Genomic DNA, 56,854 nt, shown 5'->3' with positions numbered 1-56,854 from the left:
CAATTTGGCTGAATTAGCACCGCATTAACCGCCTGAAAACCACAACACCTTTCGCACGACAAGTTAAATGGGTATGCGCCTTAAATGACGTAAGTTTGATGTCGCGAGACCTTCTACAGGATCTCCAGCGCTTGTTTTTGGCGCGGCGCGGGAAATGAACGATTGAGCAAAGCCAGATCGTCCTCGTCGAGAACAAGCTCTAGAGCGGCATTGTTCGCCTGCACATGAAGCGGGTTCGATGCTTTCGGAATGGCTATGATTGATGGGTCACGGAGGACCCATGCCAGCGCAATCTGCATTGCCGTCACACCGTGCTTGTCCGCGACCGAGTCCAGCCCCTTGTCCCGCAGACGTCCCTGCTCAAGTGGCGAATAAGCCATAAGCGGGATCGCCCTCTCCCGTGCCCAGGGGACAAGATCCCATTCAATACCGCGTCGAGAGAGATTGTAGAGCACCTGATCGGTCTGGCAGGCACCGGGACCGGCGACTTTTTCCCATGCCGCCATCTCGGCCACATCGAAATTGCTCACGCCGTACCCGCCTATTTTCCCGGCCGCCTGCAAGGCTTCAAACGCCTGGATTGTCTCGGCAAGCGGGTGAGAGCCCGGCCAGTGCAGCAAATAGAGATCGATATGATCTGTTCCAAGCCGCCGGAGACTGGCTTCACAGGCGGCGATCGTCCCTTTCCGGCTCGCATTGTAGGGCAGCACCTTGGAGACGATGAAAACCTCATCGCGACGCCCCTGGACGGCATCGCCGACGACCTCTTCCGCTCCGCCACTGGCATACATTTCAGCCGTATCGATCAGGGTCATTCCGAGGTCGATGCCGGTCTGCAACGCCCTGACCTCTGCATCGTGGGCACCGGCGGTTTCACCCATGTACCATGTGCCAAGGCCAAGAGCCGGTACGGACCGGCCGTCCGGAAGTGTCAGGGTGCCCATCGTCCGTTCCTTCTTTCCGACTGAATACTCAGACTTCAGCGACCCGCCGGGCGACCGCCGCGCCGAATGCATCCGTGCTGAGTGCGCCGCCTATATCCTGTGTCCGCGTGGCCGCGTCCGCGACGCAGGCCATGACAGCAGCTTCAATTGCCCTTGCGCTTTCGCGCAAGGCGTTGCTATCGCTGCGATCCGCAAGCCATTCAAGCAACATACCCGTAGACAGCATAACGGAGCTCGGATTCGCGACGTTTTTGCCGGCGATATCTGGTGCCGATCCATGGGCCGCTTGGGCGACCGCGTGCCGGAGCCCGGCATTGAGAGAGCCCGCAAAACCAAGACCGCCAGCAAGTTCCGCCGCTTCATTCGAGAGAATATCGCCGAACATGTTCGAGGTGACGATAACGTCGAAGGCTCCGGGGCTTCGAACAAGATGAGATGCCATGGCATCGACAAGCACTTCCTCTACCTCAAGCTCCGGAAATGCGCCCGCGCCCGCCGTCACGGCCTCAAGGAACAGCCCGTCGCTGAGTTTCAGGACATTCGACTTGGTGACGATCGTCAGTTTCTTCCGGCGGGTCATGGCCAGCTCGGCAGCCGCACGGCCGATCCGCTCCGCCCCCTGCCGGGTGATCTTGCGCACGGCGAGCGCCATGTCCTTGTCCGGCATGAATTCGCCGCCACCCGCGAACATCGTGCGAACCGCATAGAAACCTTCTGTGTTCTCGCGCACGATCACCAGATCCATATCCTTCACCAGCGCTGCATCATGTCGAACAGATCGGCTTGGGCGGATATTGGCGAACAGGTCCAGACGGCGCCTGAACTCGGCAGACGGATTAAGGCCTCCTTCAGAGGGTGACGGATAGGTCGCCGTAGAGACCGGCCCGAGGATGACTCCGTCCGCTGCGGACGCGCTCTCGAACACCGGCTCTGGCAAGGTGGAGCCGTCGCGTGCAAGCGAAACTTCGCCGATCGCATGCTCTTCCAGTTCCAGTCCAAGCCCAAACCGCTCATCCGCGGCCCTCAGAACTGTCAGTGTGGCGTCGACAATTTCGGGACCGATCCCGTCTCCGGGCAGAACAACGAGCTTCATGTCTTATTTCCTCCAGTATTTTCGTCTGGCAATTGGATTGCCTGATCGTCGAGCCTCAAGGTGTCTGTTTGAGCATCCCGAGGTAGCATTTATTGAACGCGTCAGCGGCCTCGTACTGAACCCAGTGCCCGATGCCATCCATAACGACAATTTGAGCGCCGGGGTCCGCGTTTGTTATGGCTGCATTCCGCTGGGTCAGCATCCCCTTCGCCGTGATGTCCTCGCCCCCCCAGATAGCATTCCGTCGCGCGGAGATAAGGGGCAGGTTTCGCAGCACCGTGTCGGAGAGCGAAAGCGGTCGTGACCGGAACCGCGCCCGTGCGGTATTTACGAGCTGAATATCTATTGCCAGATCGTCAACGTTCCCAGGATCGGCAAACATAAGAACGGCAAGATTGTTTCGGGCGGTCGTCCGGCGTGTGGCTTCGTCCATCTCCGGCAAGATCCGGATCAGACCCTCGGTCGGCCGCTCGCGCGGACCGAATCCGGCTGCTCCCACCAAGGTGAAGCTGCGTACCCGTTGCCCATGGTGAACAGCAGCTACGCTTCCGGGAACAGCACCGTAAGAGAAACAGCCTAAATGAAATCCGGCGTCTGATGGGATGACCCGGTCGAGCCCGTCAGTCAGGATTTCGCCAATATGCTCCGCCGTTCTCGGATCATCTGGAATATCGCTATCCCCAAGCCCAGGAAGGTCCGGCGCAATCACGGTAAATTCACGCGCCAGCGCCATGATGTTCCGACACCAGTGATTCCACGATCCGAACCCGCCATGCACCAGAACGACACAAGGCCCCTCGCCCCATTTGCGCCAGACCATTCGACCATCACCGCATGGGGTTTCGATCACCTGTGCCTCCTCTTGGAGAGTCTTCAGGATATTTTCCGTCAAAGGCTCGATGCTTGCCTTTGCAGCAAATTTCTCAGACATGATAATCGCGGAATTTCAATCGCAGGATAGGAAGGGCGATGATCTTTAGCATATATGCGGGCAGATTGGCCCTCCGTTTTTAGGACCATTCCACAGTGCCTGAGGCAACAACTTATCGGTGTTGATTCGGGTACAAAGCAATTGACAACAACCCAAAATACATCACGAATACCGTCGTCAAGAAATATGTAAGCGAACTTCATGCCCGAAAGCTTGGAAACTCGGAAAGACCTGCTCGGAAGCCGACAGGTGCAGAGCAAGACGTCTCAATTCTGGAGTCGCGTGCCCGAAAATCTGAAGGGCTGTATCTGGCTTGTCCTCGCTTCGCTTATTTTTACAATTATGATGGCAGCTATCAAGGACGTGGGACAACGGATTCCAGTCTGGGAAATCCTGTTCATTCGTCAGATCTGTGTGATCGTCATCTTGTCCCCCCGGATGCTGCATTCCTTTCCGCACGCGTTCAAAACCGACCGCTTGCAACTCCATGGAGCACGCATCTTTTGTTCAGTTTGCGCCATGGCAGCCGGCTTCACGGCGGTCATTCATATGCCTCTGGCCGATGTGACCGCGATTTCATTCGCGCGCACGCTGTTCATCACGCTGCTTGCGGTTGTCCTGCTTAAGGAAGTTGTTGATCTCAAGCGTTGGGGCCCCACGATATTTGGATTCATTGGCGTCTTGATCGTGTTGCAACCCAGCTTCGACGGGATCGATTACTACGCTTTCCTCGCGCTCGCCTCTGCGGTTTTCCTCGCGGTTGTCATGATTGTCACCCGGGTCCTAACCAAGACAGAGAGTCCGGTGACCATCATGACGTACCAGTCATTCGGGTTGGCCGTCGCCTTCGCGATTCCAGCCTATATCTATTGGGAAACACCGACTGCGTCTGAACTCATCGCGATGGTGTTGATCGGCGTACTCATGTCCATGGCCCAGTATTCGAATATCCATGCCTATAAACACGGCGAGGCATCTGCCGTACAGCCGATGGAATATACCCGCCTTTTATTCGCGGGTCTGATCGGGATCCTGTTCTTCCAGGAAACACCGGGCCTTCTTACCATCGTCGGATCACTGGTGATTTTGGCCGGAGCCGTCTATTCCGTGAAGGAAATGCGGCGCGAACAACGCGTCCCGGACGAGTAAGCCAGAACCCGGATATATCGGCTTAACCTGATCGTCAGTAATACGACATGAAGCCGCGCTCATAGAGGCGCGCGATCAGTTGCCGAAGTCGATCCCAATCAACGGGTTTTGTCTCGAAATCGTTGAGCCCGGCCGCAAGATACTTCGCCCGGTGCTCTGGCATCGCATCGGCAGACAAACCGACAATTGCCGTCTCGCGATTTGGCCCGCTTCCTGCGCGGATTTCACGTGTGGCGTCAGGGCCGTCCAACTCCGGCATTTGCATATCCATCAGGATCAAATCGAACTTGGTGACGGCAGCCTTGTCCACAGCCACTCGGCCATCCGGAGCAATATCCGTTTCATGCCCCCATTTTTCGAGCATCATCGCGATCAGGTCGGCATTGAGACCATTGTCCTCGGCAATCAATATCCGCAGGCTCGGCGTTACACTCGGATCTACTTGATCAACCGGCTCGGCATTGAGGTTTGGCCCGCCAGCCAAATGAGCCGGCTGCTCACTTGCGGAGCCAGCGCCAAGCGCAACCGAAAACGTAAATGTACTGCCTTTGCCCGACGCAGAGCTCACCGAAATGCTCCCTCCCATGGAGGCCAGCAATCTCTGACAGATGGAGAGTCCAAGACCACTTCCGCCAAACTTCCGCGTGGTCGATGTGTCTGCCTGATCAAATCTGTTGAACAGACGAGGCATTGCCTCTTCGGGAATGCCTATACCGGTATCCGAGACACTGCCGGACACCGTGACCGTGCCTCCGTCCAAGACTCCGTCCAGCGTCAGAACCACCTCGCCTTCGGCGGTAAATCTAATAGCGTTGCTTACGAGATTTGCGAGAATTTGCTTGAAGCGCAAAGGATCTCCGCGCACCGCCCGAACGGCTGTCTCCTGCATTCGGTAGATAAGCCGTATCCCCTTGTCCGAGGCGCTCCCACGGAACAGGCCGACAATCTCCTCTGCAGCACGGCTCAGGTCGAATTCAATGCTTTCGAGACTGAGTTGGCCCGCCTCGATCTTCGACAAATCCAGAATATCGTTCAGAAGACTAAGCAGCGTGTCCGTACATTGTCCCAGCACATCGAGATAGTCCCGCTGCCGATCGCTGAGGTCTTCGTCCCGGAGCATCTGGACCATTCCCAGCAATCCGGTCATCGGGGTCCGGATTTCATGGCTCATCATCGCTAGGAACTGAGATTTTGCGTCGTTCGCAGCTTCCGCTGCGCGACGGGCCGCATCAAGATCTTGAGCCAGTTTTTCGAGCGCATCGTGCTGGCTCGACAAACGCGCATGCGCTTCCTCAAGAGCGGATTCTCGGCGCTTGAGATCGGAAATATCCGTAAGGGTGATAACAATACCGCCTTCTTTTGTCCGGCGTTCCGAGACCAGATGCACTCGACCGTCCGGCCACACCTCTTGCACAGGCTCTTCGGTCGGATTGCGGTGCATTTCGAGACGGTCGCGAACCCATTCTTCTCGGCCTCCATACCCGGTCGGGATATAATCAAAATCGGCAACAAGCTCGACGAAGGCCTCAAACGGCAATCCCGGTTCGATACGCCCGGCAATTGCCGGGCGCAGATTGCGGTACGTCTGGTTGCAGATCATCAGACGGTCTTCATTGTCAAAATATGCGAAGGCTTCATTGATCGACTCGATGGCATCAACCAAGCGCCGTTCGCTTTCGAAGATCTGGCTCTCGGCTTCCTTGATTTCCGTGACGTCAACCATCACACCGGTGAAATCAATCCGGTCATCCCAAACGTTCACCACTTCCGACATGTTACGAATCCAGCGAATACCGCGCTGCGGTAACTCGTAACGCGCCTCGAAGCGAAGCTGATCTCCTGTCCGGAAAGAAGCAGCCAAGGCAGCATTTACCGCAGCCGCATCCGCATCGACCGGCCGCAGCGATGCGGAAACACCACTTGGGCTCACATCCTCGAACCCAAAAATCTCGGCAGCCTTCGGACTGAGATAGGAATAGCGGGGGCTTTGTTCGGTTTCGAGCGACCATTGACAAAGAACACCGGGAATCGTTCTTGCGATTTCGCTCAGCCGCGCTTCGCTCTGGATAATGCGCTCCTGATCGAGTTTTCTCCGCGTTACATCTACGATCGAGCCCACAATGCGCAAAATCTCGCCGTCATCGTCTGCAATTGGTCGGCCTCGCCAGTGCACCCATTTCATCTGACCATCGAGAGAACTCATCCGGATCTCGATATCCATAACCGCTCGATGCGTCAGACAGGCCCAGTATTGTCCTCTGAAATGCTCCAGGTCCTCTTGGATCACGGCATCAAACAGCGACTCAATGTTGCCAGGCTCCGCCGCCTTGCCATCAGTCAGGATCCCGGAGGCGAAATCTGACCAGTAGAACGAGTCTGCAGACCGGTCATATTCCCAGACACCGATTCCCCCGGCCGTCACCGCGAGTTCATAGCGCTCCTTGACCCGTTCAAGCTCCTGGCTGGCGATGCGCTGCTCCGTGACGTCCCGGCGCATTGTTATATGCGCGTCAGCGTCGGTCCGGAACTCACGGGCCGCATACCAGCGTCCGCTCTTGTGAAGTCTGTCCCCTAGCTCGCCCGGGACATCTCTGCGCGCTTTCAGACGTTGCGCGATGTAAGCTTCCGGATCTTCCCGGGCCAGTGGACTATCGACGACACGGTTTTGCAGGCTGATACGCAACACGTCCTCGAAGGATTTTCCCTCAAGGTCCTCGATTTCTTTCAAATACGGGAACAGATCGAAATATTTCGGATTAGCGTAAACATATCGATCGTCGGGATCATATATACTGACCGCCTCATCCAAAGCATCGATCGTCTGGCGCAACAACTCATTGGTTCTATGAGTTTTTTCGATGTCATCTTCGGTCGTAACGTCCTGAAAAATGCCGCTGATCGCAACGACAGCCCCGGCTTCATCAAGTTCCGGAAGGCCGGCAGACCGCACGTTGCGCACAGCACCATCCGGGCGCCGGATCCGCAAAGTGAACTCGAAGGGTTCCGCCGCTGCGATACAACGTTCAATTGCGGCATTAACTTTTGGTCGGTCTTCGGGAAGGTACGCCGCCAGGGCCGCTTTCAGATCCGGCCCCCCGCTTTCTGGCTCCAGACCATGCAACAGATAAACGAACTCGGACCAGAAGACGGCATTGGTCGCAAGATCGAGTCGCCAGTATCCAAGCTTTGCCAACCGTTCTGCGATCTGCAGCAAACGGGCACGATTTTCGGCGTCTGGCGCAGCAGCAGTCTCAACTGTTTTTTGCTGAACAGACTTTGATAGGGTCATCTTCAAAGAAGGTCCCACGGCCGCAGATGACCGATGCCAACGCTTACCTTACCGGCAAGGTTGCGATTGCGAAATCCAAACCCGCAGGACTGGATGCGTTGTTTTATTTTACCGCACCGACGCGCTGCTCGATATCCTTGATGCGTTGCAGACCGGGTCTGATTTCTGAATTAATGAACTCCAGCCGCTTCACCGGCCCCCCGCCATGGTTGGGAAACCGCGTTTCGTAGAGGTCCATCTTCACTGCGAGACCACAGAGCACGGCACCGATGCTCACATGGTGTGCGGTGACCAATTCCTGGAAGGACTGAAACGAATCAGCGCTGATATTGTCCCAGAAATCGTGGGAGCGGTGGTTGAAATACTCGAATCGACCAACCAGGGATGTCGAAATCTCATTCAGGTCAGACTCAATATCCTTAAGGATTTTAAGCTGATTTCGGTCGTTCTGGATCTGGTAGTTGCTATGCAGCTCTTCCATCCAGGAGATGAAAGGCGGGAGTTGTTGCATAATCTTGTCGAGGCAGTTCCGGAAATATGAAAGTGACAGGAAAATATCCCCGTAACGTTCAAGAAACTTCGGCACTTCCGTCAATTCTGTATTCAGCTCTTCGGCAAGAAGCTTGAGCTTTGCCATCGCTTCGTTCCGGTTTGGAGAGGCCATCATCTTGAAGATCTGACCGACGTCACTGATCTCTTCTGACTGATCGCTTCCATAAACACGCTGGATCAGCGGGCGTGTAAAGGCACGCATATATTCGGTCAGCTCGGCACGCTTGGCCTCGGAGAGTTGCAGAGCCGAGAAATCCTCGAATCCGATATCCAGGTTGCGCAACTCAAGACGCAACGAGTAGACGTCAAAAGACTCGAGAGACGATAGCCGGTCCAGAATGATGAGGTCGTGGGACAATGCCCCGCCAACGTCCTGGAAGTATCCGTGCAATTCTTTTGGCTCGACCTGGCCGCTCCCTGATCCGCCGTCACGAAAAAGCTCGATTGCGCTTTCAAGGCGCGCGTTCTTGATCATGAAGGCTTTCTTCAGGCCAGGCGTCTGCAAGGGGATGATTGAAAGCGGCAAGGTATGCAGCGAATCGAGGGCATCCTCGTCGATCTTGACCTTGTCCGACTTCTTATCCTGCAATTTCACACTCATGAAAAAGCGCTCTTTCTTATCGGGTACACGCGCACCTTATCAGCCATTGAGCTTAATATTTCATAAACATAAGCACATCAGTATCGGCCGGAACGCCATGAGACCTGGTTCATAGATAGCATATCAATTCCAGATCGACTTTCAGATCTAAAAGCCAAATCCCAATATGGCGTCACAATCGCCTCTTGGAAATAGGGCTTAACGATCGTTGGAGCTAAGGTTTTCAAAAAACTTACCGCACGCCCGACACATAAAGATATGCAATACATGAACAAACGCGAACATATTGAGACCAAAAAAAGTACACGGTTTATTTTTTGATTTTTTTCTCAAAATTCGCCCCGGTGATTCACGAGCGATTCACGTTTTGAAGCCTAGAGTTCCTTCAGACGCCAACTGGAGCGCCGCAAAACCGCGACGCCCGGCAAATTCAAATGACAGACGCAACCTGGCCTGGAGTGATAGATGCTCGAAAGTTTAGAATTAAACAATCGGGATCCCCGCGGACGCGAGCTCTATGTTCGCCATCAACAGGTCTATTCACTGCTCGAACTGAATGTTCAGCTCTATCAATTGAAAAGCACCTCCGATGGTAAGCGCGAACTTGATTCCGCGATCAGGGACACATCTCTTCTGATATCCGAACTCGTCACGCGCTTTGAGGAAGCGGCGGTTCAGACCCGCGAAGCGCAAGTGTATTCGGACAATCAGATTTCTGCATTACAACGGGCGATCAGTATGTTGGAAAGTCTCCGCACGGAGAAAGCTCCCGTTGCGAGCCTGATGGATGCGGCGCGGACGGTTGTGACCGCCGGCTCGCAGCCTCGTTTTCCCAAGCCCCGTCTCGTGGTTTCGAACAACTAGAAACACGCTCAATAAAAATGTCCGGCGCTCAGCTTGAGCGAAACATGAACTTTGTAACGTCGCTGCCGTTGACCATCGACCAGAAACGCGATATTCCGCTGCGCACTTCGATAGCCGGTTTAGCTCAGTTGGTAGAGCACCTGATTTGTAATCAGGGGGTCGGGGGTTCGAGTCCCTCAACCGGCACCATTTCCCGCATGCGCAAGGCAGGAACGCTCAATTCCGCGCCCCGATCTGTTTCTCTCTTTTTCCTTCGGACTCACTGGGCCTCATCGCCAAACGCCGTTCATCACACAGCGCGCGATAGTGGTTCATCACAGTGCATCGCAGAATTGATACGAGAGACTCGTCGGGAGACAGACCAGCCAGACAATCTTCTATCAGGAGCCTCAGTTTTTCGCCCGGCGCCATATCATCCAATGCCGACCAGAATCCCGGTTCAAGCGCGATAGAGCGGCGTAACTCATCTCCACTAGGCCCACGTAAGCGGAAATGTCGCCGAACGAGGCAGGATCGGTTTTTCTTAGCCACGTTGAACCTTCATCGCTTGGAACAGGGTTGAGGGACAAAATAGAGGTTTTCGCTTATGAGTAACCCGGAGGGTGAAATACACCCTATAGGTTAACGCCGTTCATTTCCATTGGGATTTTACTATAATTGGAAGGACACAAGCTTTTACTGAAATCAAAATGATGCTTCAGAGAGAGCGATGCTTGGGAAAGGTAAGATCAACGGAAGTTCCCTCCCCGACGCGGCTTTCCAGATCTATCGTTCCGCCATGCAGTTCAATAAACCTTTTCACGAGGGAAAGACCGAGCCCCGACCCCTCGTGACTCAATAATGCAGTCTCACGAACCTGGACGAACGGCTCGAACACCCGGATAAGATGTTCCTTCGGGATGCCGCTCCCTGTATCGGTGACTTTAATGTGCACGCATCCATTATCGTCACGTTCCGATAAGATCCTGATCGTGCCGCCATAATCTGTGAATTTTATGGCATTCGAGACGAGATTCATCACCATCTGGCGCACTATACGTGTGTCCGCGCGGATATAGGCCGCATCATCGGCGACTGTAAGATGAATGCCTATCCCCCGCACTTCCCCATGCCGCCTGAATCCGCGCCGGACAAATTCAAAAGTATCGGCGAGGTCAATCTCGTCTTCGGACAACTCGAATGTGGAGGATTCTATCTTCGATAAATCGAGCACGTCATCGACCAGAGAAAGCAGATGCCGACCGGAGGACACCACGTCACTCGCATATTCAGCATATTGCGGCTTACCGATTGGGCCGAGCATCTGATCCCGGATCATTTCGGAAAAGCCTATGATTGAGTTAAGTGGAGTTCGCAGCTCGTGGCTCATTCCGGCAAGAAAATTGCTCTTTGCCTGATTAGCCGTTTCAGCGTGCTCCCAGGCGCGACGCAACCGCTTTTCCGTGCTGACCTGCTCGTTGATAGACCGGTCGGCTCCCCTATAGCCAAGAAAGCGTCCTCCTACGGAGAACCGTGGTTTTCCAGATGATGATATCCACGTCTTGGTCCCGTCTTCAGACACTGAAGCAAAGACGAAACTCTCGAACTGCTGCTTCCGTGCCATCACCTCCGCATGCTCATCGAGGCTCTCGCCAGTAGAGGTTTGGACATTACAATCGCTCAGCCTGCGCCCGAGGAATTCGTTCGCCGGACGCCCGGAGATTTCCTCGAAACGAGGCGACAAATAAGTAATCCTTTGCTCCCGGTCTGTCTCCCAAAGGTAATCGAAGGCTATTTCGGCATAATCGCGGAGCCGTGACTCGCTTCTGGCCAGTAAGCCGACTTGCTTCAACAACAGATAAATAGCGCCTGCAAACAACAAGTTCACGATTATGATGAGCAATATTGGATTGATATAACCGACTGCCGCTTCGTGGGACTGGATTTCGATCTGGTAGGTACGGTCAAGGATATCCAGACCATAATAGAGAGAGATGTAATCCTCTCCACGTGGTCCCTTCGACTGCGACATCACGTATTTGCCGTCATAATGGAGCGCAACAGAGATTGACCCTCTTGGGTCCAGGCCCGCGATGCTGTCGAGAAGATCCGAGAAACGAAACACGACATTTATGAAACCGGCAATTTCACCGTTTCGTTTAACCGGGAAATAACTCGCAAAGCCAATACCGCCCTGAAGCAAAGTGATCGGCGGTGTGGCATGAGCCCGGCCGTCGGAACGCGCGGCTGCAATAGCCATGCCCGGGATACTAAGACTGCTGAGGTCCTTGTCTTTGACCTGCTCATTTCCCGCCAGAGGGACAATCCAGCGCGCTATACCGTAACTATCGACCCAGTTAACAGCCTGCACGCCGCTGAAACTCTCGTGGAAGGGCCGAGCCAGCTCAGCATACGCGGCTTCGCTCGGCGGTGTGCTCTCCTTCTCCAGGGCAACGGCGATGCCGTTCACAGAAAGAAAACGGGATTCCAGATAGCTTTTCAGGTTCTGCCCAATGTGCGCGCGAGCAAATTCATGATGAGCTACCCGCTCTTCATCTTCACGCGTCTGGATTGTGAACTGGGCGTAAAGCGTAACAGAAAGAACGACGATAAAAGCAATGCTAGCGACAGCAAGAGGCGACGTGGTGAGGCGCGCTCGCAGACCGGACGAAATCCCGTTATTCGACTTGTTCGAACCGACCAATCTGCTTTCCACTCTCAGTTCTAATGAGAAAACACCAGAAAGTGGATTACAGAAACATCATCAGGTCACCGGAAACCCACCGACTTCTAGGTTTTCAGAAACTTCTTTTTTAATGGTTAAAATATCATTTTCATCTGACACGCCGGCCTAGAAATTCTTCGATCCGCGCATGCCGATGGGCCCTGCTCGCGAACCGGGTCGGGTCGCCAGCGATGCCTAAAGACTCTTCAACCGGCCATACTTCCCCTAACAGGCGGGCTACGAGCAGTTCGGCGGCAAGCGGCGCCGTAACAAAGCCGCGCGAGCCCAGCCCCCCAAGGATCAGCAGATCGCCGTCCGGAAAGGTTACATAGCCCCGGCCTGCCGGATTACGAAACGAGTCAGCCAAACCAGCGACGTCCGGAATGGCGCCAAACAGGGGAACGCGGTCGGGCGTCGCCGACCGCAGTCGCGCGCGCCCGGACCATGAGGCATCAGGCTGATCGACGAGATGCGCCAGGCAGCCCGGCAGGCTTCCGTGGTTGTGGCGATGGTCCTCGTCAAGAACGGCCCACCCCCACTCTTCGCCAATCTTGTTGGTTCTATCGTTGGTCGCGCCGAGCATGTGGCATCCACCCCGCACTGGAGAAAGATATCCGCTCCAGGACAGGGCGCATTTCAGGGCGTGGCCAGCATCCGATGCCGGGACCCCGGAAACCTGCCCGCGCACAGGTGTAAGCGGGATCCAGTGCGTGCCGGAAAAGTGACGGTTGCCGTCGCCCGCGGCAAGAATGACAGCATCCGCCTCCCCGGCAACATTTCCATTTGAATCCAACAGCAAATATCCGCGGGCGGATCGTGAAACTCTGTCGATGTTGGTACCGATAACTCTGGTCGAGCCGATCCAGTCACAGAGCAGGCGCTCCGTTTGCAAAAGCCCCGCCGTCTCATAAAACAGGCCCGGACAATCCAGCTCCACGCCCGCCCGCTGGCTGGCTTGTGCCCGATCAAGAAGACTGCCGCTGGCCGCAGGCTGCCACGCAAAGCCCCGGGCCTTATCGGCCCGCACCAGCGTCTCCTCATCTTCCAGCATGACAAGCGCGCCGCACGGATCCCACCCCGGCCCCTCGCCATATTGCGCGGTCGCATACCTGTAGGCCGCGGCAAAAAACCGGGCGACGGCACTGTCTCCGGCATCCATCCGAGGCGTCACAAGTGCATAAGCATTACCGGAGGCGCCTGCGCCGGGTCCGGCGCCGTCGTAAAGCACCGGGTCCATGCCGCGCCGCCGCAAGGCCCTGACCAAGGACGCGCCCGCGATGCCGCCGCCGACAATAGCAACTCGATCCAGCCGTGACCGCTCACGGACCGGCACTGCCCGCCTAGACAACGGTGCCCGGCTGTCCGGCAGATCAGGCACCTTTTGCGCGACGATCATCTTCCACTTGCTTCCGAATCCAGGTGTCTTGCGAACTTTGAAGCCGCGCTGGGCAAGGCCTCTTTTGACATCTCCCACAGCAGTGAAAGTCGCCAGACTTCCCTCCGGCACCGTCAGGCGGGAGACCTCAGTCAAGACCTCGTCGCGCCACATTTCCGGGTTTTTGGACGGCGCGAAACCGTCAAGGAACCAGGCATCGATCCGCCCATGCAGACCGGACAGCATCGCGCCCACCTCGCCGATAGCCAGCGTGAGAACGACGCCCCATTCCTCAAAATGAATCCTGTGCATTCCGGGAACGGGCTCGGGATAGCGTTGCCTCAATGCAGCCGCTATGAAATCCAATTCCGGCCATTGCGCAAGCGCCCGGAAACATTCACCGGCACTCAGCGGGTACCCTTCAACGCTGACATAGTGCAGCAAGCCGTCCGGTGGTCTGGTTTCCAGCCACAACTGGACCGCAGCACAGAAATTCAATCCGGTTCCAAAGCCGGTTTCCGCGATGGTGAAATCACTTTGTCCGGCCCAAGCCGCCGGCAAGCCATTACCCTCTAGAAAGACGTGCCGGCTTTCCGCAAGCCCGCCTTCCGTCGAGAAATAGACATCTCCGAACCGGTTGGAAAAAGGCGCATTGTCTTCTTTCCAGACTAGATCGGCCGACATTAGGGCCTCCACTATCGGCCGGTCAGACATTTGCCGGACCAATGGCTTCAGGCTTCGGGCCCGTCAACCTCGTAAGTTTTGAAATCCGCCGGGGAGACCACTTCGATAAGTTCAAGATCCGCCGAATGTTCGATCTCCCGATGTTTGATCAGCGGCGGCTGCATGACGCAATCGCCAGCCTTCATTGTATGCACGCCCTGCCCCTCATACTCGAAGCGGGCCCAGCCCTTCAGCACATAAAACATCTGGAACTTGCAATCGTGCACGTGCCACGCGCCAGTCGCATTGTGACCGTCTCGGGCACGGATCACATGGGAGACGACATCGCCCTTCGATGCGTCCTCGATTCCCAGATCGCGATACTCGAAATAGTTCCTCAGACCACGCGCAACGAATGGATGCTCATCACCGACGTGATGCAAGAAGTCATGATTTTCCGACATGTTTTTCCTCCCACTGTTTACCGTTTCAGTCTAGCGTTCGGCAGGCGCCAGCCTCAAGCAACACTAAAAACAATGTGAGGCTTCCAACGGAGCCGGAACTGAAGACTTTCTGGAGAGACACATGTCGGACTCGGATGCGGGCGTTTTGCCGGATGACGAACAGAAACGCATCGCCCTGAAACTCATCCTCGAGGCCTGGGACGAAGCCGTCGATAACGGCTGCGCTCCGGAAATGGTCGCCTCATCCGCGATCTTTGCAGCCCTGACGGATATGATCGAGAATTACGGTGAGCAAGCCGTCGCGGACATGGTCGCCGAGTGGCCGGACCGCATTCGCGAGGGAGAATTCACGCTCAGCGCCAAGTAACAACCGGAGCTCAATAACAACAGGGACCCAAAACAGGGACTGGGTAACAAACGGGCCGTTACGAGCCCGAGTTACAAAACGCGTTCGGGAGAAACGCCTTGAAGGATGGGGAATTCAGCGGCCGCTCCGCGATTGTGACGGGCGGCGCAAAGGGCATCGGTCTAGCCGTTGCCGTACGCATTCTGGAGAACGGAGGAAAAGTCGCTCTCTGGGATCAGGACAATAACGCACTCGCGGCGGCTGCCGATGCCATAGGAGCCTCGGACAATCTGATTACCACGGCGGTCGATGTCTCCTCGGAATCAGACGTCTGCATTGCCCATGCATCAGCGACGGGCGCGCTCGGACCGATCGACCTGCTTGTGAACAGCGCCGGCATTGCGGGACCTACCGTCTCCACAATCGACTACACGCTGGCCGACTGGCAGCGCGTCCTGAATGTCGATCTGACGGGCGTATTTCTCTGCTCCAAGACCATCGCCCCCGGCATGGTTGGGCGCGGATACGGCCGGATCGTGAATATCGCGTCCCTTGCCGGCAAGGAAGGCACGCCGAATGCGCCCGCCTATAGCGCCGCTAAAGCCGGTGTCATCGCCTTGACCAAATCCATGGGCAAGGAGCTTGCCGGCACCGGTGTGCTGGTCAATTCGGTTGCACCGGCCGCTCTCGATACGGAGATGGTGGACCGGATGGATCCCGCACATGTTGAAATCATGATCTCGAAAAGCCCGTTGAAGCGTCTCGGGACTGCAGAGGAATGCGCCTCCATGGTCTGCTGGCTGCTATCCGAGGAGTGCAGCTTCAGCACCGGCGCCTGTTTCGATGTTTCCGGTGGCCGCACGGTCTACTGATCCAAAGCTCCCCGACAGAAGGAGAAATTTTCGTGTTCGAATGCCTGAAAGATGCCGTCGCCGCGCGGCCGGACCTGCAACGGATTGGCCGTTATATGGATTCCAGTTTCCTGCTGGAAGTCGGCGATACGCCCTATCATGTGACGGTCAAAGATGGCCATGTAACAGCCGTCGATATAGGGCCATTCAAGATGCGGAGTTGGGATTTCGCCATCCGGGCATCAAAGGAAGTCTGGGATGTGTTTAGCTCAGACATGCCGCCATCGGGCTATCAGGACTTGTTCGCCATGACCCGCTACGGCCATGCCAGTCTGGATGGCAACACGGCGCCGCTGCTGCACAATCTGCGTTACGTCAAGGAGTTGCTCGCATTGCCGCGTACCCTGCGCCAGGAGACGAGCCAATGAGCGCGCGGATCGAGCCTATCTCCGGACGCTATGTGCATCTCGAGATCGAGGGACGGCCGTACCGGATCTATTTCGAAGAGGCCGGAAGCGGTATTCCGCTGCTCTGCCTGCATACCGCCGGCGCGCATTCCAGCCAGTACCGCCACCTGATGTGCGACGACACGGTGACGGACCGTTTCCGGGTCATTGCCTTCGATCTGCCCTGGCACGGGAAGTCGAACCCGCCGGTGGGCTGGGAAGGTGAGGAATACAAGCTGACCAGCCAGTTCTATGTCGCGGCAATCGCAGCCTTCTCACAGGCAATGGAACTTGAGCGCCCCGTGGTTATGGGCTGCTCCATGGGCGGGAGGGTTGTGGTCCGACTGGCGCAGGAACAGGGTGCGTCTCTGCGCGGCGTAATCGGGCTCGAAGGCTCCGACAGCCCCTCGCCCTGGTACGACAATAGCTGGCTGGAAAGCCCAGAATTCCTGCGAGGAGACTTCTGCGCCGCCCTGGTTTCCGGCCTCGTCGCCCCGCAAAGTCCGGATGAATTCCGCTGGGAGACTCTCTGGCACTATTATCAGGGCGGGCCGGAGGTATTTAAGGGCGATATGCACTTCTATCGCACCGATAGCGACTATGCCCGGGAGAGCAGCACCATCGACACCGGGCACTGTCCCGTCTTTCTGATGACCGGAGAATATGATTACTCCTGCACACCGGAGGATACGCTGCGCACAGCGGAACGTATTCCGGGCGCGGAGGCGATCATCATGGCCGGCATGGGGCATTTCCCGATGTCGGAAAATCCGGCGGCTTTTCGGGATTACATCCTCCCGGTGCTGGCGAAAATTGCGGACAAGGACTGAATGGCTCTGGATCAGCACGAGGCAGAGACGCCTTACTGGAAAACCACACCGCTCGAGCAGATGAACTCCGAGCAGTGGGAAGCCCTGTGCGATGGTTGCGGCAAGTGCTGCCTCGTCAAGCTGATCGACGATGTGACCGACGATCTGCACTACACGGATGTCGCCTGCACCCTGCTCGACTGTCATTCGTGCAAATGCGGTGACTACCCAAATCGCAAGGCGAAGGTGCCTGACTGTGTGATCCTTACGCCGGACGTACTGGAAGACCTGATATGGATGCCATCTACCTGCGCCTACCGGCTTGTGAAGGAAGGCAAGGATCTGCCGCACTGGCATCCCCTCGTCTGCGGCGATCCGGATATGGTCCATGTCGCCGGGATTTCTGTTCGCGGGCGGGCGGTGTCCGAAAAATATGTGCCTGACGAAAAACTGCCAGACCATATTGTCGAGTGGGCCGAGTAGGAAAATGCAGCGTTAACCCTTTTCTCGTCATCTGAGGCTTCCCACTTGAAGCCGGACAGAGGAGCAAAGCCATGAGTCGGAATATGTGGATCCTGGCCGCCATTCTTGCGGTGGTCGCTTTTGCGACGATTTATCAGGAAGAAATCGGGGGCGGCGTTGACCGCCCGTGGACCGCCTGCAAGGAAAGCATGGTTCAGCAATGGCTTAGCGGTGATTGCACGCCTCGCGAGGGATCCCGGATCAAAATTCAGCAGTAAAATTGCAGCTCGCAGAAATGAGTTGATCGCAAGCTAAAAATGTAACGTTATAACATTCTTTTCTTACACGATCTTCCCCCCAGGAGCTTCGCCAATGACCCGACTTCCATACATCTTAGCGGTAATGCTAACCGTGACGAACACGATGGCCGCTGCCAGTGAAACGCGCCAAGCCGACGCGCACGAACACGGCCATGGTCAACTCACCATCGCCATCGAAGGCGCAACGATCGAGATGGAGATCGAAATTCCTGGCGCGGATATCGTTGGTTTCGAGCATGCTCCCGAGACTGTAGCCCAGCACGAAGCATTCGATGCCGGCAAAGCCAAACTCGCCAAGGGCGGCGCTTTGTTCAGCGTTATCGGCGAAGCAGGCTGCACCCTCCAGGAATCCCGTTTCATGGAGGAGGATGACCACAATCATGATAAAAAATCATCCGATGCGGAACATGATGGCGAACATATGGAATTCCATGTGACCTTCCGGTTCTCCTGCATGGACACTGCCAAGATCGCCGGTTTCTCTTTCCCCTTTTTCAAACAGTTTCCGAACAGCGAAGAGCTTGACGTGCAAATCGTCTCGCCAAAAGGTCAGTTCCAGTTTGAGGTAAGCCCCGACCATCCGACACTGACACTGGACTGAGAGCCATGACCGAACCATCCACCCCATCGGCACCGCCAACCGTCCTGCTGGAGCATGTCGCGTTCCAGTGGCCGGGCAGCGCGTTCCGGTTCGGGGTCGACCGGTTCAGGATTGAAAAGGCCGAGCGGGTTTTGCTGCTCGGCCCGTCCGGTGGTGGAAAATCCACCCTGCTCGGCCTGATTTCAGGAATTTCCCAGCCACAAAAAGGCCTGATCGAATTGCTCGGAACGGACCTCGCCAAGCTGTCATCGGCCCAACGCGATCGGTTCCGGGCGGAACATCTCGGCGTCATCTTTCAGATGTTCAACTTGTTGCCCTATGCGTCGGCTCTGGACAATGTCCGTCTCGGACTGAGCTTTGCCCCGAAGCGGGAACGCCGGGTTCGAGAAAAAGAAACTCCAGAGAAAGCGGCGGCACGGCTGCTAACCGCTCTCGGCCTGCCGGAAGACATCCAGACGGGGCAACCCGCCTCCCTTCTCAGCTCCGGACAGCAACAACGGGTTGCCGCCGCCAGGGCTTTGATCGGCGACCCCGAGCTGGTGATCGCGGACGAGCCGACTTCCGCTCTCGACGGAGAGTCGCAGCAAGCCTTTCTCGAATTGATCTTCAAACAACTAGACCGGAGCGGATCGTCACTCCTCATGGTGAGCCATGATGAGCGGCTGTCCCGATGGTTCGATCGCGTGATCCGCCTGGCGGACATAAAGCACCGTGAGGAAGCGCCCGATGCTGCTACGTCTTAGCCTGCAGTCCCTGGCGAACCGGCGTTCAACGGCGCTGCTGACAATTCTCGCGCTCGCCATCAGCATTGCCCTATTCCTGAGCGTCGAGCGTGTCAGAACGGGGGCCCGTGCAAGTTTCGGGAATACCATCGCCGGCACCGACCTGATCGTCGGAGCGCGTAGCGGCAGCGTGCAGTTGCTGCTCTATTCGGTTTTCCGCATTGGCAATGCCACCAACAACATGACCTGGGAAAGCTATCGCGATATCGCCGACCGGCCGGAAGTAGCCTGGACCGTACCGATCTCGCTCGGCGACAGCCATCGCGGGTTTCGGGTCATGGGCACAACCGATGCCTATTTCGAGCATTACCGTTTTCGCGGCAATGCTCCCCTGACATTCGCCGGGGGAAAACGCTTCGACGATCTTTTCGACGCCGTCCTCGGGGCCGACGTGGCCGCAGATCTCGGATACAAGGTCGGAGATCCGATTGTCGTGGCGCACGGTCTCGGAGCGGTCGGCTTTACGAAGCACGAAGACATGCCGTTCTGGGTCTCCGGCATCCTTGCCAAGACCGGCACGCCGGTCGACCGGACCGTCCATGTCAGCCTCAAGGCCATCGAGGCGATCCATGTCGACTGGCAAAGCGGCGCACGCACCCCGGGCCGCTCTACCGGGGCCGACGCGGTGCGGGCCATGGACCTGACACCGAAAAGCATCACGGCCGTGCTGGTTGGCGTCACATCCAAGCTGAAAACCTTCCGTTTGCAGCGCCACATCAACGAATATCCGCAAGAACCCCTGCTCGCCGTCCTGCCCGGGGTCGCGCTGCAGGAGCTTTGGTCCCTGATCGGTGTTGCCGAGTCGGCTCTGGCCGGTGTTTCAGGAATGGTGGTCCTGACCGCCCTGATCGGCATGGTCGCCGCGATCCTCTCCAGTCTGTCCGAACGGCGCCGGGAGATGGCCATCCTCAGGGCCGTCGGCGCTGGACCGTCCATAGTCGGGTGCCTGATGATACTGGAAGCGGGAACGCTGGCCCTTGCCGGTGCCTTTACAGGAACGTTCCTGTTCCTTGCAGGGTTGGCAATCGCCGGCCCGATCGTCGATCAAGCCTATGGGCTCTACCTGCCGTTCTCGTTACCCTCGGGAAGAGAATTTTTGATTTTGGCTGGCTTCGTGTGCGGCGGTATTCTTTCGGGTCTTGTTCCCGCCATCGGTGCCTACCGTATGTCGCTTGCTGACGGTATGACTGTCCGGCAATGAGGAGAGTGTTTTGAAACATTTCGCATTCAGCCGCCGGACTGCTCTACGCGTTGCCGCGGCGTCCGCCATGACATTTCTGATAAACCGCCATCCGGCTTTTGCCGCCGGGGAGCCCCGCGACCTTCTCTGGGAAGACCTTCTCCCCGAGATCGACCGTGCGTCTCAGTCAACCTCGCTTCCAGATAATAGCGGCCCTCCGCCCGAACAGAGCATCGTCGGCAAGGATGTTGTTCACGAGTTGGCCGGTACCAGAATCCGCATTCCCGGATACATCATTCCCCTGGATTATAACGGCGAAGGCGTGAAAGAGCTTATCCTCGTGCCCTATGTCGGCGCCTGCATTCACGTCCCGCCGCCGCCGCCGAACCAGCTGATCCTTGTCAGGATCGCGCAATCCTATAACCCGCGCGAGATGTTCGAGCCGGTCTATGTCACCGGTATCCTCGGCATTCTCGAAGAGGAAACGGACCTGGCCGAAGTAGGCTACAGCCTCGAGGCGGAGGCCATTACCCCGTATGAATAGCGAATTGCCCGAATGACCGAATTGCGTCTGGGTTATTTCACGTCCTAAACTCCCGCTTCATTCCATTTCGCCGTGGCCCGTCTCCTTCGCCATGGTATCCCCGGGAGCCACATTAGCCATGCCATCCATCGGTCAGATGCTGTCCTTCATCTATACGGATGATCTGACATCCTCCTCTGCGTTTCTCGGAGAAACCCTGGGATTTCGTCTCGCGCTCAATCAGAGCGACCGATGCCATATCTTTGAAGTGGCGCCGAACGCCTTCCTCGGCGTTTGTACAAACCGGCCGCCGGCAGACGACCCCGCCGTCACCATCTCTTTCGTGTCTGACGATGTGGACGGTTTCTACGACCGCATGAAAGCAAAGGGTGTCGTCTTCGATGCCCCGCCCGCCTATAGCGAGACCTTCAACGTCTATTCAGCCTTTTTCCGGGGTATCGGCACCTACCGTTTCGAGATCCAGGAATTCAGGGATTCCAGTTGGCCCTCCCCGGTCCGCTGAGCAGTTTTAAGTGCAGGAGCAATAATATGAGCCGCGATCTCGCGATGATGAGTGCGACCGATCTGGTCCAGGCCTATGCCGCCGGAACCATCTCGCCGGTTGAGGCGGTGAAGGCCTCACTGGAGGAAATCGGAAAGCACAACGAGGTATTCAATGCCTTTGTTCATATCGACGAGGACTCGACTTTGGCGGCCGCGAAAGCATCCGAGGCGCGCTGGAAGGCCGGGACACCGATCGGCATCGTCGACGGCGTTCCAACGACCATCAAGGATCTGGCCGAAGTAAAAGGCTGGCCGGTCCGGCGCGGCTCCAAAACCAGCGACCCGGATTTCAGAAGTGCGACGGATGCTCCTTTCGTCGCCCGCCTGCGCGACCATGGCGCAGTCTTCACGGGCAAGACCACGACCCCGGAATATGGCTGGAAGGGCGTGACCGACAGCCCGCTTACCGGCATCACCCGCAATCCCTGGAACCGGGAGAAGACCCCGGGTGGTTCATCCGGCGGTGCGGCGGTGGCGACGGCGCTCGGCATGGGCGCGCTGAACCAGGGTACCGACGGAGGCGGCTCGATCCGTATCCCTGCGGCCTATAGCGGCATCTTCGGTCTCAAGCCGACCTTTGGCCGCGTACCGCAATATCCCGCCAGCGTGATGGGAACCGTTTCCCATGCAGGCCCGATGACACGCACGGTCGCGGATGCCGCGCTGATGCTGACCGTCATGAGCGGTCTTCATGTGATGGATTGGTACACCGCACCCGACGACGGATGTGATTTCCGGCAACTCTCGGGCAAGTCTGTCCGGGGCATGCGTATTGCCTACAGTCCTGATCTCGGTTTTGCGAAGGTCGACCCGGAGATTGCCGAACTCGTTGCTACGGCGGCAAAGCGCATGGCCGAACTTGGCGCACATATCGAGGAAGTCGACCTGGATTACTCGTCTTCCTCGGAAACATTCAGAATCCACTGGTTTACCGGTGCCGCCAACGCTTACCGGGCCCTCAATCCGGAACAACGGAAATTGCTTGATCCCGGGTTCGCCGAAGTTTGTATGGAAGGGCTTGAGATCACACTTCCCGAATATCAGGACGCTATCCAGGCAAGGGAAAAACTTGGTCTCGAAGTGAACCAATTGATGGACCGCTACGACCTGCTGCTCACACCGGCCATGCCGACCACAGCTTTCGATGCCGGCCTCGAGGTTCCTGAGGGCTCGGGCATGCGCCGCTGGACCGAATGGACCGCTTTCACCTACCCGTTCAACCTGACGCAGCATCCGGCCGCGTCCGTCCCCTGTGGGTTCACCAGCGAGGGCCTGCCTGCCGGATTGCAGATCGTCGGGCAGAAGTACCGGGAAGACAAAGTGCTCCAGGCGAGTGCAGCCTACGAAGCGCTTAGCCCTTTCAAAATGCCAACCGTCGGCTGACAAAAAGTCACGCGACAGCCTGTACAGATCGGGAAAAGACGCGAATACTCACCCTAGGTAGATCAAGTATCTCACCAGAGTGAGAGGTAGCGCCCATGCCTGACCTGCATCCAGATCAGACGAAGACCCTCTCGGAGGGACTGTCGAACATTCAAGGACAGGCCGAGCGTCTACTCGGAAAGATGTCAGACGAGAAATCGGCATCCCAGGTCGCGGATTTGCTGCATGAACTTGCTGCCCTGCGGCTTCTCGTTGATTTGCCGCAGGAGGGCGACCGGCGGCGCGATCTGAGAGTGCCGCGCCGCGATATTTCCATCTTCCGGATCGACGGTAAGGACGTCGATTGCGCCATCGAGGATCTGTCCATCGGCGGCGCCTATATCGTTGCGGATTGGCCAATCCTCCCGGATACAGAGATAGAGCTGAATATTCCGGAGGCTGGAACGATCGCGGCACGGGTCGTCAGCAGCACCGAGAACGGCGTCCATGTGCAGTTTGACAACATCAGCGACCCGCAACTGATCGCCATCGCCAACAGCATGAGAGCGCATTACACCAAATAACCTGGTGCCCGTTAGAATGCAGAACCCGGCGCGATGATCGCGAACCGGTCCGAAAGTCCCGCCAGACTGGCTTCATGCAGTGTATCTGCATCGACGACCTTGCCGCCCGTCGGGCTTGGCAGAGCGCGGGTTGCGCAACCATCAGAGATCACCGCAGAACTCCAACCAAGATCCAGCGCCGCACGGGTGGTTGAGCTGACGCACATATGGGTCATGAAACCGCCAATGATAAGCTTCTTGCGGCCTGTTGCTTCAAGCACGGCCTGAAGATTGGTGCCTGCGAAGGAATTCGGCAGCTTCTTGTCGACGATCTCTTCACCGTCTTGCGGCGAGACCGCGTCGATGATCGCAAACCGGTCCGTCTCCGGATCGAACGCCCCGCCCGGATTGCCTTTGTGGCGGACATGCACGACCGGAGCGCCAGCCGCCCGTGCTTTCGCCAGCACTGACGCCAGCACATCCGTTGCCGGCGCCGCCCCCGGTAATGCCAGCACACCGCTGACATATTCATTCTGTGCGTCGATCACCAACAGAACGGATTCTCCCAGGGCTGGCGGCGTGTTCGGCACGCCAGCCATCTGGAGCAGTGTTTTCGGCGTATCGCTCAATTTTGTTTCCTCCTGGATGCGCTCTTCGGCGCTTTAAGCGGCAAGCGGTCCCATGCCGCGGCGCAGTGCCTTGCCCGGACGCGCCCCGGTATGAGCACCCGCACCCCAGACCATGCGGCCATTGACGAAGACACTCTCGATGCCGCCGGACGGCGCGGTCGGATTGTCGAAATCAGCCCGGTCGATCACCGTCTTCTCGTCGAACACGCAGATATCGGCAAAGTTGCCTTCGGCGATCCGGCCACGGCCCTTCAGGCCGAACTTGTCGGCGGAAAGTCCTGTCATGCGGCGCACCGCCTCCTCCAGAGGGAAGAGTTCAAGATCGCGGCAATAGTGGCCCAGAACACGCGGGAACGTGCCCCACAACCGGGGATGCGGGAATTCGTCATGCGGCAAACCGTCGGAGCCGATCATGGCATGTTTGAACGTGAGGATGCGCTGCACATCTTCCTCACTCATGCTGAAATAAATCGCGCCGGCCGGCTGTAGCATCTCGGCAGCCTCAAACAGATCACAGCCGAATTCCTTGGCGATATCGTCCAGCATCCGCCCGGCCAGATCCGGGCGGGATTTCGACCAGGTGATCTTCACCTTCTCGGCAAGCGCAATGGCGTCGGCCTTCAGCACAGTCGAGGATGCCGCATAAGGATAGATATCGAGGCCGATATCCTGATGATGCATGTGTTTCTCGATGCAGGCCAAGGTCTCGCAGCTGCGGCCGAAATTGTGTTTTCCCTGCACCTTGTGGTGCGAAACGATCACCGGGACGTCCGCTTCACGGCCGATGGTGAAGGTCTCCTCAAGCGAGTCGATGACCTGATCCGACTCGTTGCGCATATGTGTCACATAGCGGGCGCCAAAAGCTTTCAGGCTGCGTGACAGCTCGATCACCTCTTCGGTCGGCGCCTTCTGCGACGGTGCATAGAAGAGCCCGGTGGAGAAACCGACGGCTCCGGCTTCCAGCCCTTCTTCAAGCAGGCCGCGCATGGACTTGATCTCTTCGCTGGTCGCTCCCCGATCGAGACGGTCCATGATGCCGACCCGGAGGGTTGAATGGCCGACTAAAAAGGCCGCGTTCACCGAGGCGGGTGCCTGCTCAACTGCGCGCAGGAAGGAATCAAATGTGGCGAACTTGTACCAGTCCGCGTCCCCGATCAGATCGAGCGGTGGCGGCGGCACGTCGGTCACCAACGGTGCGAGGCTGATACCGCAATTGCCGACGACCACGGTCGTGACACCCTGGCTGACCTTCATGTCGAAATCCGGCTCGCACAGCAGCATCCGGTCGTCGTGAGTATGCACGTCGATGAAGCCAGGCGCGACGATGCGGTTGCTGACATCGATCCGGCGTCCAGCATCCGACTCGGACAGATCGCCGATAGCTGCAATCTGCTCGTCCCGGATACCGACATCCGCACGCCGTCTCGGCGCGCCGGTGCCGTCAATGACATCGCCGCCCTCCAGAACAACATCGAACCCTGCCTCAGCCATTACCCGATCCCCTCTGTCGATATATTTCCAGACTAGATCGGACGAGGACGCGCGGTTGAAGTCAATGGCCGCGGCGGAACTTATGCCCGAGCCTGTCAGCATAAGTAGGACAAGCCTTGAGATTGGGGAAAGTCACGGCGTAGGCTCTGGGTCCCTCTCGAAATGGATCACAACATGACTCCCAGCACGAACCGCCAAGCGGATTACATCATCATCGGCGCCGGTATGGCGGGCGCATCCTGCGCTTACTTTCTTGCGCCGCATGGCTCCGTCCTGCTGCTGGAGCGGGAAAGCCAGCCCGGCTATCACACGACCGGACGCTCCGCTGCCCTCTATATCGAGAGTTATGGAAATGCCTCGATCCGCGCGTTGAACCGTGCCGGAAAGCCGTTCTTTCTGAACTCACCGGAGGGTTTCGCCCAAGATCCTATACTGACGCCGCGCGGATCGCTGATTCTGGCCGAAGCCGACCAACTCGATGCGCTGGCCGAAATACACAAGGAACTGGCGGCAAACACGACCGGAACCGAGATCGTCGAGGGCGCCCGCCTGCTGGAGCTATTCCCGGCAATCGATCCCGCCAAGACCGTGCGCGGCCTCTATGATCCGAGCGATATGGACATGGATGTCCATGCCCTGCACTGGGGCTTTATCCGCGGCATGCGCGCCAGTGGCGGAGAAATCGTGACAGACGCCGAAATCCAGGGACTGACCCGAACTGCAGACGGCTGGACGGTCGAGACACGGGCAGGAACCTTCACTGCACCCGTCGTCATCAATGCTGCCGGCGCCTGGGCGGACGAAGTTGGCAAGATGGCCGGCGCCAAGCCGATCGGACTCATACCGAAACGGCGCACGGCCTTCACCTTCGATCCGCCGGAAGGGATCAATCCGGATACATTGCCCGCAGTCGTGAACGTGAACGAGGACTGGTACATCAAGCCGGAGGGCGGACGCTTCCTTGGCTCCCCCGCAGATGAGACCCCCTCCATGCCGACGGATGCCCAGCCCGAGGATCTCGACCTCGCCATCGCTGTCGACCGGATCGAGAATGCCACCACCCTGACGGTCGGACGCTTTCACAGCCGTTGGGCCGGGCTACGCTCTTTTGTCGGGGACAAATCCCCGGTCGTCGGGTTCGAGCCCGGCCTTGATGGGTTCTTCTGGCTTGCAGGACAAGGCGGATACGGCATCCAGACTTCCGCCGCCATGGGAATGACGTCCGCCGCGCTGGCGCAAGGCAAGCCACTGCCCGATCAGGTCACCGCCGAGGGACTCGCTATTGCGGATCTCGCTCCTAATCGCCCATCGCTCGCAAATGCTGCCTACTTCACTGGCGCGGAGTCCTGAGTAGGAAAAAGATTTCCACTGGACCGGGGTAAAGAGGCTAGGCTTTCCCTGTACAACGCAAAAAGGCGACCGAACTGTGCAAATCGTTCCCTGCCCCTTTTTGCGCTTTTGACAAGAGGCCATATGACGCCTAGAAACCGCGCTCCACTTGGATTTTGAACGGAACACCCGGCCCGATGGATCATCTCGACGCGCTGGAAGCGCAGAGTGTCTATATTCTGCGTGAAGCCTTTAACAAGTTCGACCGTATGGGCATGCTCTGGTCCCTCGGCAAGGATTCGAACGTCATGGTGTGGCTCGCCCGCAAGGCGTTCCTGGGCCATGTCCCGTTTCCGTTGATGTTCTGCGACACCGGAAAGAAATTTCCGGAGATGTATGACTTCCAGAAAAAATATTCCGCCGAATGGGGTGTGAACCTGATCGTCCGGGACTGCCCGCCGATTGAGGAGATCGATCCGACGCTGCCGCCGGCCACCCGCTCCGCCGCCCGCAAGACCGAGGCGCTGAAGCGCCTGATCGCCGAGCAGGACATGCAGGCCGTGGTTGCCGGTATCCGCCGGGACGAGGAAGCCACCCGCGCCAAGGAGCGCGTCTTCAGTCCGCGCGGCGAGAATGCCGAATGGGATTTCCGCGACCAGCCGCCGGAATTCTGGGACCAGTTCAAGACCGATTTCGCGCCCGGCACCCATATCCGGATCCATCCGATCCTGCATTGGACGGAGCTCGACATCTGGCGTTACATCCAGCGCGAGGGCATTCCGATCGTCGACCTGTATTTCTCTAAGAACGGCAAGCGCTATCGCTCTCTCGGCGATCAGGACATAACGAACCCGATCAAAAGCGAAGCCGGCACGATCGAAGAGATCATCACCGAGCTTGAAGGCACCAGTATCGCCGAACGCAGCGGCCGTGCCATGGACCACGAGGCGGAAGACGCCTTCGAACGGCTCCGCACCGCAGGCTATATGTAAGCCCTATTGCCGCATCTGATCGGTCAAGAGTTTCAAAATGCACGTTTCCTCTGAAATCCCTCCCCTCAAGCTCGTCGTCGTCGGCCATGTCGATCACGGCAAGTCGACCCTGATCGGCCGCCTGCTGCACGAGACCAACTCGCTGCCGGACGGCAAGGCCGAAGCCGTCATCGCAATGTCCGAACGGCGCGGGATGCCAGTCGAATGGGCCTTCGTCCTCGACGCCCTGCAGGCGGAACGTGATCAGGGCATCACCATCGACACGACGCAGATCTTCTTCAATACGGAGAAGCGCAACTACGTCATCATCGATGCACCCGGCCACAAGGAGTTCCTGAAGAACATGGTCTCCGGCGCGGCGCTGTCCGACGCGGCGGTGCTGGTGATCGATGCCAAGGACGGCATGCAGGAGCAATCCCGGCGGCACGGCTATATCCTTCATTTGCTGGGCGTACGGCAGGTTGCTGTCGTTATCAACAAGATGGATCTCGCGGATTATCGCGAGGAGCGATTCCAGGAACTGACGACCGAAATCCGCAACTACCTGTCGGAACTCGGCCTCGAAGCCTCCGCCATCATTCCGGTCTCCGCCCGCGAGGGACAGGGGCTGATTACGGCGCCGGACAAAATGCCCTGGTACCAGGGCCCCTCCCTCGTCCAGGTCCTCGACAACTTCACGCCGCCCATTCTGCCGACCGAGCGGCCTCTGCGCTTCCCGGTACAGGATGTCTACAAGTTCGATGAGCGCCGGATCATCGCTGGCCGTATCGAAAGCGGCCGTATCCATACCGGTGACAAAATCCTGATCTCTCCGTCCAACAAGACGGTAACAGTCAAAAGCATAGAGAGCTGGAACACCAAGGCCCCGGCATTGAGTGCGTCCGCGGGACAATCAGTCGGCATCACGTTGAGCGAGCAGCTTTTCATCGAGCGCGGCCAGATGATCAGCCACGAGTCAAATGCACCGTTCGAGACCAATGTGTTCCGGGCCCGGATTTTCTGGCTGGGCCGCAAACCTCTGGAAATTGGCAAGCGCTACAAACTGAAGCTCGCCACCAATGAGCAGATAGTCGAGGTGCAATCGATCGAGACGGTTATCGATGTCGAAAACCTGACGACCCGCTCGGGCGACACCACCCTGGAACGCAACGCCATCGGCGAAGTGACGCTCCGCGCCCGTTCCATGCTGGCTCTCGATGAGTTCTCAGACAATCCCAAGACCGGCCGTTTCGTCCTCGTGGACGAGTACGACACGGTCGGCGGCGGCACCATTTTCATGGAAGGCTATCCCGACCAGCGCAGCCGCACCGATGTCCGCTCAACCAACATCACGGCGGTCGAGCACCGTGTGACCCCGGAACTGCGCGCCCATGCCAACGGGCACGAAGGAGGCGTTCTCTGGCTGACCGGCCTGTCAGGCGCCGGCAAATCGACCATCGCCATCGAGCTGGAGCATCAGCTCTTCGCCAAGGGGTATCAGGTCTATGTGCTGGACGGAGACAATGTCCGTTTCGGCCTGTCCTCCGATCTTGGCTTCGCACCGGAAGACAGGGTGGAGAATATTCGCCGCGTCGGCGAAGTCGCCAAGCTCTTCGCCAGCGCCGGCGTGCTGGTCATCACCGCCTTTATCTCGCCCTACCGCGCCGACCGAGACCGGGCACGCTCCATCGCTCCGGACCTGTTCCACGAGGTCTATATCGCGGCCGATGTGGCTACCTGCGAAGGGCGTGATCCAAAAGGCCTCTACAAGAAGGCCCGGGCTGGCGAAATCAAGGAATTCACGGGCGTTTCGGCGCCTTATGAGGAACCGGTAACGCCGGAGGTCACGGTCGAGACAGCGGATCGGACAGTGAATGAATCCGTCGCTGAACTGATGGCCTATGTTGAAGAGAATTTCAGCATGGTTAAGCGGAACGGCGGCCGTTAGATCCATTCGGTCTCAAAGACCCGCATGTCCGCAGTTTCCGGCCATGTTTCGCGGCACCGCACCCCCTTAAAGGCATCCATCAGATTTTTTCTGCTGCGTCCCGTTTTTTTTCGGGATGAGATATGTAAACGGCTCCGTATCCCAAACAAACAAACTGGGATCCGAAGCCGATGTCCTTTTCCTTACATATCGCCGGAGCAACGCACCTGTTGCCAGGCGATGCTGCGCCAAGCTTCATACAGCGCAGCATTTCCAACCCGCGCTACGCCTTTGACTCAGCTGCCGGGCGATACCTCGTATTATGTTTCTACGGCAGCGCCGGCGACGCTCAGGCACAGGCGGCGATTCGGTCGGCTCGCGAACGCACGGATATCTTCAATGACACACATGCATCCTTTTTTGGTGTCAGCATAGACCCTGAAGACGAGACCGCCCTCAGGGTTGCGAACAGAGCTCCCGGTTACCGCCATTTCTGGGATTTCGACTTAAAAGCTTCAAAGCTTTACAGCGTTGTCCCAAGGGACGCCCATCCAGTTTCGGGGGAATTCCCGCTGTCGCGGCAGTGGGTGATCATCGACCCGACCATGCGTGTGATCAGCGCTATCCCGTTCCGCGACGACCAGGGTGATGTTGCCGAAGTTCTCGCCGTCCTCGATAGCCTGCCTCCCCCCGAACGTTTCGCCGGGCCTGAATTAATGGCGCCAATTCTGTTTCTGCCTCGGGTTTTCGAACCGGAGCTGTGCCGCCATCTGATCGACTTATATGAAGCACAGGGCGGCCAGGAGAGCGGATTCATGCGTGAGATCGACGGCCGTACAATGGGCGTCACTGATCACAGCTTCAAACGACGCAAGGATCATTACATCGCGAACCAGGAGCTAATCGTGGCACTGCAGAAGCGGTTCCAGCGTCGGGTCGTTCCCGAGATCGCAAAAATTCATCAGTTCAAAGCGACACGGATGGAACGGTATATCGTGTCCTGCTATGCAGCCGAAGACGGCGGCCATTTTTCGGCACATCGCGATGATACGACCAGGGGGACTGCGCATCGCCGCTTCGCCGTTTCAGTGAACCTGAACGACGATTTCGATGGCGGAGAAGTCAATTTCCCTGAATATGGAGCACGCAGTTTTAAGGCACCACCCGGCGGGGCCGTGGTGTTCTCCTGCACGTTGCTGCACAGGGTTAGCAAGGTCACCCGGGGGCGCCGGTATGCCTTCCTGCCTTTCCTGTACGACGAGGACGCAGCCCGCATCCGCAAGGAGAACGCCCAGTTTATCGTTGGAAACGACCCGGTACCCGGCACGATCGCGATGCCTACCGCGGAGGCTGCAACATGAAAAGACCACATGGAGGCTGTTTGAGAGAACATGGGCAAGGATGATCTGGACATCGTCGGGCAGCTGGAGGCCCTGCGCCGCTATGCGAGGGTTCTGACCCGTAATGCCGATACGGCCGACGATCTTGTTCAGTCTACTTTTTTGCGCGCCCACGAGCGACGGGCCACTTTCCGCGACGGTGCCAACGTCCGTGTCTGGCTGATGTCGATTATGCACAATATCTTCATCGATGAACGCCGCAACGGGCTGACGACGGCTAAGCGCGAGCGAGCCTGGACCGATTCTCTGCCCGGCTTTTCCGCGCCTTCGGGCGAGATGGCGGTCCGGCTTTCCGAGCTCCGGAAAGCGTTCCTCTCGCTCAATAGCGAGCAAAGAGAAGCCCTGCATCTCGTGGCAGTGGAAGGACTTGGAGTCACGGAAGCCGCGGAGATACTCCACGTGCCGTCGGGCACTGTGATGTCGCGCGTCGGCCGTGCCCGGGCCGCACTGAGAAATTTCGAGGAAAGTGGCAGTGGAGACGTGAAGAGGCGTTCTTTCAGGATCGTAGGAGAGCGAGATGGTCACACCGACCGATAATCACAGCGGAATAGAAGCCGACATTCAGGCCCTCATTCAGGGACAACTGGATTCGGAGCGGGCATTTATCGTGGCCGATTATCTTGCAGACCGGCCAGAGCGCGCTGCCGAAGTGCTTGCAGACGCACGTACCACGGAGGGACTTCGGCTTGCTCTATCAACGCCTGCTGATCCGCCTCCCACAGAGCTGGTATCGGAAGCCCACCAGCTGCAGGATCGCCTTTGGCGGCGTCGAATTTTCAGACGCATCGCACCGGCAGCGGCGGCACTTCTGCTTTTCGCAGGAGGGTGGACGGCTCATATCGCTATGCAGTTTTTTGAAACGGCCGACGCCCATCCGCTTGTCGAAACAGCGCTCGACGCCCAGGCAGCGCTGGAACTGAGACACTGGATGGTCTCTCAACCCGAGAGTACAGTCCTGAACACAGGCGAGATCGTCGGCGCTCTCGGTATCGAATTGCCGACGCTGCCCGATGGCTGGATCGTGCGCGATGTACAGGTTGTCTCATCTCCCGAGCGTCCCGGCGTTGCAATTGCACTCGACACACCAAAACTCGGCCGGGTCCTGCTGTTTGCCATCGCCCAAGACCAGGACAGCCGCGCAGCCCCGCCAACTGCCTTCGATTACGACGGCCGGTCGGTCGCTCTCTTCTCGAACAAGCATTCGGCCTATGTGCTAGTCGACAATTCCGGCAATCCCGAGCAGGTTTCCAACGGGGCGAGCCAACTGTTGAGCCATCTGAATTGACCTCAGACGCTTTCTGCCAGGCTAAAGATGCCTTCCGCGCTCCAGGATCTCGAGCATGTACTCCCGATAGGTCATGCCGAGTTCTTTCGCCCGTTTGAGCCGGCGCTGCAGGATCAGGCGATCCGCTGGCGGCTCCCAAGCCTTGGCGATGGCTTTGCGCCAGACAAGACGGTTGTAGGCCACGCTCAAAGGCGGTCCCATATTGTGCCCAATGCCAATGGGAACTCGCTTGCGCAGGCCGACCAGCGCGGAAACCTTTTTCCGTTCAATGCGATTCATCTAGGCGTGATCCGATAGGCGCAACGACGTGCGCCGGCAAGAATATGATCGGTCCGCTCTACCATGCAATCCGGTCCGAGAACATCCTGAAAAAGCTCCAGTTCAGCCCGGCAAATTCCCTGGCATTCAGCCGCCGCCGCACAGATCGGGCAATGGTTTTCGATCAGCAGGAACGAGCCGTCGTCCACCTCTGACCAATCGGCCATATAGCCTTCCCGCTCCCGCATCGCGGTCAGCCGCTCGAGCCGGTCCTTGAAGCTATCGGCTTTCCCGATGTCGGCCTTGTAGGCGTTCAGGGTTTCAACCCTGCGCTTGTCGATCAAACGGTCGAGCCCAGCGTCCCCGAACAGCTCCCGGACGGACTCCAATAGCTCGACGGTGAGCTGGGCATGATTGTCCGGAAACCGGGCGTGGCCGCTCTCGGTCAGCATCCAGTAGCGGCGTGGCCGGCCACGGCCCTGGCGCCGGTCCTCGGGTTCAACAAGACCGGCATCGGCGAGTTTCGCCAGATGCTGTCGTGCAGCTTCCCCGGTCATCGAGAAATGCGCGCCGAGTTCACCGATGGTCTGCGGACCCCGGGTTTTCAGCTGGAACAGAATGCGGTCGGCGGCACGGTCATTCATGGCGATTTTCCAAGACGTTACCTGTCTTTATCAAGAAAACGCTTGGCTTGGGAAGCCGGGATGGAGAAACCACCTCAATCGATCAGCTTCTCAAGGCTTTCCAGACGATCCGCCTCTTCCGCCGGTTTGTCCCAGCGAATGCGGTGAAAACGCGGACTGCGCATGGCGACGCCGCTCTTGTGTCGCGACGACCGATGCACACTGTCGAACGCCACCTCGACGACCAACGACTGCGTCACCTCGCGGACCGGGCCGAACCGGTTCACCGTGTTGTCACGCACCCATTTATCGAGCCTCTTCAGCTCCTCGTCCGTAAATCCGGAATAGGCCTTACCGACCGGCACGAGCTCAAGGCCCGCCTCCCCATCCCGCCAGGCTCCGAAAGTATAGTCGGAATAAATGGACGAGCGCCGTCCGTGCCCGCGCTGGGCATACATGACAACAGTATCGACGGTCAGCGCATCCCGCTTCCACTTGAACCACGGCCCTTTCGGCCGTCCGGCCTGATAGATACTGTCGCGGCGCTTCAGCATAAGGCCCTCGATCTGTGCCCCCCGGCATCCGGCTCGAAGCGCTTCAAGCGCCGCTGGACTGTCGAACGGGACCAGCTCCGAGATGTCCGTCCGCTCCGGTTTCTCCCGGTCCCAGAAAGCTTCCAGCCGGGCGCGGCGCTCTTCAAAGCCTAGAGAACGCAGGTCCTCCGCGCCGTCGAACAGGATGTCGTATAGCCGAATATGGGCGGGATGCTGCTGAAGCATCTTCGCCGTCACCCGCTTGCGATTGAGGCGCTGTTGCAGATCGTTGAATGGAGCAATCTCACCATCCCGGACCACCAGCAGCTCTCCATCCAGCACACCGTCAAACCCCATGAAGTCGACAATATCGGGAAAGGCGGATGAAATATCGTCACCGGTCCGCGAATAGAGCCGCCGTTCGCCCGCTCGGGACGCAAGCTGGACTCTGATCCCGTCCCACTTCCATTCAGCCTCGTAGTCCGCCAGGGGCAGTTTTTCCAACTCCATCTCTTCCAGAGGACTAGCCAGCATCAGGGGCCGGAACACAGCGCGATTACTCATATCGGGACGCGGTGCCGTACCTTCCAGCCAGGCGAACAATGGCTCGTAAGGCGGTTCCAGCCCGTGCCAGATCTCTTCGATATCGTCCGCCGAGATCCCGAAAGCATCGCCCAGCGCCATTTTTGCGAGCCGTGCCGAGACTCCGACCCTGAGTCCGCCGGTGATCAGTTTCAATAATGCCCAGCGCCCGGTCGCATCCAGCGTGTCTAGCCAGCTTTCAAGCAACACGCCCGCTTCGGCCGGTTTCAGGTCGGCAAGCAGGGCAGGGATCTTGCCCAGTTCCGGAGAGGCCGCATTTGTCGGCCGTTCGGGCCAGATCAGGGCCACGGTCTCGGCTAAGTCACCAACGAAATCGTAAGACCACCCAAACAGCTCAGGATCGACACGCTGCATGCCCAATTGACGGATCAGAGCCGGCTTTGCGCTTTTCAGATCGAGAGCGCCGGCCAGCGCCGCAAGGGCGATACCACGATCCGGGTCTGGCGCATGGATAAAATAATCGGCCATCAGCTTCAGCTTGATCGTCCGCTGCGGCGCATAGAGCAACCGGTCGAGAAGTTGAGAGAACCGCTCCATCAGTCCCCCTCCTCATACCCGATCAGCCGGAGCGCCTGCGCCTCCATGCCTTTTAGCCGGGCCGCATGAACCAGTGCTTCCTCGCGTCCGTGTGTCACCCAGACCTCCGGCGCCCCGACGTCATCCAGCGTCGCCAGCAACTCGTCCCAATCGGCATGATCGGAAATCACCAGGGGCAGCTCGACCCCGCCCTGCTTTGCCCGTTGCTTGACCCGCATCCAGCCGGACGCCATACAGATCACGGGATCCGGCAGCAACCGCGCCCAATTCTCCGTAATGCTCGGTGGCGGCGCCAGCACAATCTCGCCCCTCAGGTCTGCCCGCGCCTGCTTCTTATCGCCCGCTGCCGCCGGCAGGAGGTCGCCGAGATCCACGCCATGCGCTTGGTAAAGCTCGCAAAGCGGCATCAGGGAGTCATGCAGGTAGAGCGGCCGATCATACCCTGCGGCCCGGATCAGTGAGATCAGACGTTGCGCCTTGCCGAGGGAATAGGTGCCGATCGCATGGCTGCGCTCCGGAAAGAGCGCCATGGAATGCATCAGCGTTGCGATCTCACAGCTGTCCTCGGGATGCCGGAAGACCGGCAGCCCGAAGGTCGCTTCCGTGATGAAGACGTCGCAGGGCACCGGCTCAAAAGCGGCGCAGGTCCTGTCGGGACGGCGTTTGTAATCGCCGGAAACGACGACCCGCTCGCCCTGATATTCCAGCACGATCTGCGCACTGCCGAGCACGTGCCCGGCCGGCACCAGCCAGACCGTCACACCATTGATGGTGATCTTTTCGCCGAAGCGGAGCGCCTGACTGCTCTTGAACGGTGCCTTGCCATAGCGTACCCGCATGATGGCAAGCGTCTCGGCCGTTGCGGCAACGGCGCCGTGTCCCCGGCGGGCGTGATCGGCGTGCCCGTGGGTGATGACCGCATGATCGACCACGCGGGTCGGATCGACATAAAAACCGCCCGGCTCGACAAGCAGGCCTTCCGGCCTGACCTTGATCCAGCTTGCCCTGCGTGCGGCTTTTGCCATCCCTACTCGATATTGTCCGTTCGTGCCTGCTTACCGAGATAGCCGCCGTGGTGGCGAAGTCCATATTCGTGCCGGGAGACGCCCTTGCGCTCCATCAGCACCAGAGCCAGCGCATCGCTGACGGCGGACATGACAGCCATGCTGGCGGAGGGCGTCAGACCAAGCGGACACGGCTCTTTCACAGTGCCCATATCGACGATCACGTCCGACAGATCCCGCAGGCCGCTATCAGGATGCGAGGTGATACCGATAACCTTGCCGGCATCGACATGGCGGCTGAGTTCGATGAATTCCAGCACTTCCCTGGTCTTGCCGCTGGTCGAGAAGGCAACAATGCAATCCCCCGGCGCGACCATGCCCAAATCGCCATGGGCAGCCTCACTCGGATGAATGAAAAAAGCCGGTGATGCCGTCGAGCTCAAAATTGCCGCGAATTTATGCGCTATGAAACCCGCCTTGCCCATCCCGGTCGTGATGATCTTGCCTGGTGTGCCCTGAAGGATATCCAGCGCTTTCTCATAGCTTTCATCGATCTTGATGGCATTGATGGCCGCGGCTTCCGCATCCAGGATCATCTTGATGCGAGAGGTGATGTCGGAACTGTTCAAGGGAGCCTCGAAATCTCGGGTTTTCCAGATGCCGGAACTTAGCCGACCGCTGGATAAGACTCCAGCGTCACGGCGTCATGTTTTGCGCACTTTTTATCATACCGCCGACTTATTGATCGCCAATCGGCATTAATTCAATGCTGCATTGCAGCATTCTCATTTTACGCGCTCGTGACGATCTTCTACACAAGATCACAAGATGTTGTTGCCCGCACAGGAGCTGTACATGTTCACTGAAAAAACCAAACGTCCCCGGGTCTATTTTGCCGACACCCAGCGTAAATGGTCGACTTTGCAGGCTGAGTCCGCACAGGAAATGATCGACGGCCTGGCACGTCACAACGATGCAGCCGACATGCACGGCGAAACTACATCGGCAGCCCAGAAAGCCGCCTGATTATTCCGCAACTGCGAACATAGAGGCCGGATTAGACTGAAATAGTCTCTCCGGCTTTTTTGTTGCCTGTTCCAACCACTGGACTTGCCCAGCCTCAGGGTTGGATTACCGGAAGGCACGGCATACTCTTCGTCGGCTCCGTCCGGAGCATAATTCCAACGCTCGAAGAGGCCCAGCCATGTCCGAACCCGTCGTCCTGTTATCAAAAGACGCGCGCGGCGTCGCCACAGTCACCATCAATCGACCAGATGTGAACAACGCCTATAACGGCGATGTCATTCAGGGACTTATCGATGCTTTCGGCGACTGTGCCGCGGACAATGTCGTCCGTGTCGTGGTGCTCCGGGGTAACGGTAAGCATTTCCAGGCAGGTGCCGACCTGAAATGGCTGAACGCCATTGGCGCCCTCTCCCCAGAGGAGAATGTTGAAGTATCGCGCCGCACGGCTTCCGCCGTCTGTGGCCTGAACGACTTCCCGAAACCGACCGTGGCGCTGGTGCATGGCGGCTGTTTCGGTGGCGGTGTCGGTATTGTGGCTGCCTGCGATGTTGTGATTGCCAGCGAGGATGCAATCTTCGCTATTACCGAAGCCCGCTGGGGTGTGATGGCCGGGATTATCGTGCCTCACCTGAACGCCGCCATGGGGCCGCGCAATGTCCGCCGCTACGCCCTGACCTGCGAGCGTTTCAAGGCTGCAAAGGCTGTAGAAATGGGGCTGGTACATGAAGTCTGCGCGACCGGCACGCTCGACGAAGCCGCGGCACCGGTGATCGACCAGTTGCTGCTTTCAGCACCCGAGGCCATGACGCAGACCAAGCAGGTCATCCTGGAACACGCCAACATCACGCTTGCCGATGCCTATTTCGAGCGACTGATCGTCCAGCACGCGGCAAAACGGCAGTCGGATGAAGCCTCCGAAGGCCTGAAGAGTTTCGCAGAGAAACGCCAGCCGTCCTGGTATCCAGGAGCGGTCTGAAAAGACACCCTCTAAACCCGGCAAGTCCGATCCCCTGCCGGGTTTCATTTGGACAGTTGATTTTTATCTAGCTGATAATTTTGTCTTTTTTTTATCATGGGTATTGGCGTATGCTGCCCATATGTCGTAACAACGTACGTAAACACCCATCGCAACCGGATTGAGCGAGGAATAAATGAAGACGTTCCTTACCCCCGGCGCAGTATCAGCTGCCGACAACCTAACTGCCGCAGCGGTAAGATGACCGTTTCCGGAGTGAGCGAAAGCTCCTCAAACAGGATGGAGACCCTGTCCTGGCGTGTGGATATGGACAGGCAATTGCTGTTTATCGATCTGGCGTCAGGCTTTACGGATTACGACCTGACAAAGCATGTGCCCATGATCTGGAAAGAAAATCCGGACATCATCTGGTTCAATGTGGTCGTCGATCAGCATCGTAATGACGAAACAAACAACTGGAGCTGGAACGGCCTGCTCACAGTTGCGCAGGAGTGGCACGCCTATGCGAAGGGCAGGAACTCAGGAAAACATGTTGCCATCGTCACCGAGAATTACTGGATCACACAGCTTGTGAACAAAGCGTTGGGCCAGATCTTTCCGGGCAGTACGTTCAAGTGCTTCAAGGATCATGCAGAGGCGACCGCATGGGCCGAGGCCGGCCCTCGCCCGGAAATACAATAGCCGCTTGCTGTAATCCCGCTCAGCAACCACTTTCGGGACATGCTGGATAAAACCGCACGGCCCCGACCGGACATGACCGGCCTGCCAAAAACTTTCCGCGACTGGTTTGCCGGAAAAAACTGGCAGCCGCACCCGCACCAGCTCGAAATGCTGGAAGCGGCCCAGGCGGGTAAACATGCCTTGCTGATCGCCCCGACCGGTGGCGGGAAGACCCTCGCCGGGTTCTTGTCCAGTCTGATCGAGCTGTCTGAAACACCTTTTGATGGCCTGCACACACTTTATATCTCGCCGCTGAAAGCGCTGGCTGTCGACATTCATCGCAACCTGACCCTGCCGATCGAGGAAATGGCGCTGCCGGTCACGGCGGAAACCCGGACCGGCGATACCCCTCAGGCTAAAAAAAAGCGTCAGCGTGGCAGCCCGCCCAATATCCTGCTGACCACACCGGAAAGCCTTGCCCTGCTGCTTTCCTATACCGATGCGCCGAAGATCTTCCGGCGGCTGCGCACCATTGTCATCGACGAGCTGCATGCACTGGCCCCCGACAAGCGCGGGGAGTTGCTGTCACTTGGTCTGGCCCGTCTGACAAAGCTGGCACCGGAAGCACGCCGCGCCGGGCTCTCGGCCACTGTCGCTTATCCGGACGCACTGGAAGCCTATCTGTCTCCTACCGGCCGAACGGGAAGCGGGATGGTCGAACGCGTCACTGGTGGCGGTGCGGTCGCAGCCGATGTCAGGATCATGATCGGGCGAGGGCATTTTCCCTGGTCCGGGCATATGGGAAGCTATGCCGTCGAGGATATCTACGAGCAGATCTGTGGCGCCGCGACCACATTGGTCTTCGTCAATACACGGGCGCAGGCTGAGATCCTGTTCCAGGCGCTCTGGCGGATCAACGAGCAGAACCTGCCAATCGCCCTGCATCACGGCTCGCTCGCGGCAGAGCAGCGGCGCAAGGTAGAGGCGGTCATGTCGAAGGGTGGGCTGCGGGCCGTGATCGCCACCTCTTCCCTCGATCTTGGGATCGACTGGGCGGCGGTCGATCTGGTCATCCAGGTTGGTGCCCCGAAAAGCTCCTCGCGCCTGCTGCAGCGGATCGGACGGGCTAATCATCGGCTTGATCAGCCAAGCCGCGCCATCCTAATCCCGGCGAACCGGTTCGAGGTGCTAGAGTGCCAGGCGGCCGTCGACGCCGTGAACGAGATGACTCTCGACGGTGAGTTGCCAAGCGAAGGCGCTCTGGACGTGCTGGCGCAGCATATCCTCGGCACCGCCTGCGCCGGGCCGTTCCATCCGGACCAGCTCTACGAGGAAGTCCGGACTGCCGCGCCCTATGCAGATCTCGGCCGGGAGGATTTCGACGCCGTCCTGCGTTTTGTGACGGATGGCGGATACGCGCTGCGCACCTATGACCGGTTCCGCCGCCTGCGGCCGACACCCGACGGACTGCTGACCGTGGTCAATCAGCGGGTCGCCCGGTCCTACCGGATGAATGTGGGCACGATCGTGGAAGCGATCACGCTGAAGGTCCGGATGCGCCGGGGACGTTTTCTCGGCGAGATCGAGGAATATTTCGTCCAGGGCCTGACACCAGGTGACACTTTCCTCTTCGCCGGTCAGCTTCTGACTTTCGAGGGAGTCCGTGAGACAGTCGTGGAGGTCAGCCCCGGCAAGGGAGAGGAGCCGGAGATCCCCGCCTATATGGGCGGACGCCTGCCCTTCACCACGCACCTGTCGGACAGGGTCCGGGCCATGCTGGAGGATGACAGGAACTGGCCAACCCTGCCCGCGCCTGTCGAGGACTGGCTGCGCATGCAGCAATGGCGTTCTGTCATGCCGAAACGGGACCGGCTGCTGGTCGAGGTGTTTCCGCGCGGCGGGAAGTTCTATCTGGTCGCCTACTGCTTCGCCGGACGGAACGCGCACCAGACACTGGGCATGTTGCTGACCAGAAGGATGGAACGGGCGAGACTGGACCCGCTCGGCTTCGTTGCCACCGATTATGTGATCGCGATCTGGGGCTTGAAGGAGCCCCGTGCCGAAGATGTAGCCGGGCTATTCGACCAGGACATGCTTGGAGACGATCTTGAGGAATGGATGGCGGAATCAACGCTGCTGAAGCGTACATTCCGGAACGTCGCGGTGATCGCCGGCCTGATCGAACGGAAGCTGCCGGGACATGAGAAAACAGGCCGGCAAGTCACTTTCAATGCCGACCTGATCTATGACGTGCTGCGCAGCCATGAGCCCGATCACGTCCTGCTCCGTGCCACACGCGCGGACGCTGCGCGCGGCCTGACGGATATTCGCCGTCTGGCTGAGCTTCTGGTCCAGGTGCATGGCAAGATCGATGTCCGCCACCTCGACCGGGTCTCGCCACTCGCCGTACCGATCCTGCTTGAGATCGGCAAGGAACATGTCTACGGCGGTGCACTCGACACCCTGTTGGAAGAGGCGGAAGCTGAACTGGTCAGCGAAGCGACCGGCGGTAATATACAGGCAAACCTGCCGATATAACCGGTGCTTTAATTCACGACGATGGTTGAGGCGCTGCCATACATTTCAGAGATGATGGTGCGGGCATGGCCAATCATTTTGGGATTCTCGGTGCCTCTAATGGAAAAGACGTTCGCACCGCTCGATCGGGAAAAAGAGACGTAGTTGTGAAGGCCGTAGTTTGTAAGAAAGTTAGATTCGTAGTTCATAATATCCTTGAGAGATCATAGTAGTTGGGAAAATCTGAGTAGGTGGCGGATCAAATCTGATCGAACGCGACCTGCAGTCAGTATGAATAAGGGCGATCAGCGACCGCCCTTATTCTTTATGTTCAGTGCGTTAGTCGACAAGCTTTACGTTTTCGGCAGACGACTTTCCACCCTGGCCCGGGACCAGGTCGAACGACAGGCGTTGGCCTTCGTCGACGGAGGTCATGCCGGCGCGCTCAAGAGCGGAAATGTGCAGAAAAGCGTCTTTAGAACCATCTTCCGGCTCAATAAAGCCATAGCCCTTGGTGGCGTTGAACCATTTTACAGTACCTGTGGTCATGATTTTTCCTTTCACGACAAATTAAGCGGTCCGGAGCCCAATGCGACGGACCGAGGGTAACGCTCAAAATATCGGAGAAGGAACATGATCGACGGCAAAGCGGCGAGACAGTCTTTTAACAGCGACTTCTAAACGTGATTGATACATAGAACGAATATGGGCAATCGCAAGTTATTTTACGGCGAAACATATTATTTTCATCAGGCTGAAACATGCGCCACCACGACAATAAAAACAGACCGGACCGTTGGTACGATTACATAATTATGCCGCATGAATATCGTCTCATGCGGGATCACCATTGACCCGGTTCCGCGGATCCGCCAAAGCAGCACCATGACTTCAGAACCGCTAACCCTTAACGGCGTCTCCCTGGTCGCCGATCTTTCCGGCGCCTTGTACTGGCCCGATCGCTCCCTGCTTGTGGTGTCTGATCTGCATCTGGAGAAAGGATCGAGCTTCGCGGCAAGAGGCGTTCATCTGCCGCCCTACGATACGGCGGACACTTTGAATCGCCTGGCAAAAATCTGCGGTCATTACAGACCTCAATCAGTGATTTGCCTCGGCGACAATTTTCACGATACCGGCGGGCCGGACCGAATGGGAAAAGCCGACCGGGCCATACTCGAGCATCTGATCTCGGCACATGACTGGCTCTGGATCACGGGTAATCACGACCCGGAGCTGCCCGATGATCTCCCCGGCCGGAGCATGACGGAAGAAACCATCGGCGCCCTGACCTTCCGGCACGAAGCCTCAAGGTCACCTGCCCATGGGGAGATCAGCGGTCACTATCATCCGTCGGCGCGGGTACGGACCCGTCAGCGCAATTTCAGCGGACGTTGTTTCGCCCATAACGGGGACAGGCTGATCATGCCGGCCTTCGGTGCGCTGACCGGCGGCCTGACAGTCCGCGATGCGGCCGTTCGCGCAGTGCTCGGCACGCATTTCGATGTTCTCTTTCTTGGCCCCAAACGCATTTACCATTTCCCGACCGACAAGCTTTGCTGAACGGAAGTGATCCGAGACCGAACCGGGCCCGTAAGTCCCCTTGCAGGTTCTTAAAGGTGGTAGCGTGACCGAACGTCCTATTATTCTCTGGTTTCGTCAGGATCTCCGACTTGGCGATAACCCCGCCTTGGCAGCAGCGGTGGAATCCGGCGCGCCTATCCTTCCCGTTTTCATTCTCGATGATGAAACACCGGGGAAATGGGCTCCCGGCGGCGCATCACGATGGTGGCTGCATCAGAGCCTTGATGCGCTTCAGCAATCCCTCGCCGCCCTCGACTGTCCCCTGCTGTTGCGTCGCGGCACCGCAGCCGAGACCATCCGGACGCTTGCGGCGGAAACCGGCGCACGTGCCGTTTACTGGAACCGCTGCTACGAGCCCTTCGCCGTCCGCCGCGATGCCGCACTGAAAAGCGCGCTGAAGGAGGATCGTATCGAGGCCGAGAGTTTCAATGCAGCGCTTCTGTTCGAGCCCTGGCAGGTGAAAACCAAGACCGGCACGCCGCCAAAAGTTTACTCACCCTACTGGCGGGCCATGCGCCTTCTTGGCGACCCGGCACCGGAAGGAGCCGCTCCGCAGGCCATACCGCGCCCCGCAAAGGTCCTGGCAGGCGACCAACTTGACGACTGGAATCTGCAGCCGTGCGATCCCGACTGGGCGTCCGGTTTCTCAGAGCTATGGCAGCCGAGCGAACAGGGCGGGCTCGACCAGTTTGACGAGTTTCTGGAAAACGCGCTCGACGGGTATAAAACGGGCCGTGATTTCCCGTCACGGTCGCTTGTCTCGCGCCTCTCGCCGCATCTTCACTTCGGAGAAATCGGCCCGCGCCAAGTCTGGCACCGCACCGTCGCGCATTGCATCACGACCGGTCGCGATCCGTTTTCGGGATCCGCAGAGCATTTCCTGAAGGAGCTGGTATGGCGCGAATTCTCCCACGCCCAGCTTTATTACAACCCGGACCTCCCAGATGCCTGCCTGCGCCCGGAATATGAGCGCTTTCCATGGGACCGGGCAGAAAAGCCCCTGCGCGCCTGGCAGCGCGGGAAAACCGGTATCCCCATCGTGGATGCAGGGATGCGGGAGCTTTGGCAAACCGGCTACATGCACAACCGGGTGCGGATGATCTGCGCGTCTTTTCTGGTCAAACACCTGATGGTGGACTGGCGCGCGGGCGAGGCCTGGTTCTGGGATACGCTGGTCGATGCCGACCTGGCGAACAACGCCGCATCATGGCAGTGGGTCGCCGGATCCGGTGCCGATGCAGCGCCCTATTTCCGGATCTTCAACCCCGTTCTGCAGGGCGAGAAATTCGATAAAGACGGCGCATATACCCGCCATTGGGTCCCGGAGCTTTCCGAGGTTCCCGACCGATACCTGCATAAGCCATGGGAAGCGCCGGGAAACCCGGCACCGGACTATCCGGACCCCATTGTAGATCTCGCGTTCGGCCGCGACAGAGCTCTTACGGCGTTCAAAAGGCTGAATGACGGACTTTCGTCCGACATCGCCGCGTGCGCTTAACCACACGCGAAATGCTGCACAGTCGGCACGATTATGATTAGAGTTTTCCCTGGGGGTAATGGAATGCGCATAGCTGTCATCGGAAGCGGTATCGCCGGGTTTGGCGCGGCATGGTTATTATCTTCGCGTTATCAGGTCACCGTGTACGAGGCGAACGACAGGCTTGGCGGGCACAGCAACACGGTTTCGGTGGATTATGACGGCCGGCAGATCCCGGTCGATACAGGCTTCATCGTCTATAACGAGGCGACCTACCCCAATCTGATCAGCATGTTCGGGGCCCTCGATGTTCCGACAAAGCTCAGCGACATGTCGTTCAGTGTTTCCGTCGATAACGGTGCGCTCGAATATGAAGGCTCGCTCAAAGGTCTGATTGCGCAACCGGCCAATCTCTTAAAACCGAGCTATTACAAAATGCTGGCGGACGTTGCGCGGTTCTTCTCCGCCGCCCCGCGCCTGCTTGATGAAGACGGCGATCCGGGCCTCACGCTGGGCGACTTCCTGAAACGTGAAGGTTATGGCGACGGCTTCCTCTACGACCACCTGCTGCCGATGGCTGCTGCGATTTGGTCCTGTCCAGTCGAGACCATGCTGGCCTTCCCGGCCCGCAGCTTTGTACGCTTCTTCGTCAATCACGGCCTGCTCAAACATGCGAACCGGCCACAATGGTTCACCGTCGATGGCGGCTCCCGCTCTTATGTGCAGCGCCTCGCCACGGAGATCGAGCAGCGCGGCGGACAGATCCGGACCGGCCACCCCGTCCGCCGCATCCGTCGTCTTGAGACCGGCGTGATGATCGGGGAGCCGGACGGCTCCGAAACTTACTACGATCAGGTTGTCATCGGTGCCCACGGCGACGAGGCTCTCGCCATGCTGAGCGACGCCAGCGACGCCGAACGCGCCTTGCTCGGCTGCTTCAGCTATCAGGACAACGTCGCGGTGCTGCATCGAGATCCGCGCCTGATGCCAAAGCGCCGTCAGGCCTGGGCCTCCTGGAACTATCTCTCGGAAGGCCGCCGCGACATGGACCGCGCCGTTGCCCTGACCTACTGGATGAACCGCTTGCAGGGTATCGACGACAAATATCCACTCTTCGTCACCATGAACCCGCTCGAGGAGCCCAACCCAGAGCTGGAATTCGCACGTTTCAACTACACTCACCCGGTTTTCGACAGCGCTGCGGTCTGGGCGCAGGGCGAACTGATGCCAATTCAGGGCGTCCGTAACACATGGTTCTGCGGCAGTTATTGTGGCTACGGCTTCCATGAGGACGGGTTGAAAGCGGCGATTGCCGTCGCCCGCGGCCTTGGTATAGCGCCGCCCTGGAACTCCGATGTCGAGCCGGCAAGCAGGCACTGGCTCGACCAGAACAGCGTGTATGCGCCTGCTCAGGACGCTGGTGACGACTGAGATGGAGGCACCCGCGCATACAGGGCCCGCCACACCGGCAGAGTCTTGCCTCTATCGGGGGGTGGTCACACATGCCCGGCTGATCCCGTTCAGGCACCGCTTCGTCTACCGGGTTTTCTCAATGCTGCTGGATCTGGAAGAGGTCGATGCCCTCGCGGGCAAGCTAAAGCTGTTCTCCCATAACCGTTTCAATCTGTTCTCCTTCTTCGACAGGGACCATGCATCACGCGACGGCATGTCCGCTCTCGAATGGGTTCGACAGCAGCTTCGTTCTGCGGGCTACGAGGCACACGAAGGAAAAATCTTAGTGCATTGTTTTCCAAGAATTCTTGGATATGTTTTCAACCCTCTTTCGATTTATTTCTGCCACCATAAAAGTGGCCATCTGCAGGCCATCCTGTATGAGGTGAAAAACACTTTTGGCCAGCAGCATTGCTACCTGATCCCGGTCGAGCCGAGCCAGGGTGATGGCGGTACGGTCCGGCAGAGTTGCGACAAGAGTTTCTACGTTTCCCCCTTCATGGACATGACCGCTACCTACCGCTTCCGGCTGAAGGAGCCCGGCGACAAACTCTCCATCCTGATCCGGCAGGAAACGCCGGAGGGAGAAACCCTCGTCGCGACCCATACCGGAACGAGAGAAGCAATGACGGACCGGGCCCTGCTCAAGGTGGCCCTGCTCTACCCACTTCTCACGGCGAAGGTCGTCGCCGGCATCCATTGGGAGGCCCTGAAGCTCTGGATCAAGGGAGCCGTCTTTCACAAACGGCCCGAGACTCCGGGAGAGCCGGTATCCGTAATCAATAAATCATCCACTGGGCCACATGTTGCGTAAGACGAGTGATCATAATTGGGGCGCGTTGAAATGACTGATCGCGAGATCTGCGAAACATCCACATTGCCAGAATCTACGTTTCCGAACGGGACCATCCCGGTCAAACCGGACTCATTCATGCCCTGGACACGGGCTGTGCTGATCATGCTGAAAGCCGTCCGCATGGGTGAGTTGCATTTGCAGACACCCAATGGTCAGCTGCATATCATTAAGGGAAGCGAGCCTGGCCCGAAGGCGCACTTGCAGTTACACAGCGACGCAGTATGCCGGCGCCTGTTGCTCGGAGGCGATCTCCGTTTCGGCGAAGACTATATGGACGGTACCTGGGATACCCCGGATCTGACTGCCCTGCTCTCGTTCGGCGCCGTAAACCGTAATGCGCTGGCCAAAGCGCTCGACGGGACGCGCTTAGGACGCTTCATGAAAACCCTTGGGCACTTGTCCAACCGCAACACCAAACGCGGGAGCCGGCGCAACATCGCCCACCATTACGATATCGGGAACACCTTCTACGGAAAGTGGCTGGACCCGAGCATGACGTACTCCTCTGCCGTCTTCGAGCCGGGTGTGGAAGAACTTGAGCCGGCGCAGCGCCGGAAATACCAGCGCATCGCCGACATGCTGCAACTTGAGCCGGGCCAGACCGTTCTGGAAATTGGCTGCGGATGGGGAGGCTTCGCATCCGTCGCCGTACGCGAATACGGCGCCCGCGTCGTTGGCCTCACGCTTTCCCAGGAACAGCATGACTACGCGATTGAGCGGGCGAAACGCGAGGGTATAGCCGACAAGGTTTCGATCCAGCTTTGCGATTACCGGGACGTCGACGGACGGTTCGACCATATCGCCTCAATCGAGATGTTCGAGGCGGTCGGCGAACAGTACTGGCCGGTCTTTTTCGATCAGGTAAAAGCGCGGCTGACCGATACCGGCCGTGCCGCAATGCAGATCATCACCATCAACGACAGGGATTTCGAATCCTATCGCCGGAACCCGGACTTCATCCAGAAATACATCTTTCCAGGCGGCATGCTGCCGTCGGAAGTGCGCCTGACCGATCATTTCGACGCCTCCGGTCTGGAATGCGTCGCCAATGACGGGTTCGGTATCGACTATGCCCGTACACTGGCGATTTGGCGGGAACGCTTCCTCGCCCGCTGGCCGGAGATCGCCCCACTCGGCTTCGACGAGCGGTTCCGGCGGATGTGGGAATATTATCTCTGCTATTGCGAAGGTGGCTTTCGTGCCGGCCTCATTGATGTCCGGCAAATCGCGCTGAAACACGCTTAAGCGAATGGCAGTCACAGCGCCGGTCGACGGCACTCCCGCGCGCTATTCACGGGGCCAGCTTCTTGCCTACGGATTGCCGGGTCTGCCGTTGGCCGGGCTCGGGGTACCGCTCTTCATCTTCCTGCCCGCCTTCTACGCGCAGAACCGGGGTCTAAGCCTCGAAGCTGTCGGTTTCGCCCTGCTGCTGGCCCGGTTGTGGGACGCCGTCTCCGATCCGCTGATCGGCATGCTAAGCGACAGAATAGAAACCCGTTTCGGCCGACGAAAGCCCTGGCTCTTCGCCGGGACACCGATTACCTGCCTTGCCGTCTACATGCTTTTCGTCCCGCCTGAAGGGGCTGGCACGCTCCACCTCTTCGGCTGGAGCGCCCTGCTGTACCTCGGGTGGACCATGGTGCAATTGCCCTACACGGCGTGGGGCGCAGAGCTGTCCAGCGGGTATCACGAGCGCTCGCGGATAGCAGGCTTTCGCGAAGGTATGCTGGTTTTCGGTACATTGCTGGCAGCTGGTATGCCCGCCATTGTGTCCGCAGCCGGTGGCGGCGAGGATACCGGAACCGTGCTCACTGTCCTGGCGTTCTTCCTGATCGTTGCACTGCCTGTCGCAATCACACTCGCAGCCGCAATCATGCCGGAGCGCCCGAAGCTTGCCGCGCTCCAACATCTCAAGGCCGACTGGCGCGCCGGGGCCGCGCTTCTGCTCCGAAACAAGCCCTTCCTCCGGCTGATCCTAGCTTATTTGCTGAACGGTCTGGCAAACGGGCTGGCGGCAACCCTCTTCGTGCTCTTCGTGGACAAGGGCCTCGGCCTGCCGCAGGAGACGGACGGGTTGCTGTTGATTTACTTCCTCGCAGGGATCCTCAGCGTCCCCGTATGGCTCACCATCAGTCATCGTGCCGGGAAGCATCGCACATGGATCGCCGCCATGCTGGTGAACAGCGCAATCTTCGCGCTCGTGCCTTTGCTCGGCCCCGGCGACTATCTCGCCTTCCTTGCCATCTGCATCGGCACCGGCGCGTGCCTCGGCGCCGATCTGGTTTTGCCTCCATCCATGCAGGCCGACGTGGTGGATGTGGATACGGCAGAGGGAGGCGGCAGCCGAACCGGCCTCTATTTCGCGCTCTGGGGCATGGCGACGAAGCTGGCCCTTGCCTTGGCCGTCGGCATTGCCTTTCCAGTGCTTGCCGCCTTTGGTTTCGATGCCAACGGCAGCAATGATGCGGACGCCCTGCTGACGCTCTCTCTGCTCTACGGCGCGGCACCCGTCATCCTGAAACTTACAGCCATCGCCATAATGCGAAACTTCCCCCTAACCGAGACGCGCCAGGCCGCGTTGCAACGCAAGATCGCCGAAAACATCCAATAAACACCTTCCGGAGATGATCCATGACCCGTGTCTTGCCGTATCTGCTAGTAGTGCTGTTGAGCCTCGGAGCGTGTAGTTCCATGAAGATCGATGATTTTGCGGGAACCGACCCTGATTTCCGCCCGGAAACATATTTTGCCGGACCGAGCAGGGCCTGGGGCATGTTCGAGGACCGCTTTGGCAACCTGAAGCGGGAATTCACCGTCGATCTGCAGGGCGACTGGGACGGAACAACGCTGATCCTGACCGAGGATTTCCTATATTCGGACGGCGAGACAGAGCAGCGAATCTGGCACATCACCAAGACAGGCGACGGCACCTATGAAGGCCGAGCGGATGATGTGGTGGGTGTAGCCAACGGCGTTGCCCGGGGCAAGGCGCTGAACTGGTCCTACGATCTGATGCTGAAAGTCGGCGACAGCCGGATCAAGGTCAGTTTTGACGACTGGATGTTCCTGCAGCCCGACGGCGTGCTAATCAACAGGGCAGAGGTCTCGAAATTCGGGATTACGATCGGCACCGTTACGCTGTTCTTCCAAAAAGGCGCACTGCCGGAGAGCGCGTCATCTGGCCGGCGAAAAACCGCGGCTTAACCAGCGCAGAAGCGGACCAAGCACCGGAAACAACCCGAAGACCTGAGAGGCCGCGTCCCAATGGTCGATATGCGAGATGACGAGGCTATCTTCGTTGAACGTCACCTCGCTCATACCGATGATTTCAATCTCTCGCCGGGCAGCCGACTTCACCCGTCCGGAAAACCGCCATTTGAGATAACAGGCCTCTTTGCCGACAGCCTGATCCAGGACAACGAAAGTCGGCGCTTCCATTGCCTCGAACATGTGCCGGAAGATTCCAAGCACGGCCTGCCTGCCTCGCACGTCACTGAACGGGTCACGGAAGCGAACATCGTCCGCCAGCAGTGGCGACAGGGCTTCGAGATGATCCGATGTCAGTTCCTCGAAACAGATGGCATAGGCGGCCAGTGCCGTAGCTCTGTCAGTCCCCGTCACTTGCCAGTCCCCCGCTTCACCAGTCGGAAATAAAGGCTATAGGGCAAAGCATTGAGGCAGCGTAGAATAACGGCGAAGATTCTTGGAAAAGTGATCTCGAACCGGTCGGACTGAAGTCCGCGATAAAAAGCCTCTGCAGCATCTTCCGGCTCCATCAGAAACGGCATCGGAAACGGGTTCTGGTCCGTCAGCGGAGTACGGACAAAGCCCGGGCACACCAGTTGCAGTTTCACGCCGTTCCGGTCGAAATCCGGTTTCAGCGCCTCGGTCATGTTGATCAGGGCCGCCTTGGTCGCACCATAGGCTGATGCAGTCGGCAAACCGCCATAGCCAGCAACGGATGAAACCACGGCAACATGGCCACGGCGCCCCTCGATGAAACCCGGCGTAACCGCAGCCAGACAGTTCACCACCCCCATCAAGTTGATATCGATCAGGTCGCGGAAAGTCTCGATGCGAAAGTCCTCGACCTCTACGGGCTTGTGGGTTCCAGCGGCAAAGACGGCCATATCGAGCCCGCCCCGCTCCTCCCGGATACGGGCGACGGTTACAGCTGCCGCATCCGCGTCGGTCACATCCAGCGGATAGGCGAAGAACCGACCTTCATGCTTTGCCGCCAAGTCCGCCAGCGCACCGGCCGAACGGGCTGATCCCGCAACAATCCAGCCATCGCGCATCATCCGCTCGGCCAGTGCAAGCCCGATACCGGAGCTTGCCCCGGTTATCCAGACACACCGCGATGTCATCCCCGCCTCTCCATTTCTCAAAACGCTACTCGAGTTCCCTGAGGACATTCCGGATCTCCTCAGAGCCGATATCCTTGACGCTTTCAAGTTCCAGAAAACGGGTTTCGTCACCGGCGCGCGGGACGATCCTGACATACTCGAAATTGGAATCGTCGACGGTAAAGCTCATCTTGGCCCATTCGCCGCGCTTGTCGTACCAGATGTCGAGATCGAGCTCGCCCCGCATCTGGTAGCGCTCAGCTTCGATGCGCTCACCCTTGGACAGGATGGTTTCCGGCCCGGTCTTGGTCATGGTGATTTTGCGCAGCCGGCCATATTGCAGGTCGATCAGTTCGCTTGCTCGGGTCAGGGCCGTGTTCCAGTAGGTCGACGGAACGGACGTGCCAAGCGGTGCAAGGTGCTCGCCCTCGCCGCCGGAAAACCGGAACCCTTCAGGCTCGGCTTCCCCGTCGACTCGGAAGATCTCCCCATCATCATTGACCATCCCGCGCGCTGAAAGGAGGAGTGGCCCGCTCCATTCATCCCGCGCCCGGAGCGCGTAGTAATAGAGTGAGAACGGGCCTATTCGATAATCAAATAACGTCTGCGTATCAACGGTATATACATCGTTATTGACGTTGAATCGCAGCATGACGACTCCCAACGGAGAGTCGTTCCTGAAGACCTGGAACTTGATCAGCCCGTCTTGCGCCCAGCCGGACGGCGCATTCGCCCATAGCGGCGACGAAAATGCGAACGCCACTGGAGTGACAAGCAGGAGCAGAGCAAAAACCCGGAAGTATCGAAATAGCGAACATTTCATGAAACAAGTCCTCAGCTAACCCAGGTCGCCGGCCTCCGGCCCCCGATCCGCATATGGCTTTACGTCCGCCATAAAGATCCGGATCAATGCCGGGCCTTGGATAGCGCATATGAAACATTATACTATTGCATTGACGCAGCTTCGAACGCGATGGATCCCGTACCTTGTCACATGCCCGCGACAGCTTTCCCAAACCGGATCACGACCATGGCCGGTGTCTGAAAGACGCCCTCGGGGCCGCTGAGCGGCTCTGCGCCGAACGCGGTGTCCGGATTACCCCTGCCCGCCGACGGGTGCTGGAGCTTGTCTGGCAGCGCCATGCGCCGGTTGGCGCCTATGACATCCTTTCCGAAATGCAGCGGGATGCTGAGAAAGACGGCAAGCCGGGTGCCAAGGTGGCTCCGCCGACCGTCTACCGGGCGCTCGATTTCCTGATGGAACAAGGGCTTGTGCACAAGGTTGAATCCCAGAACGCCTATATCGGCTGCAGCCATCCCGAGGGGAGCCATGATTGCGGGTTCCTGATCTGCCGGGAATGCGGCTCGGCTCTTGAGATCGAGGATGGTGAACTCAGTAATCTGCTCTCAGAGCTCGCACGCCGGCATGGTTTCGAGGCCCGGCGGAGCACCGTCGAAATCGAAGGACTGTGCCCGTCCTGCAAATCCCGCGCGGCCTGAGACATGTTGAAAGCATCCCCGACCCTGCTTGAGGTTTCCGACCTCACCGTTCTCAGAAACGGTCGCCCTGTGCTCGACAAGATCAGTTTCAGCCTCGGCAGCGGCGAAATCATGAGCGTGATTGGCCCGAACGGCGGCGGCAAGACGACCCTGCTCCGGGTGATCCTTGGACTGCTTACCCCCGACAGCGGAACGGCGCAGCTCACCCTAGGCATCAGCGTTGGCTATGTGCCGCAGAAGCTCGCTCTCGACAATTCCATGCCACTGACGCCCCGACGCTTTCTCTCACTTGGCATGAAATCGGCGCGTGGCCGGGTCGCCGAGACAGCGGAACGAACCGGCATCACCCATCTTCTGGACCAGCAACTGACCAGTCTCTCAGGTGGCGAGACACAGCGCGTGCTGCTCGCCCGGGCAATCATGAAACAACCGGACTTCCTGGTGCTGGACGAACCAACCCAGGGCATGGATGTCGCTGCACAATCCGAACTGTTCCGGCTGATCGGAGCAATCCGGGAGGAAACCGGTGCCGCGATTATCATGGTCTCGCACGACCTGCACCTGGTGATGCGCGGAACGGATCGGGTACTCTGCCTCAACGGTCATGTCTGCTGCACCGGTCATCCGGCAGAGGTTGAGCGCAATCCGAGTTTCCGCGCCCTGTTCGGACGCTTGGACGAAGCCGCTGTCGTGCCCTATCGTCACGACCACGATCATACCCATGATCACGAACACGGCCCCGATTGCGGGCATCATCACTGATCCGGCCACACTGACACCGACCCACGAGTTTTAAAATGACAAGCACGACAAGCGAGCCGGACCGGCTTCCGGTCTCCATCCTCACCGGGTTCCTCGGCAGCGGAAAAACCACATTGCTGTCAAAACTGATGCATCACCCGGAGATGGACCGGATCGCCGTCATCGTGAACGAGTTCGGCGAGGTCGGGTTGGATGACGCACTGGTCATGGAGTCGAACGAGGATGTGGTGCTGCTGAACAGCGGCTGCCTCTGCTGTACCGTGCGCGGCGATCTGGTGGATACGCTGAAGCGCCTGTTCAAGGATCGAGCCAAGGGCAATATCCCCGATTTTGACCGCATCGTGGTCGAGACAACCGGGCTCGCCGACCCGGCTCCGATCCTGCACACCATGATGGCCGACCCATTCCTGGTCACCCGCTTCCGGCTTGACGGCGTCATCACCGTGGTCGACGCCCATCACGCAAATCAGCAGTTCGACACACAGTTCGAGAGCGTCAAGCAGGCCGCCGTCGCCGACCGGATCGTTCTGACCAAGATAGACGTCACGGACGCTGAGACCGTTGCCGCCGTTGAAAAGCGGCTCTACGAGCTCAATCCTGCGGCTCCGGTCATCAAGGCCATCCAGGGCGACGTCGCGCCGTCAGTCCTGTTCGATGCCGGGCTCTATAATCCAAAAACCAAGAGCGCGGATGTCGGCCAGTGGCTGCGCGAGGAAGCCTACCGGGCAACCGAAGGGCATGTTCATCATCACGATCATGGCCATGATCATGGGCATAGCCACGACGAAGATCACGGCCATCACCATCATGATGTCAGCCGGCATGACGATCACATCCATTCCTTCGTGCTGTATTTCGACGAGCCGCTGGAATGGAACCGGATCGCCGGCGCGCTGGATATGATGGCCCAGACCCACGGCGCCAATATCCTGCGCATCAAGGGCTTGCTGAACCTGAAGGAACTGGATGACGACCAGCCGGTCGTCGTGCATGCCGTCCAGCACATGTTCCATCCCCCGGCTAAGATCGAGAAATGGCCGAGCGATGATCGCCGTTCCCGCCTCGTCTTCATTGTCCGGGATCTGGAGAAAAAAACGATGGAGAGCGTGATGAACTCCTATCTCGCGCTCGAATTCGCCTGACCGCAATCAACGGGAAACTCCATGTCGATCAGCTTCAAAGCGGCCCTGTTGCGTGCGCCAGCCCCCGCACGCCCCTATTCCGAGCACAAACCGCTCAAGCTCGAGACTGTAAGCGTCCCCGAACCGGCCGCAGGCGAGGTGCTCGTGAAGATCGCAGCCGCCAGCCTTTGCCGATCGGATCTCTCCGTCATCAATGGTGTCCGCGCCTGGCCGATGCCAATAATCCCCGGGCATGAGGCAAGCGGCACGGTGGAAGCTGTCGGCCCCGGTGTCTCATCAGTTTTCGCAGGCGATCCGGTTGTGCTGGTCTACCAGCCGCAATGCGGCGCCTGCCCGGCCTGTATCGACGGCGAAGCCCATCTCTGCGGTCCTGGTCTTGCCGCCAATCGCAAGGGCGAGCTGCTCTCCGGCGGCACACGTCTTTCAATCAACGGTGAGCCCATACACCATCACATGGGCCTGTCCGCCTTTGCCGAATACGCCCTGGTTTCTGAGAAATCGGTGGTGCCGGTCCCGCGCGACCTGCCGCTGGATATAGCCGCACTGTTCGGGTGCGCAGTGATGTGCGGAGCGGGAACGGTCCTCAATACCGGCGCGATCAAGGCCGGAGATACCGTCGTTATTGCCGGCTCCGGCGGTGTCGGCCTCAGCGCCCTGCTCGGTGCCCGCGCAGCAGGCGCGTCCAGGATCATCGCCGTCGATCCCGATCCCGCGAAACTCGCCCATGCGATCCGGCTGGGCGCCAGTGAGACGATCTGTTCCGGTGACCGCAGTGCAGCCGAGGAAATACTGTCCCTCACCAACGGAGGCGTCGATATCGCCTTCGAGACCGCGGGCAAACTCGGCGCGTTTGAAATTGCCTATGACAGTGCGCGGCGCGGCGGCTCCGTTGTTTCGGTCGGACTGGTCGATCCGAAGACACCGTTCCAGCTCGACGTCGCTGCGCTCGTCACAGGTGCCAAGACAGTCAAAGGCTCCTATGTCGGAAGCTGCAATCCGCGCACCGATATTCCGCGCTTCATCGCCATGCACCAACGTGGTTTGCTCCCGGTAGAGGAGCTGATCACGCACCGCCTGCCGCTCTCGCACGTCAACCAGGCCCTCGATAATATGGAAGACGGTATCGCAATCCGTCAGATCCTCACGCCGCAAGGTTGAAAAATCGGAAATATCCGATCTTCTTCCTATCGAACCACTCGGAGCAAAAGAGAGTTTCCGCTATCAGCCGGCTGTGCCGGAAAGTTGAAAGACCAGATAGAGCAGCCCCGGCATGGTCACAAAACCGATGATCGTGGAGACGATGACGCAGCCGGCAATGGTTTCCGGCTCCCGATTGTAGCGAACGGCGAAGAGATAGGGGAAGACAGCGACCGGCATGCTCGACATCAGGATCAGCACACCTGTCTCCATCGCCGTGGTCCCCAGCACCCAGACTCCGAGAACACCTGAGCCGAACCCGACAACCAGCCGCAACACGGCTATCCCGAAACTTTCAACCAGGTTTGAAACCCGGAGCTTGGCAAGAGAGACGCCGAGAGCAAACAGCAACAAGGGAATACACATACCGCCGGCGAGGTCCGCCGTGTCGATGATCCATTTCGGAACTTGGATATCCGCAAAAATACAGGCAAGAGCTGCGGCAACCGCATAGATGATCGGATTGCGGGTCAGAGTAGAGAGGCCGAACTGCCCAGAGGCGATCCCGGTGCCGACTGTGAACATTACAACGGCCTGCACTGCAAAATAGGAAATTGCCAATGCAAGCCCCTCCTGTCCGAATGCGAAGAGGCAAAGCGGCAAGCCGATATTGCCCGTGTTGGGAAACATCAGGGCCGGCAGGAAGGCTCGGACAGATTTCTTTGCCAGGAACAAAACCGGCACCACCACGGCAACCGTGACAACCGTCACCAAGGCGCTGCCCGCACCGAGACGAAACAGGGACTCCATTGATAGCTCAAGCCCCACCAGCGTGCCGAACACCAGGCTGGGCGTGCCGACCAGGGTCACGAGCGACGTGATGGTTTCGTTATCGAATTGCAGCTTCAGACGCGACCAGGCATAGCCAACGCCGGCGCAAATGAAGACAGGCACGATGATCGTGAACAATTGATAGAGCATGCGGGCGGTTCCGTGGGTGGCGGGGCGCGACGGTGATAGACCAGCGCTCAGGAACGGTCCAGAAATCCTTTGCGCTGCAGCACGGATGGCGCAGGCTGCCCGAATTCATGCGCATAAGCATAGAAGTCCAGATTGTCCGTCTGCATGGCCGGGTCTGCGAGCAACATCTGCTCGTAGTTCTGGCCGAGGGCGCGGAACAACGTCAGAAGATCGGCGTCCCCAGCGGACTTCGCTCCCATCCGGTCCCGATCGATCATGATTTCAGCAAGTTCCGCGAGTTCCTCGGCGCTGTTTTCGCGGATCATGACGCCTTTTGCCTCGAAATCCTCTCCCTTGCCGACAGCGGGAAGCCCGAGTTCCAGAATCTCCGCGTAAGACAGCGGCTCGCCGGTGCGGGCCGAGAGATAGCGCTT

At 58.5% G+C, this 56,854-nt stretch carries 58 protein-coding genes, 1 tRNA gene and 1 pseudogene (1 of these 60 running past the window's edge); 37 read left to right on the top strand and 23 right to left on the bottom strand.

Annotated elements, in window-relative coordinates; genetic code table 11:
* Positions 1–113: 113 nt before the first annotated feature.
* Genes K328_RS0104665 through K328_RS0104655 form a run of 3 tightly spaced genes read right to left on the bottom strand, consistent with a single transcriptional unit; the run spans position 114 to position 2,968 of the window.
* Positions 114–944 (bottom strand): aldo/keto reductase, encoded by an 831-nt coding sequence (locus tag K328_RS0104665; protein WP_028464977.1) that lies wholly within the window; start codon positions 942–944, stop codon positions 114–116.
* 28 nt (positions 945–972) lie between these two features.
* Complete coding sequence (locus K328_RS0104660; RefSeq protein ID WP_028464976.1) at positions 973–2,037, bottom strand: isocitrate/isopropylmalate dehydrogenase family protein; 1,065 nt, start codon at positions 2,035–2,037, stop codon at positions 973–975.
* Between the two features lie 55 nt (positions 2,038–2,092).
* Entirely contained in the window at positions 2,093–2,968 is an 876-nt protein-coding gene (locus K328_RS0104655) for an alpha/beta fold hydrolase (protein WP_028464975.1), read from the bottom strand.
* Positions 2,969–3,217: 249 nt separating this feature from the next.
* On the opposite strand from K328_RS0104655, the gene K328_RS0104650 reads away from it, so the two are divergent.
* Entirely contained in the window at positions 3,218–4,117 is a 900-nt protein-coding gene (locus tag K328_RS0104650; protein WP_169721169.1) for a DMT family transporter, read from the top strand.
* Positions 4,118–4,151: 34 nt separating this feature from the next.
* On the opposite strand, the gene K328_RS25605 is transcribed toward K328_RS0104650, so the two are convergent.
* From K328_RS25605 to K328_RS0104640, 3 genes and pseudogenes are all read right to left on the bottom strand, one after another.
* Positions 4,152–6,950: an ATP-binding protein gene (locus K328_RS25605; RefSeq protein ID WP_245577404.1), complete on the bottom strand. Its 2,799-nt coding sequence runs from the start codon at positions 6,948–6,950 to the stop codon at positions 4,152–4,154.
* Between the two features lie 114 nt (positions 6,951–7,064).
* Positions 7,065–7,406 (bottom strand): annotated as a pseudogene (locus K328_RS27140) (PAS domain-containing protein); the annotation flags it as partial.
* Between the two features lie 103 nt (positions 7,407–7,509).
* Positions 7,510–8,559: a hypothetical protein gene (locus tag K328_RS0104640; RefSeq protein ID WP_051284481.1), complete on the bottom strand. Its 1,050-nt coding sequence runs from the start codon at positions 8,557–8,559 to the stop codon at positions 7,510–7,512.
* A 465-nt stretch (positions 8,560–9,024) separates the two neighbouring features.
* Here K328_RS0104640 and K328_RS0104635 point away from each other — a divergent pair, with 465 nt between their 5' ends.
* Positions 9,025–9,423, top strand: a complete 399-nt coding sequence (locus K328_RS0104635; RefSeq protein WP_028464972.1) for a hypothetical protein — start codon at positions 9,025–9,027, stop codon at positions 9,421–9,423.
* A gap of 113 nt (positions 9,424–9,536) precedes the next feature.
* Positions 9,537–9,612, top strand: a tRNA-Thr gene (locus K328_RS0104630).
* Positions 9,613–9,639: 27 nt separating this feature from the next.
* On the opposite strand, the gene K328_RS27135 is transcribed toward K328_RS0104630, so the two are convergent.
* The 4 genes from K328_RS27135 to K328_RS0104615 form a co-directional block, all read right to left on the bottom strand.
* Entirely contained in the window at positions 9,640–9,954 is a 315-nt protein-coding gene (locus K328_RS27135; protein ID WP_156901172.1) for a ribbon-helix-helix domain-containing protein, read from the bottom strand.
* Between the two features lie 166 nt (positions 9,955–10,120).
* On the bottom strand, positions 10,121–12,106 hold the full coding sequence (locus K328_RS25600) for a sensor histidine kinase (RefSeq protein ID WP_028464971.1): 1,986 nt from the start codon (positions 12,104–12,106) through the stop codon (positions 10,121–10,123).
* A 130-nt stretch (positions 12,107–12,236) separates the two neighbouring features.
* Complete coding sequence (gene mnmC, locus K328_RS22565; protein ID WP_051284479.1) at positions 12,237–14,186, bottom strand: bifunctional tRNA (5-methylaminomethyl-2-thiouridine)(34)-methyltransferase MnmC2/FAD-dependent 5-carboxymethylaminomethyl-2-thiouridine(34) oxidoreductase MnmC1; 1,950 nt, start codon at positions 14,184–14,186, stop codon at positions 12,237–12,239.
* 47 nt (positions 14,187–14,233) lie between these two features.
* A complete protein-coding gene (locus tag K328_RS0104615) occupies positions 14,234–14,629 on the bottom strand; it encodes a cupin domain-containing protein (protein WP_028464970.1) in 396 nt (131 codons plus the stop codon).
* Between the two features lie 121 nt (positions 14,630–14,750).
* Between K328_RS0104615 and K328_RS0104610 the strand changes: the two genes are divergently transcribed.
* The 13 genes from K328_RS0104610 to K328_RS0104550 all read left to right on the top strand — a co-directional run bounded on the left by K328_RS0104610 (position 14,751) and on the right by K328_RS0104550 (position 23,459).
* On the top strand, positions 14,751–14,996 hold the full coding sequence (locus K328_RS0104610; protein ID WP_028464969.1) for a hypothetical protein: 246 nt from the start codon (positions 14,751–14,753) through the stop codon (positions 14,994–14,996).
* A gap of 98 nt (positions 14,997–15,094) precedes the next feature.
* Positions 15,095–15,847, top strand: coding sequence for an SDR family NAD(P)-dependent oxidoreductase (locus K328_RS0104605; RefSeq protein ID WP_028464968.1), 753 nt, complete (start codon positions 15,095–15,097; stop codon positions 15,845–15,847).
* Positions 15,848–15,879: 32 nt separating this feature from the next.
* A complete protein-coding gene (locus K328_RS0104600; protein ID WP_051284477.1) occupies positions 15,880–16,254 on the top strand; it encodes a hypothetical protein in 375 nt (124 codons plus the stop codon).
* Positions 16,251–17,102, top strand: a complete 852-nt coding sequence (locus K328_RS0104595) for an alpha/beta fold hydrolase (RefSeq protein ID WP_028464966.1) — start codon at positions 16,251–16,253, stop codon at positions 17,100–17,102. The genes K328_RS0104600 and K328_RS0104595 overlap by 4 nt, the downstream gene beginning before the upstream one ends.
* Positions 17,103–17,564: a YcgN family cysteine cluster protein gene (locus K328_RS0104590; protein WP_028464965.1), complete on the top strand. Its 462-nt coding sequence runs from the start codon at positions 17,103–17,105 to the stop codon at positions 17,562–17,564.
* A 71-nt stretch (positions 17,565–17,635) separates the two neighbouring features.
* Positions 17,636–17,821, top strand: coding sequence for a hypothetical protein (locus K328_RS0104585; protein ID WP_028464964.1), 186 nt, complete (start codon positions 17,636–17,638; stop codon positions 17,819–17,821).
* Positions 17,822–17,915: 94 nt separating this feature from the next.
* The gene (locus K328_RS0104580; RefSeq protein ID WP_084608089.1) at positions 17,916–18,464 is read left to right on the top strand and encodes a DUF2796 domain-containing protein; all 549 of its coding nucleotides are present in this window, start codon (positions 17,916–17,918) and stop codon (positions 18,462–18,464) included.
* A gap of 5 nt (positions 18,465–18,469) precedes the next feature.
* Positions 18,470–19,207 (top strand): ABC transporter ATP-binding protein, encoded by a 738-nt coding sequence (locus K328_RS0104575; RefSeq protein ID WP_028464962.1) that lies wholly within the window; start codon positions 18,470–18,472, stop codon positions 19,205–19,207.
* Complete coding sequence (locus K328_RS0104570; protein WP_028464961.1) at positions 19,191–20,447, top strand: ABC transporter permease; 1,257 nt, start codon at positions 19,191–19,193, stop codon at positions 20,445–20,447. The genes K328_RS0104575 and K328_RS0104570 overlap by 17 nt, the downstream gene beginning before the upstream one ends.
* Positions 20,448–20,514: 67 nt before the next feature.
* The gene (locus tag K328_RS0104565) at positions 20,515–20,970 is read left to right on the top strand and encodes a DUF3299 domain-containing protein (protein ID WP_028464960.1); all 456 of its coding nucleotides are present in this window, start codon (positions 20,515–20,517) and stop codon (positions 20,968–20,970) included.
* A gap of 118 nt (positions 20,971–21,088) precedes the next feature.
* On the top strand, positions 21,089–21,472 hold the full coding sequence (locus tag K328_RS0104560; protein WP_028464959.1) for a VOC family protein: 384 nt from the start codon (positions 21,089–21,091) through the stop codon (positions 21,470–21,472).
* 26 nt (positions 21,473–21,498) lie between these two features.
* Positions 21,499–22,896: an amidase gene (locus tag K328_RS0104555; protein ID WP_028464958.1), complete on the top strand. Its 1,398-nt coding sequence runs from the start codon at positions 21,499–21,501 to the stop codon at positions 22,894–22,896.
* 95 nt (positions 22,897–22,991) lie between these two features.
* A complete protein-coding gene (locus K328_RS0104550; RefSeq protein WP_028464957.1) occupies positions 22,992–23,459 on the top strand; it encodes a PilZ domain-containing protein in 468 nt (155 codons plus the stop codon).
* A gap of 11 nt (positions 23,460–23,470) precedes the next feature.
* Here the strand turns inward: K328_RS0104550 and K328_RS0104545 are convergent, their stop codons facing one another.
* Together K328_RS0104545 and K328_RS0104540 are read right to left on the bottom strand one after the other, a co-directional pair.
* Positions 23,471–24,067: a cysteine hydrolase family protein gene (locus tag K328_RS0104545; protein WP_205620579.1), complete on the bottom strand. Its 597-nt coding sequence runs from the start codon at positions 24,065–24,067 to the stop codon at positions 23,471–23,473.
* 33 nt (positions 24,068–24,100) lie between these two features.
* A complete protein-coding gene (locus tag K328_RS0104540) occupies positions 24,101–25,558 on the bottom strand; it encodes an N-acyl-D-amino-acid deacylase family protein (protein WP_028464955.1) in 1,458 nt (485 codons plus the stop codon).
* Positions 25,559–25,732: 174 nt separating this feature from the next.
* Here K328_RS0104540 and K328_RS0104535 point away from each other — a divergent pair, with 174 nt between their 5' ends.
* From K328_RS0104535 to K328_RS25595, 6 genes are all read left to right on the top strand, one after another.
* Positions 25,733–26,908 carry an NAD(P)/FAD-dependent oxidoreductase gene (locus tag K328_RS0104535; protein ID WP_028464954.1) on the top strand — a complete coding sequence of 392 codons (1,176 nt, stop codon included), beginning with the start codon at positions 25,733–25,735 and terminating at the stop codon, positions 26,906–26,908.
* A 176-nt stretch (positions 26,909–27,084) separates the two neighbouring features.
* Positions 27,085–27,879 carry a sulfate adenylyltransferase subunit CysD gene (gene cysD / locus K328_RS0104530; protein ID WP_028464953.1) on the top strand — a complete coding sequence of 265 codons (795 nt, stop codon included), beginning with the start codon at positions 27,085–27,087 and terminating at the stop codon, positions 27,877–27,879.
* A gap of 37 nt (positions 27,880–27,916) precedes the next feature.
* On the top strand, positions 27,917–29,806 hold the full coding sequence (cysC, locus tag K328_RS22560) for an adenylyl-sulfate kinase (protein WP_036553142.1): 1,890 nt from the start codon (positions 27,917–27,919) through the stop codon (positions 29,804–29,806).
* Positions 29,807–30,015: 209 nt separating this feature from the next.
* Positions 30,016–31,146 (top strand): 2OG-Fe(II) oxygenase, encoded by a 1,131-nt coding sequence (locus tag K328_RS22555; protein WP_205620578.1) that lies wholly within the window; start codon positions 30,016–30,018, stop codon positions 31,144–31,146.
* A 30-nt stretch (positions 31,147–31,176) separates the two neighbouring features.
* Entirely contained in the window at positions 31,177–31,722 is a 546-nt protein-coding gene (locus tag K328_RS0104510) for a sigma-70 family RNA polymerase sigma factor (RefSeq protein ID WP_028464952.1), read from the top strand.
* The gene (locus K328_RS25595) at positions 31,703–32,470 is read left to right on the top strand and encodes an anti-sigma factor family protein (protein WP_028464951.1); all 768 of its coding nucleotides are present in this window, start codon (positions 31,703–31,705) and stop codon (positions 32,468–32,470) included. Before K328_RS0104510 ends, K328_RS25595 begins: the two co-directional genes overlap by 20 nt.
* Positions 32,471–32,491: 21 nt before the next feature.
* Here K328_RS25595 and K328_RS0104500 read toward each other — a convergent pair whose 3' ends face one another.
* From K328_RS0104500 to K328_RS0104480, 5 genes are all read right to left on the bottom strand, one after another.
* On the bottom strand, positions 32,492–32,749 hold the full coding sequence (locus K328_RS0104500; RefSeq protein WP_051284469.1) for a hypothetical protein: 258 nt from the start codon (positions 32,747–32,749) through the stop codon (positions 32,492–32,494).
* Positions 32,746–33,372 carry a helix-turn-helix transcriptional regulator gene (locus K328_RS0104495; RefSeq protein ID WP_036553139.1) on the bottom strand — a complete coding sequence of 209 codons (627 nt, stop codon included), beginning with the start codon at positions 33,370–33,372 and terminating at the stop codon, positions 32,746–32,748. The genes K328_RS0104500 and K328_RS0104495 overlap by 4 nt, the downstream gene beginning before the upstream one ends.
* Positions 33,373–33,446: 74 nt before the next feature.
* On the bottom strand, positions 33,447–35,024 hold the full coding sequence (locus K328_RS0104490) for a cisplatin damage response ATP-dependent DNA ligase (RefSeq protein ID WP_028464948.1): 1,578 nt from the start codon (positions 35,022–35,024) through the stop codon (positions 33,447–33,449).
* Positions 35,024–36,049 (bottom strand): ligase-associated DNA damage response exonuclease, encoded by a 1,026-nt coding sequence (locus K328_RS0104485; protein WP_028464947.1) that lies wholly within the window; start codon positions 36,047–36,049, stop codon positions 35,024–35,026. The genes K328_RS0104490 and K328_RS0104485 overlap by 1 nt, the downstream gene beginning before the upstream one ends.
* Before the next feature lie 2 nt (positions 36,050–36,051).
* On the bottom strand, positions 36,052–36,657 hold the full coding sequence (locus tag K328_RS0104480) for an SIS domain-containing protein (RefSeq protein ID WP_205620577.1): 606 nt from the start codon (positions 36,655–36,657) through the stop codon (positions 36,052–36,054).
* A 226-nt stretch (positions 36,658–36,883) separates the two neighbouring features.
* On the opposite strand from K328_RS0104480, the gene K328_RS26580 reads away from it, so the two are divergent.
* The 4 genes from K328_RS26580 (at position 36,884) to K328_RS0104460 (ending at position 41,228) form a co-directional block, all read left to right on the top strand.
* The gene (locus K328_RS26580; protein ID WP_156901171.1) at positions 36,884–37,054 is read left to right on the top strand and encodes a hypothetical protein; all 171 of its coding nucleotides are present in this window, start codon (positions 36,884–36,886) and stop codon (positions 37,052–37,054) included.
* A gap of 178 nt (positions 37,055–37,232) precedes the next feature.
* A complete protein-coding gene (locus tag K328_RS0104470; protein WP_028464945.1) occupies positions 37,233–38,030 on the top strand; it encodes an enoyl-CoA hydratase-related protein in 798 nt (265 codons plus the stop codon).
* Positions 38,031–38,270: 240 nt separating this feature from the next.
* Complete coding sequence (locus K328_RS0104465) at positions 38,271–38,711, top strand: hypothetical protein (RefSeq protein ID WP_156901170.1); 441 nt, start codon at positions 38,271–38,273, stop codon at positions 38,709–38,711.
* Between the two features lie 39 nt (positions 38,712–38,750).
* Positions 38,751–41,228 (top strand): ligase-associated DNA damage response DEXH box helicase, encoded by a 2,478-nt coding sequence (locus K328_RS0104460; protein ID WP_425411509.1) that lies wholly within the window; start codon positions 38,751–38,753, stop codon positions 41,226–41,228.
* Positions 41,229–41,546: 318 nt separating this feature from the next.
* On the opposite strand, the gene K328_RS0104450 is transcribed toward K328_RS0104460, so the two are convergent.
* Positions 41,547–41,756, bottom strand: coding sequence for a cold-shock protein (locus K328_RS0104450; protein ID WP_028464941.1), 210 nt, complete (start codon positions 41,754–41,756; stop codon positions 41,547–41,549).
* A 336-nt stretch (positions 41,757–42,092) separates the two neighbouring features.
* On the opposite strand from K328_RS0104450, the gene pdeM reads away from it, so the two are divergent.
* The 7 genes from pdeM to K328_RS0104415 all read left to right on the top strand — a co-directional run bounded on the left by pdeM (position 42,093) and on the right by K328_RS0104415 (position 49,777).
* Positions 42,093–42,767: a ligase-associated DNA damage response endonuclease PdeM gene (gene pdeM / locus K328_RS0104445; protein ID WP_084608208.1), complete on the top strand. Its 675-nt coding sequence runs from the start codon at positions 42,093–42,095 to the stop codon at positions 42,765–42,767.
* Between the two features lie 64 nt (positions 42,768–42,831).
* Positions 42,832–44,286, top strand: coding sequence for a cryptochrome/photolyase family protein (locus tag K328_RS0104440; RefSeq protein WP_028464939.1), 1,455 nt, complete (start codon positions 42,832–42,834; stop codon positions 44,284–44,286).
* Positions 44,287–44,349: 63 nt separating this feature from the next.
* Positions 44,350–45,696 carry an NAD(P)/FAD-dependent oxidoreductase gene (locus K328_RS0104435; protein WP_028464938.1) on the top strand — a complete coding sequence of 449 codons (1,347 nt, stop codon included), beginning with the start codon at positions 44,350–44,352 and terminating at the stop codon, positions 45,694–45,696.
* Positions 45,665–46,531 carry a DUF1365 domain-containing protein gene (locus K328_RS0104430; RefSeq protein WP_245577402.1) on the top strand — a complete coding sequence of 289 codons (867 nt, stop codon included), beginning with the start codon at positions 45,665–45,667 and terminating at the stop codon, positions 46,529–46,531. The genes K328_RS0104435 and K328_RS0104430 overlap by 32 nt, the downstream gene beginning before the upstream one ends.
* 30 nt (positions 46,532–46,561) lie before the next feature.
* Positions 46,562–47,818 (top strand): SAM-dependent methyltransferase, encoded by a 1,257-nt coding sequence (locus tag K328_RS0104425; protein WP_028464936.1) that lies wholly within the window; start codon positions 46,562–46,564, stop codon positions 47,816–47,818.
* A gap of 4 nt (positions 47,819–47,822) precedes the next feature.
* On the top strand, positions 47,823–49,184 hold the full coding sequence (locus K328_RS0104420) for an MFS transporter (RefSeq protein ID WP_028464935.1): 1,362 nt from the start codon (positions 47,823–47,825) through the stop codon (positions 49,182–49,184).
* A 20-nt stretch (positions 49,185–49,204) separates the two neighbouring features.
* A complete protein-coding gene (locus tag K328_RS0104415; RefSeq protein WP_051284463.1) occupies positions 49,205–49,777 on the top strand; it encodes a DUF3833 domain-containing protein in 573 nt (190 codons plus the stop codon).
* Here K328_RS0104415 and K328_RS0104410 read toward each other — a convergent pair.
* Genes K328_RS0104410 through K328_RS0104400 form a run of 3 tightly spaced genes read right to left on the bottom strand, consistent with a single transcriptional unit; the run spans position 49,748 to position 51,742 of the window.
* Complete coding sequence (locus tag K328_RS0104410; RefSeq protein ID WP_028464933.1) at positions 49,748–50,194, bottom strand: nuclear transport factor 2 family protein; 447 nt, start codon at positions 50,192–50,194, stop codon at positions 49,748–49,750. The genes K328_RS0104415 and K328_RS0104410 overlap by 30 nt on opposite strands.
* Positions 50,191–50,940, bottom strand: coding sequence for an SDR family NAD(P)-dependent oxidoreductase (locus K328_RS0104405; protein WP_036553137.1), 750 nt, complete (start codon positions 50,938–50,940; stop codon positions 50,191–50,193). Before K328_RS0104405 ends, K328_RS0104410 begins: the two co-directional genes overlap by 4 nt.
* A 25-nt stretch (positions 50,941–50,965) precedes the next feature.
* Positions 50,966–51,742 (bottom strand): DUF6134 family protein, encoded by a 777-nt coding sequence (locus K328_RS0104400; protein WP_028464931.1) that lies wholly within the window; start codon positions 51,740–51,742, stop codon positions 50,966–50,968.
* A gap of 164 nt (positions 51,743–51,906) precedes the next feature.
* Between K328_RS0104400 and K328_RS0104395 the strand changes: the two genes are divergently transcribed.
* Genes K328_RS0104395 through K328_RS0104380 form a run of 4 tightly spaced genes read left to right on the top strand, consistent with a single transcriptional unit; the run spans position 51,907 to position 55,481 of the window.
* Complete coding sequence (locus tag K328_RS0104395) at positions 51,907–52,419, top strand: Fur family transcriptional regulator (protein ID WP_028464930.1); 513 nt, start codon at positions 51,907–51,909, stop codon at positions 52,417–52,419.
* A 3-nt stretch (positions 52,420–52,422) separates the two neighbouring features.
* Positions 52,423–53,181, top strand: coding sequence for a metal ABC transporter ATP-binding protein (locus tag K328_RS0104390; RefSeq protein ID WP_051284461.1), 759 nt, complete (start codon positions 52,423–52,425; stop codon positions 53,179–53,181).
* A 35-nt stretch (positions 53,182–53,216) separates the two neighbouring features.
* Positions 53,217–54,323: a CobW family GTP-binding protein gene (locus K328_RS0104385; protein WP_028464928.1), complete on the top strand. Its 1,107-nt coding sequence runs from the start codon at positions 53,217–53,219 to the stop codon at positions 54,321–54,323.
* Positions 54,324–54,344: 21 nt separating this feature from the next.
* Positions 54,345–55,481 (top strand): alcohol dehydrogenase catalytic domain-containing protein, encoded by a 1,137-nt coding sequence (locus K328_RS0104380; RefSeq protein WP_028464927.1) that lies wholly within the window; start codon positions 54,345–54,347, stop codon positions 55,479–55,481.
* 63 nt (positions 55,482–55,544) lie between these two features.
* Here K328_RS0104380 and K328_RS0104375 read toward each other — a convergent pair whose 3' ends face one another.
* The gene (locus K328_RS0104375) at positions 55,545–56,441 is read right to left on the bottom strand and encodes an AEC family transporter (RefSeq protein ID WP_028464926.1); all 897 of its coding nucleotides are present in this window, start codon (positions 56,439–56,441) and stop codon (positions 55,545–55,547) included.
* Positions 56,442–56,488: 47 nt separating this feature from the next.
* Positions 56,489–56,854, bottom strand: the 3' portion of a protein-coding gene (locus K328_RS0104370; RefSeq protein ID WP_028464925.1) for a TIGR04372 family glycosyltransferase. 894 nt of this gene lie beyond the right edge of the window; 366 of the gene's 1,260 nt are visible here — the last part of the coding sequence; its start codon lies off the right edge, out of view — the gene reads right to left on this strand; it ends in the stop codon at positions 56,489–56,491.

The sequence above is a fragment of the Nisaea denitrificans DSM 18348 genome (assembly GCF_000426505.1).
Taxonomy (GTDB): domain Bacteria; phylum Pseudomonadota; class Alphaproteobacteria; order Thalassobaculales; family Thalassobaculaceae; genus Nisaea; species Nisaea denitrificans.
Note: the sequence above shows the minus strand (reverse complement) of the source record. Positions and strands in the feature narration are given on the sequence as shown.

Coding starts and splice junctions, on each gene's coding strand:
- K328_RS0104665 (WP_028464977.1), bottom strand. CDS start 944: ATGGGCACCCTGACACTTCCGGACGGCCGGTCCGTACCGGCTCTTGGC.
- K328_RS0104660 (WP_028464976.1), bottom strand. CDS start 2,037: ATGAAGCTCGTTGTTCTGCCCGGAGACGGGATCGGTCCCGAAATTGTC.
- K328_RS0104655 (WP_028464975.1), bottom strand. CDS start 2,968: ATGTCTGAGAAATTTGCTGCAAAGGCAAGCATCGAGCCTTTGACGGAA.
- K328_RS0104640 (WP_051284481.1), bottom strand. CDS start 8,559: ATGAGTGTGAAATTGCAGGATAAGAAGTCGGACAAGGTCAAGATCGAC.
- K328_RS0104635 (WP_028464972.1), top strand. CDS start 9,025: ATGCTCGAAAGTTTAGAATTAAACAATCGGGATCCCCGCGGACGCGAG.
- mnmC (WP_051284479.1), bottom strand. CDS start 14,186: ATGTCGGCCGATCTAGTCTGGAAAGAAGACAATGCGCCTTTTTCCAAC.
- K328_RS0104615 (WP_028464970.1), bottom strand. CDS start 14,629: ATGTCGGAAAATCATGACTTCTTGCATCACGTCGGTGATGAGCATCCA.
- K328_RS0104610 (WP_028464969.1), top strand. CDS start 14,751: ATGTCGGACTCGGATGCGGGCGTTTTGCCGGATGACGAACAGAAACGC.
- K328_RS0104595 (WP_028464966.1), top strand. CDS start 16,251: ATGAGCGCGCGGATCGAGCCTATCTCCGGACGCTATGTGCATCTCGAG.
- K328_RS0104590 (WP_028464965.1), top strand. CDS start 17,103: ATGGCTCTGGATCAGCACGAGGCAGAGACGCCTTACTGGAAAACCACA.
- K328_RS0104585 (WP_028464964.1), top strand. CDS start 17,636: ATGAGTCGGAATATGTGGATCCTGGCCGCCATTCTTGCGGTGGTCGCT.
- K328_RS0104580 (WP_084608089.1), top strand. CDS start 17,916: ATGACCCGACTTCCATACATCTTAGCGGTAATGCTAACCGTGACGAAC.
- K328_RS0104575 (WP_028464962.1), top strand. CDS start 18,470: ATGACCGAACCATCCACCCCATCGGCACCGCCAACCGTCCTGCTGGAG.
- K328_RS0104570 (WP_028464961.1), top strand. CDS start 19,191: ATGCTGCTACGTCTTAGCCTGCAGTCCCTGGCGAACCGGCGTTCAACG.
- K328_RS0104565 (WP_028464960.1), top strand. CDS start 20,515: ATGACATTTCTGATAAACCGCCATCCGGCTTTTGCCGCCGGGGAGCCC.
- K328_RS0104560 (WP_028464959.1), top strand. CDS start 21,089: ATGCCATCCATCGGTCAGATGCTGTCCTTCATCTATACGGATGATCTG.
- K328_RS0104555 (WP_028464958.1), top strand. CDS start 21,499: ATGAGCCGCGATCTCGCGATGATGAGTGCGACCGATCTGGTCCAGGCC.
- K328_RS0104550 (WP_028464957.1), top strand. CDS start 22,992: ATGCCTGACCTGCATCCAGATCAGACGAAGACCCTCTCGGAGGGACTG.
- K328_RS0104540 (WP_028464955.1), bottom strand. CDS start 25,558: ATGGCTGAGGCAGGGTTCGATGTTGTTCTGGAGGGCGGCGATGTCATT.
- K328_RS0104535 (WP_028464954.1), top strand. CDS start 25,733: ATGACTCCCAGCACGAACCGCCAAGCGGATTACATCATCATCGGCGCC.
- cysD (WP_028464953.1), top strand. CDS start 27,085: ATGGATCATCTCGACGCGCTGGAAGCGCAGAGTGTCTATATTCTGCGT.
- cysC (WP_036553142.1), top strand. CDS start 27,917: ATGCACGTTTCCTCTGAAATCCCTCCCCTCAAGCTCGTCGTCGTCGGC.
- K328_RS0104510 (WP_028464952.1), top strand. CDS start 31,177: ATGGGCAAGGATGATCTGGACATCGTCGGGCAGCTGGAGGCCCTGCGC.
- K328_RS25595 (WP_028464951.1), top strand. CDS start 31,703: ATGGTCACACCGACCGATAATCACAGCGGAATAGAAGCCGACATTCAG.
- K328_RS0104500 (WP_051284469.1), bottom strand. CDS start 32,749: ATGAATCGCATTGAACGGAAAAAGGTTTCCGCGCTGGTCGGCCTGCGC.
- K328_RS0104495 (WP_036553139.1), bottom strand. CDS start 33,372: ATGAATGACCGTGCCGCCGACCGCATTCTGTTCCAGCTGAAAACCCGG.
- K328_RS0104490 (WP_028464948.1), bottom strand. CDS start 35,024: ATGGAGCGGTTCTCTCAACTTCTCGACCGGTTGCTCTATGCGCCGCAG.
- K328_RS0104485 (WP_028464947.1), bottom strand. CDS start 36,049: ATGGCAAAAGCCGCACGCAGGGCAAGCTGGATCAAGGTCAGGCCGGAA.
- K328_RS26580 (WP_156901171.1), top strand. CDS start 36,884: ATGTTCACTGAAAAAACCAAACGTCCCCGGGTCTATTTTGCCGACACC.
- K328_RS0104470 (WP_028464945.1), top strand. CDS start 37,233: ATGTCCGAACCCGTCGTCCTGTTATCAAAAGACGCGCGCGGCGTCGCC.
- K328_RS0104465 (WP_156901170.1), top strand. CDS start 38,271: ATGACCGTTTCCGGAGTGAGCGAAAGCTCCTCAAACAGGATGGAGACC.
- K328_RS0104460 (WP_425411509.1), top strand. CDS start 38,751: ATGCTGGATAAAACCGCACGGCCCCGACCGGACATGACCGGCCTGCCA.
- K328_RS0104450 (WP_028464941.1), bottom strand. CDS start 41,756: ATGACCACAGGTACTGTAAAATGGTTCAACGCCACCAAGGGCTATGGC.
- pdeM (WP_084608208.1), top strand. CDS start 42,093: ATGACTTCAGAACCGCTAACCCTTAACGGCGTCTCCCTGGTCGCCGAT.
- K328_RS0104435 (WP_028464938.1), top strand. CDS start 44,350: ATGCGCATAGCTGTCATCGGAAGCGGTATCGCCGGGTTTGGCGCGGCA.
- K328_RS0104430 (WP_245577402.1), top strand. CDS start 45,665: ATGCGCCTGCTCAGGACGCTGGTGACGACTGAGATGGAGGCACCCGCG.
- K328_RS0104425 (WP_028464936.1), top strand. CDS start 46,562: ATGACTGATCGCGAGATCTGCGAAACATCCACATTGCCAGAATCTACG.
- K328_RS0104420 (WP_028464935.1), top strand. CDS start 47,823: ATGGCAGTCACAGCGCCGGTCGACGGCACTCCCGCGCGCTATTCACGG.
- K328_RS0104415 (WP_051284463.1), top strand. CDS start 49,205: ATGACCCGTGTCTTGCCGTATCTGCTAGTAGTGCTGTTGAGCCTCGGA.
- K328_RS0104405 (WP_036553137.1), bottom strand. CDS start 50,940: ATGACATCGCGGTGTGTCTGGATAACCGGGGCAAGCTCCGGTATCGGG.
- K328_RS0104400 (WP_028464931.1), bottom strand. CDS start 51,742: ATGAAATGTTCGCTATTTCGATACTTCCGGGTTTTTGCTCTGCTCCTG.
- K328_RS0104390 (WP_051284461.1), top strand. CDS start 52,423: ATGTTGAAAGCATCCCCGACCCTGCTTGAGGTTTCCGACCTCACCGTT.
- K328_RS0104385 (WP_028464928.1), top strand. CDS start 53,217: ATGACAAGCACGACAAGCGAGCCGGACCGGCTTCCGGTCTCCATCCTC.
- K328_RS0104380 (WP_028464927.1), top strand. CDS start 54,345: ATGTCGATCAGCTTCAAAGCGGCCCTGTTGCGTGCGCCAGCCCCCGCA.
- K328_RS0104375 (WP_028464926.1), bottom strand. CDS start 56,441: ATGCTCTATCAATTGTTCACGATCATCGTGCCTGTCTTCATTTGCGCC.